Annotated in this window: 62 protein-coding genes (1 of these 62 running past the window's edge); 27 read left to right on the forward strand and 35 right to left on the reverse strand. The window is 38.6% G+C overall.

The annotated features are described in order from the left end of the window. Nucleotides 1-462: 462 nt before the first annotated feature. From IMO47_RS05925 to IMO47_RS05935, 3 genes are all read left to right on the forward strand, one after another. On the forward strand, nt 463-1635 hold the full coding sequence (locus IMO47_RS05925; protein WP_196077598.1) for an iron-containing alcohol dehydrogenase: 1173 nt from the start codon (nt 463-465) through the stop codon (nt 1633-1635). Nucleotides 1636-1842: 207 nt separating this feature from the next. After that, nucleotides 1843-2685: an SDR family NAD(P)-dependent oxidoreductase gene (locus IMO47_RS05930; protein WP_196077599.1), complete on the forward strand. Its 843-nt coding sequence runs from the start codon at nt 1843-1845 to the stop codon at nt 2683-2685. Between the two features lie 220 nt (nt 2686-2905). Further along, nucleotides 2906-3868 carry an alpha/beta hydrolase gene (locus tag IMO47_RS05935; protein ID WP_196077600.1) on the forward strand — a complete coding sequence of 321 codons (963 nt, stop codon included), beginning with the start codon at nt 2906-2908 and terminating at the stop codon, nt 3866-3868. 55 nt (nt 3869-3923) lie between these two features. Here IMO47_RS05935 and IMO47_RS05940 read toward each other — a convergent pair whose 3' ends face one another. Then, complete coding sequence (locus IMO47_RS05940) at nt 3924-5105, reverse strand: transcriptional regulator (protein WP_196077601.1); 1182 nt, start codon at nt 5103-5105, stop codon at nt 3924-3926. A gap of 358 nt (nt 5106-5463) precedes the next feature. Between IMO47_RS05940 and IMO47_RS05945 the strand changes: the two genes are divergently transcribed. After that, a complete protein-coding gene (locus IMO47_RS05945) occupies nt 5464-6975 on the forward strand; it encodes an aldehyde dehydrogenase family protein (protein WP_196077602.1) in 1512 nt (503 codons plus the stop codon). A 107-nt stretch (nt 6976-7082) separates the two neighbouring features. On the opposite strand, the gene IMO47_RS05950 is transcribed toward IMO47_RS05945, so the two are convergent. The 3 genes from IMO47_RS05950 to IMO47_RS05960 all read right to left on the reverse strand — a co-directional run bounded on the left by IMO47_RS05950 (nt 7083) and on the right by IMO47_RS05960 (nt 8854). After that, complete coding sequence (locus IMO47_RS05950; RefSeq protein WP_196077603.1) at nt 7083-7421, reverse strand: hypothetical protein; 339 nt, start codon at nt 7419-7421, stop codon at nt 7083-7085. A gap of 84 nt (nt 7422-7505) precedes the next feature. Next, the gene (locus IMO47_RS05955) at nt 7506-7928 is read right to left on the reverse strand and encodes a hypothetical protein (RefSeq protein WP_196077604.1); all 423 of its coding nucleotides are present in this window, start codon (nt 7926-7928) and stop codon (nt 7506-7508) included. Between the two features lie 53 nt (nt 7929-7981). Further along, nucleotides 7982-8854 (reverse strand): LysR family transcriptional regulator, encoded by an 873-nt coding sequence (locus IMO47_RS05960; protein ID WP_196077618.1) that lies wholly within the window; start codon nt 8852-8854, stop codon nt 7982-7984. Nucleotides 8855-8991: 137 nt separating this feature from the next. Here IMO47_RS05960 and IMO47_RS05965 point away from each other — a divergent pair, with 137 nt between their 5' ends. Then, nucleotides 8992-9909, forward strand: a complete 918-nt coding sequence (locus IMO47_RS05965) for an AEC family transporter (protein ID WP_196077605.1) — start codon at nt 8992-8994, stop codon at nt 9907-9909. A gap of 194 nt (nt 9910-10103) precedes the next feature. Here IMO47_RS05965 and IMO47_RS05970 read toward each other — a convergent pair whose 3' ends face one another. Both IMO47_RS05970 and IMO47_RS05975 read right to left on the reverse strand, forming a co-directional pair. Then, nucleotides 10104-10697, reverse strand: a complete 594-nt coding sequence (locus IMO47_RS05970) for a 2-hydroxychromene-2-carboxylate isomerase (RefSeq protein ID WP_196077606.1) — start codon at nt 10695-10697, stop codon at nt 10104-10106. 75 nt (nt 10698-10772) lie between these two features. Beyond that, nucleotides 10773-11519 (reverse strand): SDR family oxidoreductase, encoded by a 747-nt coding sequence (locus tag IMO47_RS05975; RefSeq protein ID WP_196077607.1) that lies wholly within the window; start codon nt 11517-11519, stop codon nt 10773-10775. Between the two features lie 89 nt (nt 11520-11608). On the opposite strand from IMO47_RS05975, the gene IMO47_RS05980 reads away from it, so the two are divergent. From IMO47_RS05980 to IMO47_RS05995, 4 genes are all read left to right on the forward strand, one after another. Continuing rightward, complete coding sequence (locus IMO47_RS05980; protein WP_196077608.1) at nt 11609-12175, forward strand: TetR/AcrR family transcriptional regulator; 567 nt, start codon at nt 11609-11611, stop codon at nt 12173-12175. 67 nt (nt 12176-12242) lie between these two features. Further along, entirely contained in the window at nt 12243-12959 is a 717-nt protein-coding gene (locus IMO47_RS05985) for a glutamine amidotransferase (RefSeq protein ID WP_196077609.1), read from the forward strand. Nucleotides 12960-13159: 200 nt separating this feature from the next. Further along, on the forward strand, nt 13160-13432 hold the full coding sequence (locus tag IMO47_RS05990) for a DUF333 domain-containing protein (RefSeq protein ID WP_196077610.1): 273 nt from the start codon (nt 13160-13162) through the stop codon (nt 13430-13432). Between the two features lie 475 nt (nt 13433-13907). Next, nucleotides 13908-14087 (forward strand): hypothetical protein, encoded by a 180-nt coding sequence (locus IMO47_RS05995; RefSeq protein WP_196077611.1) that lies wholly within the window; start codon nt 13908-13910, stop codon nt 14085-14087. 101 nt (nt 14088-14188) lie between these two features. Here IMO47_RS05995 and IMO47_RS06000 read toward each other — a convergent pair whose 3' ends face one another. The 3 genes from IMO47_RS06000 to IMO47_RS06010 all read right to left on the reverse strand — a co-directional run bounded on the left by IMO47_RS06000 (nt 14189) and on the right by IMO47_RS06010 (nt 16796). Further along, nucleotides 14189-14869: a superoxide dismutase gene (locus IMO47_RS06000; protein ID WP_196077612.1), complete on the reverse strand. Its 681-nt coding sequence runs from the start codon at nt 14867-14869 to the stop codon at nt 14189-14191. Nucleotides 14870-15023: 154 nt separating this feature from the next. Then, complete coding sequence (locus IMO47_RS06005) at nt 15024-15455, reverse strand: hypothetical protein (RefSeq protein ID WP_196077613.1); 432 nt, start codon at nt 15453-15455, stop codon at nt 15024-15026. 756 nt (nt 15456-16211) lie between these two features. After that, nucleotides 16212-16796, reverse strand: coding sequence for a YceI family protein (locus IMO47_RS06010; RefSeq protein ID WP_196077614.1), 585 nt, complete (start codon nt 16794-16796; stop codon nt 16212-16214). Nucleotides 16797-17105: 309 nt separating this feature from the next. Between IMO47_RS06010 and IMO47_RS06015 the strand changes: the two genes are divergently transcribed. Further along, nucleotides 17106-17537, forward strand: coding sequence for an OsmC family protein (locus IMO47_RS06015; RefSeq protein ID WP_196077619.1), 432 nt, complete (start codon nt 17106-17108; stop codon nt 17535-17537). Between the two features lie 113 nt (nt 17538-17650). Here IMO47_RS06015 and IMO47_RS06020 read toward each other — a convergent pair whose 3' ends face one another. Then, on the reverse strand, nt 17651-17866 hold the full coding sequence (locus tag IMO47_RS06020; protein ID WP_004824308.1) for a hypothetical protein: 216 nt from the start codon (nt 17864-17866) through the stop codon (nt 17651-17653). A 184-nt stretch (nt 17867-18050) separates the two neighbouring features. Beyond that, nucleotides 18051-20039 carry a transketolase gene (gene tkt / locus IMO47_RS06025; protein ID WP_196077615.1) on the reverse strand — a complete coding sequence of 663 codons (1989 nt, stop codon included), beginning with the start codon at nt 20037-20039 and terminating at the stop codon, nt 18051-18053. 522 nt (nt 20040-20561) lie between these two features. Between tkt and metK the strand changes: the two genes are divergently transcribed. After that, on the forward strand, nt 20562-21728 hold the full coding sequence (metK, locus tag IMO47_RS06030) for a methionine adenosyltransferase (protein WP_196077616.1): 1167 nt from the start codon (nt 20562-20564) through the stop codon (nt 21726-21728). A gap of 190 nt (nt 21729-21918) precedes the next feature. Here metK and IMO47_RS06035 read toward each other — a convergent pair whose 3' ends face one another. Continuing rightward, the gene (locus IMO47_RS06035) at nt 21919-22170 is read right to left on the reverse strand and encodes a hypothetical protein (protein WP_196077617.1); all 252 of its coding nucleotides are present in this window, start codon (nt 22168-22170) and stop codon (nt 21919-21921) included. Nucleotides 22171-22476: 306 nt separating this feature from the next. On the opposite strand from IMO47_RS06035, the gene IMO47_RS06040 reads away from it, so the two are divergent. Further along, entirely contained in the window at nt 22477-22665 is a 189-nt protein-coding gene (locus IMO47_RS06040) for a hypothetical protein (RefSeq protein WP_196075614.1), read from the forward strand. Here IMO47_RS06040 and IMO47_RS06045 read toward each other — a convergent pair. From IMO47_RS06045 to IMO47_RS06055, 3 genes are all read right to left on the reverse strand, one after another. Further along, a complete protein-coding gene (locus IMO47_RS06045; protein ID WP_196075615.1) occupies nt 22659-23291 on the reverse strand; it encodes a LysE family transporter in 633 nt (210 codons plus the stop codon). The genes IMO47_RS06040 and IMO47_RS06045 overlap by 7 nt on opposite strands. Nucleotides 23292-23494: 203 nt before the next feature. Beyond that, nucleotides 23495-24055, reverse strand: coding sequence for an FxsA family protein (locus IMO47_RS06050; RefSeq protein WP_196075616.1), 561 nt, complete (start codon nt 24053-24055; stop codon nt 23495-23497). 140 nt (nt 24056-24195) lie between these two features. Beyond that, the gene (locus IMO47_RS06055) at nt 24196-24528 is read right to left on the reverse strand and encodes a hypothetical protein (RefSeq protein ID WP_196075617.1); all 333 of its coding nucleotides are present in this window, start codon (nt 24526-24528) and stop codon (nt 24196-24198) included. A gap of 109 nt (nt 24529-24637) precedes the next feature. Here IMO47_RS06055 and ruvC point away from each other — a divergent pair, with 109 nt between their 5' ends. Further along, nucleotides 24638-25183: a crossover junction endodeoxyribonuclease RuvC gene (gene ruvC / locus IMO47_RS06060; RefSeq protein WP_004824318.1), complete on the forward strand. Its 546-nt coding sequence runs from the start codon at nt 24638-24640 to the stop codon at nt 25181-25183. Between the two features lie 263 nt (nt 25184-25446). Here ruvC and IMO47_RS06065 read toward each other — a convergent pair whose 3' ends face one another. From IMO47_RS06065 to IMO47_RS06080, 4 genes are read right to left on the reverse strand one after another with little or no spacing between them, the layout of a single operon-like run. Further along, nucleotides 25447-25791, reverse strand: coding sequence for a hypothetical protein (locus IMO47_RS06065; protein ID WP_196075618.1), 345 nt, complete (start codon nt 25789-25791; stop codon nt 25447-25449). Between the two features lies 1 nt (nt 25792). Next, complete coding sequence (locus tag IMO47_RS06070) at nt 25793-26674, reverse strand: hypothetical protein (RefSeq protein ID WP_227552179.1); 882 nt, start codon at nt 26672-26674, stop codon at nt 25793-25795. Nucleotides 26675-26712: 38 nt separating this feature from the next. Further along, on the reverse strand, nt 26713-26985 hold the full coding sequence (locus tag IMO47_RS06075) for an acylphosphatase (protein WP_196075648.1): 273 nt from the start codon (nt 26983-26985) through the stop codon (nt 26713-26715). A gap of 7 nt (nt 26986-26992) precedes the next feature. After that, entirely contained in the window at nt 26993-28468 is a 1476-nt protein-coding gene (locus tag IMO47_RS06080; RefSeq protein WP_196075619.1) for an NAD(P)H-hydrate dehydratase, read from the reverse strand. Nucleotides 28469-28512: 44 nt separating this feature from the next. Between IMO47_RS06080 and queG the strand changes: the two genes are divergently transcribed. Together queG and bioB are read left to right on the forward strand one after the other, a co-directional pair. After that, nucleotides 28513-29613, forward strand: a complete 1101-nt coding sequence (gene queG / locus IMO47_RS06085; RefSeq protein ID WP_198426919.1) for a tRNA epoxyqueuosine(34) reductase QueG — start codon at nt 28513-28515, stop codon at nt 29611-29613. A gap of 299 nt (nt 29614-29912) precedes the next feature. Next, entirely contained in the window at nt 29913-30902 is a 990-nt protein-coding gene (bioB, locus tag IMO47_RS06090; RefSeq protein WP_196075620.1) for a biotin synthase BioB, read from the forward strand. A 78-nt stretch (nt 30903-30980) separates the two neighbouring features. Here the strand turns inward: bioB and IMO47_RS06095 are convergent, their stop codons facing one another. The 9 genes from IMO47_RS06095 to IMO47_RS06135 all read right to left on the reverse strand — a co-directional run bounded on the left by IMO47_RS06095 (nt 30981) and on the right by IMO47_RS06135 (nt 40144). Then, nucleotides 30981-32873 (reverse strand): M48 family metalloprotease, encoded by a 1893-nt coding sequence (locus IMO47_RS06095; RefSeq protein ID WP_196075621.1) that lies wholly within the window; start codon nt 32871-32873, stop codon nt 30981-30983. Nucleotides 32874-32959: 86 nt separating this feature from the next. Then, the gene (purF, locus tag IMO47_RS06100) at nt 32960-34504 is read right to left on the reverse strand and encodes an amidophosphoribosyltransferase (protein ID WP_196075622.1); all 1545 of its coding nucleotides are present in this window, start codon (nt 34502-34504) and stop codon (nt 32960-32962) included. A gap of 24 nt (nt 34505-34528) precedes the next feature. Beyond that, a complete protein-coding gene (locus IMO47_RS06105; RefSeq protein WP_196075623.1) occupies nt 34529-35119 on the reverse strand; it encodes a CvpA family protein in 591 nt (196 codons plus the stop codon). 3 nt (nt 35120-35122) lie between these two features. Then, a complete protein-coding gene (locus tag IMO47_RS06110; RefSeq protein WP_196075624.1) occupies nt 35123-36127 on the reverse strand; it encodes a quinone-dependent dihydroorotate dehydrogenase in 1005 nt (334 codons plus the stop codon). A gap of 90 nt (nt 36128-36217) precedes the next feature. Beyond that, entirely contained in the window at nt 36218-36697 is a 480-nt protein-coding gene (gene gspM, locus IMO47_RS06115) for a type II secretion system protein GspM (RefSeq protein ID WP_196075650.1), read from the reverse strand. Next, the gene (gspL, locus tag IMO47_RS06120) at nt 36697-37839 is read right to left on the reverse strand and encodes a type II secretion system protein GspL (protein WP_196075625.1); all 1143 of its coding nucleotides are present in this window, start codon (nt 37837-37839) and stop codon (nt 36697-36699) included. The genes gspM and gspL overlap by 1 nt, the downstream gene beginning before the upstream one ends. A 37-nt stretch (nt 37840-37876) precedes the next feature. Next, nucleotides 37877-38332, reverse strand: coding sequence for a phosphohistidine phosphatase SixA (gene sixA, locus IMO47_RS06125; protein ID WP_196075626.1), 456 nt, complete (start codon nt 38330-38332; stop codon nt 37877-37879). A 79-nt stretch (nt 38333-38411) separates the two neighbouring features. Beyond that, complete coding sequence (locus tag IMO47_RS06130; protein ID WP_196075627.1) at nt 38412-39485, reverse strand: NAD(P)H-dependent glycerol-3-phosphate dehydrogenase; 1074 nt, start codon at nt 39483-39485, stop codon at nt 38412-38414. Nucleotides 39486-39568: 83 nt separating this feature from the next. Next, nucleotides 39569-40144 (reverse strand): nitroreductase, encoded by a 576-nt coding sequence (locus IMO47_RS06135; RefSeq protein WP_196075628.1) that lies wholly within the window; start codon nt 40142-40144, stop codon nt 39569-39571. A gap of 295 nt (nt 40145-40439) precedes the next feature. Between IMO47_RS06135 and IMO47_RS06140 the strand changes: the two genes are divergently transcribed. After that, nucleotides 40440-40820, forward strand: a complete 381-nt coding sequence (locus tag IMO47_RS06140) for a hypothetical protein (RefSeq protein WP_196075629.1) — start codon at nt 40440-40442, stop codon at nt 40818-40820. A 106-nt stretch (nt 40821-40926) separates the two neighbouring features. Here the strand turns inward: IMO47_RS06140 and rhlB are convergent, their stop codons facing one another. Both rhlB and IMO47_RS06150 read right to left on the reverse strand, forming a co-directional pair. Further along, complete coding sequence (rhlB, locus tag IMO47_RS06145; protein ID WP_196075630.1) at nt 40927-42078, reverse strand: ATP-dependent RNA helicase RhlB; 1152 nt, start codon at nt 42076-42078, stop codon at nt 40927-40929. 107 nt (nt 42079-42185) lie between these two features. Beyond that, nucleotides 42186-42398, reverse strand: a complete 213-nt coding sequence (locus IMO47_RS06150) for a cold-shock protein (RefSeq protein WP_004824348.1) — start codon at nt 42396-42398, stop codon at nt 42186-42188. A 379-nt stretch (nt 42399-42777) separates the two neighbouring features. On the opposite strand from IMO47_RS06150, the gene IMO47_RS06155 reads away from it, so the two are divergent. From IMO47_RS06155 to IMO47_RS06190, 8 genes are all read left to right on the forward strand, one after another. Further along, on the forward strand, nt 42778-43032 hold the full coding sequence (locus IMO47_RS06155) for a sulfurtransferase TusA family protein (RefSeq protein ID WP_196075631.1): 255 nt from the start codon (nt 42778-42780) through the stop codon (nt 43030-43032). A gap of 138 nt (nt 43033-43170) precedes the next feature. Next, a complete protein-coding gene (gene rpoH / locus IMO47_RS06160) occupies nt 43171-44040 on the forward strand; it encodes an RNA polymerase sigma factor RpoH (RefSeq protein WP_004824351.1) in 870 nt (289 codons plus the stop codon). 157 nt (nt 44041-44197) lie between these two features. After that, nucleotides 44198-44563 carry a DUF423 domain-containing protein gene (locus IMO47_RS06165; protein ID WP_196075632.1) on the forward strand — a complete coding sequence of 122 codons (366 nt, stop codon included), beginning with the start codon at nt 44198-44200 and terminating at the stop codon, nt 44561-44563. A 51-nt stretch (nt 44564-44614) separates the two neighbouring features. After that, nucleotides 44615-44812 (forward strand): sulfur carrier protein ThiS, encoded by a 198-nt coding sequence (gene thiS, locus IMO47_RS06170; protein ID WP_004824354.1) that lies wholly within the window; start codon nt 44615-44617, stop codon nt 44810-44812. A 29-nt stretch (nt 44813-44841) separates the two neighbouring features. Further along, nucleotides 44842-45627 carry a thiazole synthase gene (locus IMO47_RS06175; RefSeq protein WP_196075651.1) on the forward strand — a complete coding sequence of 262 codons (786 nt, stop codon included), beginning with the start codon at nt 44842-44844 and terminating at the stop codon, nt 45625-45627. A gap of 177 nt (nt 45628-45804) precedes the next feature. Further along, nucleotides 45805-46491: a hypothetical protein gene (locus IMO47_RS06180; RefSeq protein ID WP_196075633.1), complete on the forward strand. Its 687-nt coding sequence runs from the start codon at nt 45805-45807 to the stop codon at nt 46489-46491. Further along, nucleotides 46488-47186, forward strand: coding sequence for a hypothetical protein (locus IMO47_RS06185; RefSeq protein WP_196075634.1), 699 nt, complete (start codon nt 46488-46490; stop codon nt 47184-47186). Before IMO47_RS06180 ends, IMO47_RS06185 begins: the two co-directional genes overlap by 4 nt. A 287-nt stretch (nt 47187-47473) precedes the next feature. Beyond that, a complete protein-coding gene (locus IMO47_RS06190) occupies nt 47474-48121 on the forward strand; it encodes a hypothetical protein (RefSeq protein ID WP_242052612.1) in 648 nt (215 codons plus the stop codon). A gap of 42 nt (nt 48122-48163) precedes the next feature. Here IMO47_RS06190 and IMO47_RS06195 read toward each other — a convergent pair whose 3' ends face one another. From IMO47_RS06195 to gstA, 3 genes are all read right to left on the reverse strand, one after another. Beyond that, on the reverse strand, nt 48164-48478 hold the full coding sequence (locus IMO47_RS06195) for a putative quinol monooxygenase (protein WP_196075636.1): 315 nt from the start codon (nt 48476-48478) through the stop codon (nt 48164-48166). Nucleotides 48479-48522: 44 nt separating this feature from the next. Then, nucleotides 48523-49104 (reverse strand): NAD(P)H-dependent oxidoreductase, encoded by a 582-nt coding sequence (locus IMO47_RS06200; protein ID WP_196075637.1) that lies wholly within the window; start codon nt 49102-49104, stop codon nt 48523-48525. 209 nt (nt 49105-49313) lie between these two features. Next, nucleotides 49314-49925, reverse strand: coding sequence for a glutathione transferase GstA (gstA, locus tag IMO47_RS06205; protein ID WP_196075638.1), 612 nt, complete (start codon nt 49923-49925; stop codon nt 49314-49316). A gap of 216 nt (nt 49926-50141) precedes the next feature. Between gstA and IMO47_RS06210 the strand changes: the two genes are divergently transcribed. From IMO47_RS06210 to IMO47_RS06220, 3 genes are all read left to right on the forward strand, one after another. Then, nucleotides 50142-51605: a SulP family inorganic anion transporter gene (locus tag IMO47_RS06210; RefSeq protein WP_196075652.1), complete on the forward strand. Its 1464-nt coding sequence runs from the start codon at nt 50142-50144 to the stop codon at nt 51603-51605. A 233-nt stretch (nt 51606-51838) separates the two neighbouring features. Next, nucleotides 51839-52531, forward strand: coding sequence for a response regulator transcription factor (locus IMO47_RS06215; protein ID WP_196075639.1), 693 nt, complete (start codon nt 51839-51841; stop codon nt 52529-52531). Further along, entirely contained in the window at nt 52477-54426 is a 1950-nt protein-coding gene (locus IMO47_RS06220) for an ATP-binding protein (RefSeq protein ID WP_196075640.1), read from the forward strand. Before IMO47_RS06215 ends, IMO47_RS06220 begins: the two co-directional genes overlap by 55 nt. A gap of 54 nt (nt 54427-54480) precedes the next feature. Here the strand turns inward: IMO47_RS06220 and IMO47_RS06225 are convergent, their stop codons facing one another. Next, on the reverse strand, nt 54481-56940 hold the full coding sequence (locus IMO47_RS06225) for an ExeM/NucH family extracellular endonuclease (protein ID WP_196075641.1): 2460 nt from the start codon (nt 56938-56940) through the stop codon (nt 54481-54483). 236 nt (nt 56941-57176) lie between these two features. Next, nucleotides 57177-57671, reverse strand: the 3' end of a protein-coding gene (locus IMO47_RS06230) for an AMP-binding protein (RefSeq protein WP_196075642.1). Its footprint extends 1143 nt past the window's final position; the window shows 495 of its 1638 coding nt (coding positions 1144-1638); its start codon lies off the right edge, out of view; the stop codon is at nt 57177-57179.

The following is a 57671-nucleotide window of genomic DNA, read 5'->3' on the forward strand; positions in this document are numbered from 1 at the left end:
ATTAACAATTATATAATATTTAAAAAGTCTATTTCCCAGTAAAAATACTAAAACAAAAATATCAAATATCTCACATAAAATTTCACTTTATATAAATTAAACACATTATCAAAAAGTGAGAATTTAATGATTTTTTATAAATCTCATACTTTGCTGTAAAAATATTCAGTTTTTTGCCATTTGAGCATCTGTCAAAACAAAAAATACCAAATAAAAAATTTTTTTGATCATTTTAACCGGATCTGATTCAAACCATCTAATTTGGGGCTGTAAGATTATAAAGAAAAACTTTATATCTTTTTTTAAACCATATAAATCATCATTTTATTTAGAAAAAAGACCGTTGTGTATTTGGTAGGTTTTTAGTAGGTATGCAATCTGGTCTGCAATATTGATACTCAATCTCAAGGTGAACAACACCGATTGGAAACATGACATAACAATGGTAAAAGGAATCGCACCATGGCTTTTAAAAATATTGCAGATCAAACAAACGGTTTTTATATCCCTTGCGTATCACTTTTTGGACCTGGCTGTGCCAAAGAAGTCGGTACAAAAGCACAAAATTTAGGGGCAAAAAAAGCGCTCATCGTCACCGATGCTGGTTTATTCAAATTTGGTGTTGCTGACATTATTGTTGGATATCTCAAGGAAGCAGGTGTAGAAAGTCACGTATTTCCAGGCGCAGAACCAAATCCTACAGATATTAACGTTCACAATGGCGTCAATGAATATAATCAAAACGGTTGTGATTTTATCGTTTCACTGGGTGGCGGGTCATCCCATGATTGTGCAAAAGGTATTGGTCTAGTTACAGCTGGTGGTGGTCATATCCGTGATTATGAAGGGATTGACCAAAGTAAAGTACCCATGACTCCCCTTGTTGCGATCAATACAACAGCAGGTACTGCTTCTGAAATGACGCGCTTCTGCATTATTACCAACACAGATACCCATGTCAAAATGGCGATTGTTGACTGGCGTTGTACCCCACTTGTTGCAATTGATGATCCAAAACTGATGATTGCAAAACCGGCTGCTTTAACAGCAGCAACAGGGATGGATGCTTTGACACATGCGGTAGAGGCTTATGTGTCGACTGCTGCAAATCCAATCACAGATGCCTGTGCAGAAAAAGCCATTTCGATGATCAGTGAATGGTTGCGTCCCGCAGTAGCGAATGGTGAAAATATCGAAGCACGTGATGCAATGGCATATGCACAATATTTAGCAGGTATGGCTTTCAACAATGCCTCACTGGGTTATGTACATGCAATGGCGCATCAACTTGGCGGTTTCTATAATCTTCCTCACGGCGTATGCAATGCGATTTTATTGCCGCACGTGTGTGAATTTAACTTAATTGCATGTCCTGATCGCTATGCAAAAATTGCACAGCTGATGGGTGTAGATACAGACGGTTTAACCACCACAGAAGCTGCTTTTGCAGCAATTGATGCAATCCGAGAATTATCAGCCTCTATTGGTATCCCATCGGGCTTGACAGAATTGGGAGTTAAAGCTGAGGATCATGCTGTGATGACATCGAATGCTCAAAAAGATGCCTGTATGTTAACAAATCCACGCAAAGCAACAGATGCTCAAGTAATTGCGATCTTCGAATCCGCAATGTAATTCATCACAGTTGCACTTTACTAGACTAATTTAGCGATTGGTTTTTGGCTAGCTCACGTTGTGTTCCGGAATATTGTTTCGACAATATTCCTTTTTTTATGTCTTTTTTAATATTAACCTAAAAATGACAATATCAATTGTCAAAAATATTGAAAATAGCAGCAACCCTGTCTATGATGCTTAAAACAAAAGCGGATTATTTTAGCAATGACAACAACAATCAAAACCATCGTTATCACGGGTGCAAATACTGGGATTGGACTCGCAACAGCTGAAGCATTTGTCAAAGAAGGTCATCATGTTATTCTTGCCTGCCGTAATCCCGAAAAAGCTCAAGAAGCCCAACAATACTTACAATCATTTGGGACAGGTCAGGTCGATCATATTACCCTTGATTTGAATAGTCTGGCGCAAATCAATGCGGCAGCGAATGAAATTATATCCAAATATTCCAAAATAGATGTATTGGTAAATAATGCAGGTATGATGACGCCCCAACTTGAAGCAACGGAAGATGGCTTTGAAAAACAGATCGGTGTGAATTTTCTCGGACCATTCTTATGGACACTCAAGCTACTTCCACTTGTTCAAAACTCAGCGCAGGGGCGCATCATCAATTTAGCGTCCATGATGCATGTACTGGGCAATATCAAACCAGAAATTTTTAAAGCTGATCAAATTAAAAAATACAATGGTGTGTTGAGTTACGCAAACAGCAAACTAGCTAATTTATTATTCAGCAATATTCTTGCTCAACAGCTACAAGGAACCAATGTCACCAGCAATGCATTACATCCAGGTGGTGTTGACTCAGAAATTTATCGCGAACTGCCGAAATGGCAATATGCAATCATTAAACTCGGACTAATTCCCCCTTCAAAACCTGCCGAATTAATAAAAAAAATGGCTTTTGATCCATCATGGTCAAAACGCAATGGGGACTATGCGAGTCTACAAACACCAGCTTTTCGTTCAACAAAAGCAAAAAATATGCAACTTGCCCAACAACTGTATGATGTCGCTTATAATCTTGTAAAAGATTATCTTTAATTTTCGGATGTTATAAGCGTCTGTTGACATTTCAACCCAATATTGCCTTATCGGTTAAAACCTGATAAGGCATGAAATACTGGCAATGACCATCCCCTTGTCAAACTTCATAACGCAGTTTATGGTGGTTTAATTATAGCCCTATAGCGCAGGGATATTTTTTGCAAGCATCTGTGAAGTCGAAATAAATACTAAGCAAATAAATATACAGGAATTCACCATGACCACTCAAATTCCACAATACCAAGCAGATATTCTTGGTGCAGGTTATGAACAACTGACTTTGAATTTTCCTGATGATTATGAAGGGAAAGTCACTGCAACGTTAGTCCGCAAGCAAGCATCTCAATCGACACAGAAAGCTGTGCTTTATATTCACGGCTTTATTGACTATTTTTTTCAAACTGAAATGGCCGAACAATTCAATCAACATGGTTATGATTTTTATGCGCTTGATTTAAGAAAATATGGACGTTCCCATCTGCCCCATCAAAAATATTACTATGTTCTTAATCTAAACGAATATGATGAAGAAATTACCAAAGCATTGGAAATGATTGGACAAGAAGGTCATACCGAGGTTGTGTTAGCAGGACATTCTACAGGAGGATTAATTTCGACCTTGTATGCCGCACACAATCCACAGCACCCGCTGCTTCATGCTTTATGGTGTAATAGTCCATTTTATGATTTCAACATGCCTTCTTGGAAAAAAAAATTGGCACTACCAAGACTCAGTGCATTGGGTAAGCATTTACCAAATTTAAAATTTCCAAGTGAATTAAATAAATGGTACGTCACGAGTTTACATCAAGATTTAGGGGGAGAATGGAACTTTAGTCTAGAGTGGAAAAAGAAAACTTATCCAAAAGTGTATTTAAGCTTTGTCCATGCGATTTTTGAAGCACAAAAAGAAATTCACCAGGGGGTAAAACTCAATATACCGAGCTTAATTATGCATTCACATAAAACCACCTATCCCAAAAAATTCAATCGGGATGCACAATCCACAGATGTCATTTTAGAAGTAAAAGACATCATCAAATATGCCAACAAAATTCAGGGGGATGTAAATGTGATGACGATACAGAACGGTTTACATGATCTAGTTTTATCTGCTCCCCCAGTAAGAGCACAAGTCTATCAACAACTTTTTGCCTGGCTCGCACAAAAACATAACTAATCTGAACGGGTTCAATCATGCAATTTTATGTGCTGATAGCGTAAAAGCCTGCCAATCAATGCTCATCTTTATATTTTGTGAGCATCTGATGGGCAGGATGCCCGACCGGTGTTAACTCGATCAAGCGCTCTACTGCATCTATTGCCTCAGGGAAGTGCGCTAAATGTTTCAATAACACATCCGTTTCACTGGCTTTAAAAATCGCTTCGCTCAATCGTGATTCCAGACAATCTCGCCATGCAGATAAAAAGGGACTTTCTGTCTTCGCTAAAAACACACCTTTGCATAATTTTAATGCGGATTCGATATAACCTGCATCCAATGCATTTTCAGCCTGCAAGAAGTCAGCTTCAACATGAGCCAGCAGTCGATATGGTCGAGACCCTAACATTCCCCCTAAAATATCTCGCAGTTGAGACATTTCTGCTTTCAATGTACCCACACTGACTTTACGTTCACCATATAACGCCTGATGTAAATTTTCTAAATTCATCCCCTGTGGGCATAGCGCGAGTATGGTCAAAATCTCGATTTGACGTGGCGTCAAGACCACAATCTTACCGTTGAATAAAACTTGCGGCACAGCAAAAGCGCGAATGAATAAATGTTGTTGCTGGAATTCAAGTAATGCGGATTGAATAATTGAAGCACAACGTTCAGCAGCCAGTAAACCCAAACTGTTGTGATAGTTCCATGTTGTTGAAAGATCAATCACTCCTAAAACTTGCTTGGAATATGGATCTATAATCGGTGATGCATAACATACCCAATCATGCACAGAAGACATAAAATGTTCATTGGAAAAAACACAACTCGATTGCTGGGTTTTTAATGAAAGCGCCAAGGCATTCGTTCCAACCAAATCCTCTCGCCACTGCCCACCTGCAATAAAATGCACGCGTTCTGCTGCATTCCGCATTTGACCACTTGCAGCTGACCAAATGATTGTACTACCGATATCCCCTACAGCAGCCACCATTGCAGATTGTTCCGCAATATGCGTCAATTCATCACTGCAATGTTCAATCGCTCTTTCCAATACAGTTTTACGATCTTGCTTGACACTCATCAAAGGCGCAGCTTCTCGATCTTTCGGAATTGCAGCTGAATTGGAACGCTGCCATGAACTCAAAATACTCTGTCCCAGTTGATCAGCATGTTTTAATGACAAACTACTACTTTGACGTAACTGTTCAATTAAACTTCGTTTATGTGCTAACTCTTGTTGGCTTAACATACGCTACATTCCTCTGTAATTTGTCCAAAAATACCTATTCCCTACTGTTATTTTTATCCAACGGAACTGCCTATAAATCACTCTAGCACACTATCAACTTTACATTCACTTTGGTCAACACAACTCATACCAAAGCGTTAGAATAAAATCTTTTTTTGTCAATATTTAGCTACTTTTCAACAAACAAGAAAACACTTTCAAAAATTAAATCATAGCGCAAATATCCCAGTATTTTCATCCAACCTTTCTCCTACCTTTGACTCTCTATGCTCAAGCTATCATGTAAACAATCACTGTTGATACATGCAATATCCAGCAAATCATGAAAGATCATGAAAATAAGTAAAGGGATACTCTTATGCGTTATGTCGATCCAAATCAACCTGGTTCAAAGGTTCAGTTTAAAGCTCAATATGAAAACTTTATTGATGGCAAATGGGTAGCACCCGTCAAAGGTCAATACTTTGACAATATCTCACCCGTTGACGGTAAAGCTTTTACCAAAATTCCACGATCTTCTGCTGAAGATATCGAACTTGCCTTAGATGCTGCGCATAAAGCGAAAGCATCATGGAACAAAGCCTCTCCAACAACACGCTCTAATTTGCTGTTAAAAATTGCAGATCGTCTAGAACAGAATTTAGAGTTACTGGCAGTTGCTGAAACATGGGAAAATGGTAAACCAATTCGCGAAACACTTGCTGCGGATATTCCTTTGGCAATTGACCACTTCCGCTATTTTGCAGGGTGTTTACGTGCTCAGGAAGGAGGCATATCCGAGATTGATGAAGATACGATTGCCTATCATTTTCACGAGCCTTTAGGGGTAGTAGGTCAAATTATTCCATGGAATTTCCCTATTCTCATGGCTGCATGGAAGCTTGCACCTGCCCTTGCAGCAGGTAACTGTGTGGTTTTAAAACCTGCTGAACAAACGCCATCAAGTATTTTAGTCGTTGCTGAACTGATCCAAGACATTCTACCGCCAGGGGTATTGAATATCGTCAATGGTTATGGTGTTGAAGTAGGTCGCCCACTCGCAACCAATCCACGCATTGCTAAAATTGCATTTACAGGTTCGACAGCTGTTGGACAGATGATTATGCAATATGCAACCGAAAATATTATTCCTGTTACGCTTGAACTTGGCGGTAAATCTCCAAACCTTTTCTTTGAAGATGTGATGGATAAAGATGATGATTATTTAGACAAAGCACTTGAAGGTTTTGCAATGTTTGCATTGAACCAAGGTGAAGTGTGTACTTGTCCATCTCGTGCACTGGTTCAGGAAAGTATCGCCGATAAATTCTTGGAGTTGGCGGTAGAACGGGTAAAACGCATCAAGACGGGTCACCCTCTCGATACAGATACCATGATTGGAGCTCAAGCTTCTGAAGAGCAGCACAATAAAATTCTGGGTTGTATCGCGACTGGTCGTGCTGAAGGTGCGCAACTGCTTACAGGCGGTAGCGATCGCCAAGAAGTTGGGCAAGGTTTCTATATTGAACCAACGATTTTTAAAGGCGATAACAGCATGAAAATTTTCCAAGAAGAAATTTTTGGACCTGTATTGTCTGTCGCAACGTTTAAAGATTATGATGAAGCAATCAAAATTGCCAACGATACGATGTATGGTTTAGGTGCCGGTGTATGGTCACGTTCTGCACATACCTCCTATCGCGCGGGTCGTGCGATTGAAGCTGGTCGTGTATGGACCAACTGTTACCATATCTACCCTGCACATGCAGCATTTGGTGGTTATAAAAAGTCAGGTATCGGTCGTGAAAATCACAAGATGATGTTAGATCACTATCAGCAGACCAAAAATTTATTGGTCAGCTACTCAACAAAAGCAATGGGCTTCTTCTAAGTTCTTACTTGATTTTAATCCATAAAAAGCGAACTGCGGTTCGCTTTTTTGCTTGAATGATTTAAATGTTTAAGCATGGTTTTATCTTAAATAACCCGTTCAGATTTTTATTCTACTGCAGGATTTAACCAGACATCTTCATAGCCATGTTCATCAATAATAACGTGAAAGCCTTGTTCAAGCGCCAAATAAGGTAAAATTTTAGGTAGGTATTCTTGTAGATGGGATACATGCATCGCTTGATAAAAATCAGATGCTGAAGAATATTCCCCACAATGGATGAACCAAGATACATTTTCTTCTTTTTCAAGAAGGATACGCACTGCATAAATTGGTTGTTGACCTAAACTTTGCATGGCAAAAGCCACCATTTCCCCGCCATCAAGCGGGATATATTTTGAATTATATTTTTCACAGATTTGCTTTTGTAAATCTTCCAAACGCATCGATCAAAACCCATAACACCCAATATCAACACTCACTGTTTTTAGCGATAAAACAATCATTTCATGATGGGTTTATTCAACAGTTTACCTATATTTCCGCCACAATATTTTTATGACTTCAAAACTATAGCCGAGTGTAGCTCTTAAATTCAACATCAACAACATGGTTAGAAATACAAGCCCAAACATGGCTATTCGCTGTGCATGAAAACTCTGATCCCACAGCAGTTTATATCTATTCAAAGTTAAATATAGAACTATAAACAACCCATAAAAGAACAATTGAAAGTAGATTTTATGGCTGAACTTCTTTTCCACGATATCGCTCAATGCTAAAGACATGAAAAATGCAGAAAATGCGGTAAAAAATAGAAAACCTAGTACCCATAAGACCTCAAAACTTTTGATCGAACCAATTACCCACAAACACAGATTGGCAACAACGAGGCAAAATACAAACGCTTTTTGGGGTTGTTCTAGTAATTTATAGAATAACTGAGCCATCATATTTTCCACCTTTTTGCGAAACATCCAAAGAGATTGTTACTTTCAATAACGCCTTAAACTGTTTGTGCAATATCAATAAATGCCTGTGCAATTGGAGTGATCTGCTTTTTATTCTTTACAGCCAAACCTATGGATCGCTTTATGTTGGGAGACAAAGGCATTTTTTGTACATTGGGGAAAAGGGTCATCAAATCCTTGTTCAATGCCATATCTGCAACAATGGATACGCCAGCATTATTATTTACCATATTAATGATGGTTAAAATTTGCGAAAAATAGCTTTTAATTTTTGGACTTAAATTTGCTTTTCTAAACATCTCCGTCACATGATTCTGGCTACCCGCTGAAGTCATCAAAAAAGGATATTCGACCAATTCATTTAATCTCACAGCACTGTGTTGTGCCAATGGGTTAGACTTGGGAATAAGTGCAATAAAAATATCCTCAATGACAGGAAAAGTATCAAAACGCTCTTCTGGCAATACCACAAAGCCTACATCGATTGTGCGGTCATGAATCCATTGTGAAATGTCTTTGTCTGTGCCCTCTTTGATAAAGACTTCAATATTGGGAAACTGGAAACTGAATTTTTCCAGTATCAAGGGAATGAGTACATTAGAAGAAGATGCACCAAAAGACCCAATTCTCAACGTGCCTGAATGAAAACCATGTATATCAGAGATTTCTTGCTTTAAAAGATTTGAAATATTGAGAATTTCTTTGACATGCACCAAAAGCCTGATTCCAACTTCAGTCAGCTCAACTTCATTATGATTGCGATAAAACAGAGTCACAGCCCATTCTTGCTCCAGGACTTTGATTGCATGGGAAATTGCAGACTGGGTAATTTGCAAACGTTGTGCAGCCACCGTAAAACTTTTTTGTTCAGCCAGCACGGCAAAGATGCTGAGTTGAGTAAATGTCATGGCGACTCTATCCATGAGTAAAAACTCATTTTACCATGAATAGGCATAAGTCATATTCTTTATCTTAAGTTATACAAGCCTCGCTTAAACACGTCCCAAAATTACTCGTTTGACCAATTTTGTATAGAGCATTCATCATGTTGCAAATGATTCAAATTCTGTTTCCATCTATTGCATTAATTGGTTTGGGTTTTTATCTATTCCAATCTGGCACGCTTGATGAAAAATTCTGGAATGGCGCAGAAAAGCTCAATTACTATATTTTATTTCCAGCCTTGTTATTTAGCTCTCTGGCCAATGCTGATATGAATATGGGACATCTACACAGTATTCTGGGCATGATTTTTTTAGTGATGATGCTGATCGTTGGCAGTGTCTATCTTTTGGCAGGATTAACGCAAGCACCCGCAGCACAGATTGGTGTATACATGCAAAGCTTGATTCGTTTTAATACCTACTTAGGATTATCTATTGCGACAAGTCTGAACAATCCGGAAATCAAAAGTATATTGGTCAACATTCTTGCGATCGCAATTCCTGCGGTCAATGTAATTTCCATTCTTTCATTAAGCCCTAAAAATCAGTTAAACATTAGAGCTATCTTTTTTTCTTTGATTAAAAATCCATTGATTAGCTCATGCATTCTTGGCATGGCATTTAACTTACTGCATATTCCAATTTGGTCAGGTTTTACAAATTTACTCAGTGCCTTTTCCAGCAGTAGTCTAATGCTAGGGCTGTTATGTGTGGGAACCGCAATACAATTTTCAACGCTCAAGCATTATCTGAAAAAATCACTGGTGATTAGCCTAATCAGATTACTGATTATTCCACTCCTCGCATTTATCATCATGCAATTATTTGCTTTAGATGCTTCAGCAGTGATTGCCATCATGATTTTCTTTTCGATTCCAACCGCGTCATCCGCCTATATTTTAACCAAATTATTAAATGGCGATTACCAACTGATGGCGGCAACCATCAGTATGCAAACTGTATTGTCTGTATTTACTCTAGCGCTGATTCTTGGGTTGTTACAACATTTTTATTATTGAAGCTTGAATCATGGATGAGAAATGTTGCTCAAGTAAATATTGAAAATAAGCTTTTCACGTGTACAAGATATTCTGAAATCTGCTGAATAAATGATAAAAAGTGAAATGGCTACATTACAGCAATCTCTATCATATATCGAAATGGTCTTGTTACTTCATCAACAACGATACATTTATCAATCATAAAAATCACCTCATGATTTATTCAATTCCATTTCCACAAAATGCAGATGATCCACCCCCCAAAACATTTCATTGCCTACAAACCACGTGGGTGCACCAAACACACCTCGTTCAATCGCCTCTTCAGTCATCTGCTTTAACTGCAGTTTAACTTGATCATCGGATAGCCAGATTTGCACCTGTTCGGCACTAAAGCCAAGTGATTCAATCAAGCTCATTAATATATCCATATCATTTAAATTTTGCGGATGTCCAAACATGGCATCAAACAAAGCATTCAATACTGTTAAAAAACATTCAGGGCGATAAAGCTGAACCGCAGTAATTATTCGCATCAAATTCAGCGTATTTATAGGAAAATATGGATTCATTTGGATTGAAATATCCCATAAATTTGACCAACGCTGCATATCAACCATTGAATAGCGGGCTTTGGCAGGGACAGTCATGGGACTACTATTTCCAGTTGCTTTAAATACCCCACCGAGTAATATGGGTTTCCAAACCAATTGTGCTTGATGCTGTTTTGCAATTTTCTGAATCTGATAAAAACCAAGATAGCTGTATGGGCTTCCTAGATCAAAATAAAATTCAATCTGTTTCATATTCTGTCATCCTCTAGCCAACTCGGCTTATTATTCTAAAAAATCCCTGAGTAAAACTTTCTTTTAGAAAGTCACTTACCATTTCTCAATCCAAGGTCTTAAATCCAATTCATGGGTCCATGAGTCTCTTGGCTGCTGTGCAATATGCCAATAGTTCTCTGCGATATGTTCAGGATTCAAGATACCATCCTGATCTTTCTTTTCATAAATTTGCGGGAAAGAATTTTTAATAAAGTCAGTATCGATTGCACCGTCTACTACAACATGCGCCACATGAATATTGTGTGGACCTAGCTCACGAGCCATACTTTGTGCAAGTGCCCGAAGTGCATGCTTTGCTCCAGAAAATGCTGAAAAATATGCAGCTCCACGCAACCCAGCAGTTGCACCAGTAAAAATAATGGTCCCTTGTCGTCGTGTGACCATACGCTTCGCAGCTTCACGCCCAGTTAAAAAAGCCGCAAAACATGCCATTTCCCAAATTTTAAAATATTTACGTGCTGTTTCTTCGAGAATACTGCATGGTACATTTGCTCCAATATTAAAAACCAGAACTTCGATTTGTCCAATATTATTTTCAATATCCTCAATCAATTGAACAACCTGTTCCTCTTTGCGAGCATCTGAGGCAAAGCCATATGCACGACCACCAGCCGCTTCAATTTCTTCAATCAAGGGTGTTAGTTTTTCAGCATTACGCCGTGTCATACAGCTGATATACCCCCCCTGAGCAAAGCGCTTGGCTATTGCTCCTCCTGTTGCATCTCCAGCACCAATGACCAACGCGACTTTATTATTGTGTCCTTGAATATGATCTTGCATAAGCTCATTCCTTTACATAACGATCGTTATTATAACGATTACTATGTTATAGTTTTAAAATAAGGTCAAGAAAAGATTGATGTAAAATTATGCGATACCAGTCTGGATATAAAGCAGAAAAAAGGAAGCAACTTCTTGAAGTTAGTGGGCAACTCGCTAAAAAGAATGGCTTTGCTGCAACCGGTATAGACGGATTCATGAAAGCTGCAGGCGTAACGAGCGGAGCATTCTATTCACACTTTTCGTCTAAACAGGATTTATTCAAGGCACTTGTAGAAAATGAGCTAAAAGACAGTATTGCAAAATGGCAAAACAATCCATACGACCAAGCAGAACAATGGCTAGAGTTCGAACTGAATCGGTACCTATCAGTTTCACATGTCGAGCATGCTGAGTATGGTTGTATTTTACCTGCTTTAGCCACTGAAATTTCCCGTTCAGACCTAGATATTAAACAGCTCTATCAAAAAGAATTACAACGCGGGCATGCGTTATTTTCTAAACATTTAGCCAGTGATGAAAAAGCTTGGGCTGTTTTATGCCAATTGGTCGGTGCAATTCTTATGGCGCGTAGCATTGCAGATGAAGAGATCAAGTTGGTCATTTTAGAATCGAGTAAAAAAATGATACAGGCAATGTTGCAAATTAAAGCATAAACTGCGTGTTCAAGGATGTATAAACTGGTATAAATAGCAATAAGCTTACTTAATCCACTGTCAAATTATGGCTACTTCTAACACAACGCTTCCCAAAACGATTTATGCCATCCAACATTTAGCGTTTGAAGATCTAGGAACTCTCGAAGATACTTTTTATGAACTCGGTTATCGTGTTCGTTATTTTGAAGCAGGCGTTGATAATTTAAAACCCGCACTTGAGTTTGAAGGACTAACCATTATTTTAGGTGGACCGATTGGAGTTTATGAGACGGATGATTACCCTTTCTTAAATGATGAAATTAGCTATCTTGAACAACGTATCGCTAGAAACCTCCCGACTATTGGAATTTGTTTAGGTGCTCAATTAATTGCGCATACACTCGGGGCAAAAGTGTATCCAGGACATCAAAAAGAAATTGGATGGAGCAGGTTAAAACTTAGCTTGGTAAAGAACAATCCATTATTACCGCTAGCCAATCAGGAAGTTCTACACTGGCATGGGGATAGTTTTGACTTACCCATTTCTGCTGAATTACTCGCAAGCTCATCGGTGTATACCAATCAAGCTTTCAGAGTTGGGCAAAATATTCTTGCCTTACAATTTCATCTGGAAGTTGCCGCGGAATACATGGAAAAATGGTTGATTGGCCATACCTGTGAACTGCGTCAAGCAGGTATAAATATTTCTCAACTGCGAGCAGATAATAAAACTTATGCTCCTCACTTAGAATTAAAGGCGCCTCTTGTTATTGAGCATTACCTCAAAAACTTTGATCAATAATTTCCTTGATTAATTTAGGCAAATATTAGGATTAACAATATTTGCCTCCAATAAATGACTCATCTTTGATCAATATAAAAACCTTTGAATGGGCAACGATAAAGAATGTCTAATTTGTGCGTAATAGATAACATATTAAATACATTGCGTCGAATTGAGGGTTTTATAATTTATCCTTCAAAACTTATATCCATGTAGCAATGAAAAAAATACTGATTGGAGCAGCTTTGCTCACTACGATGCTGATTTCAGCTTGTTCAACACCTGAAGTGAAAAAAACACCTGAACCTCAATCTCTTGGCATGGCAAACCCTGCCAGCGTTTACTGTAATAAAGTGGGCGGTACATCAATTGTCAAGAAAGATTCACGTGGTAATGAAGTCGGATATTGTCGTTTAGCCGATGGCAAAGTCGTAGAAGAATGGGAGTTATTTAGAAGTGCGCAGCAAGAAGACCCAAAAGCACAGCCATAACAAACGCTAAATGAATGCCTAACGTTTTAATGCCATGACAACATCTTGTTGTCATGGCATTATTTTTTCTCAGCCCTATGATATTTCAGTTTTGATTATCTCAATAAGCAAATGAAATTATGGAAGGGATTAAAAATATAATTTTCAATTGATTTTTACTTCTATACATCGTCTGCATAACAAAAGTGCTAGAAAATATATAATTTTTTCCAAAGATAAAATCTTAAAACTCTGATGCTAAAACATTAGCTTAAATAAAAGAAAGCACTATTGCTAAAATAAACTTACAAATTTTGCGTTGTTTTTAGTCTAGATACCACGTAAACCCAATGAAAGAGTAGATTTAATGATCTTATTCATATGCACTTAACATCTTTCGCTTAGATTTCATTAGATCTAGAATTAATGTAAAATATTGTTATTGATTATCATTATCAATTAAACCTTATTATACTTACCCCGCGAGGAATGTCTCATGAGCAATATCCTACTCAAAGTTATTTTGATCATATCTTTTATTATTGCCTTGCTCGGTATCCTGGCTGGACTTTATCTGTCTGATCTCATCATCTTGTTTGTCGGGATTCTAGCGATTGTAGCAACTGTATTAGCATTTCTAGAACTTAGAAAGAATCGCTACAACCCTTTTCATTAGATGTGCAATATATCTATTCAATAAAAATGATTTTATTTCTCATCCTCCCTCCTTTTATCCCAGAATTTTAAAAACCGCTCGAAAATGGTTTCACTGGTGGATTATTTGATTGCCTGCGCATAACGATCACTGACTTTTTTCCAATTCACAACAGTCCAAAATGCTTTGGTATAATCTGCCCTGCGGTTTTGATATTTTAAATAATAAGCATGTTCCCATACATCCAATCCCAATAATGGCGTTCCTTTTAGTTCGGTAATATCCATCAAAGGATTATCTTGGTTGGCTGTAGAACTCACTGTCAATTTACCACTCGGTTGCACAATCAACCAAGCCCAACCTGAACCGAATCTTCCTGTTGCAGCTTCATTGAATTCAGTCTGAAAATTTTCAAAAGAGCCGAAATCTTTTTTTATCTGTTTTAATAATTTCATTGAAGGCTTTCCTGAAAATTCAGTGGGAGATAAGCTTTCCCAAAAAAATGTATGTTTAAAATGTCCACCAGCATTGTTACGCACTGCTGTATTGTATTTTGAAATTTGTGCTTGAACAGCCTCTATACTGAGCTGATCCAGATCAGGATAATTCTTAATTTGCGCATTTAAATTATCAACATAGGCTTTGTGATGTTTACCATAATGAATTTCCATGGTGGTTGCATCTATTGCAGGCTCCAATGCATTCGCACCATAAGGTAATGCTAATTGCTTAAACTCAGCATTTGCTGAGAAACTGAACCCCAAAGTAACCGCAAGCACTGCCACTTTTAACTTCATCTTCATTGGATCAACACCTCAAATGATAATTAAAATCATTTACAAAATATAATTCTTTCAATTCCCTCTCAAATCGAAAAGCAAATTCCTGATCAAAACAATCTCTAAGGATTCGCGATGAGGATCAAGGTTAGATTCAAACTTCCCGCTCACCTATGATTTATAATTGATTCCATTGTGTTATCACACCATATAAGTGTGCCATCCCCATCACAAAACAAATGCCTGATGAAATGAGCCAAAACTTCATGGAATTTTCAGGAAAATAGGGTTTTAATAAGGGAAATGCCAAAGCACGCGTAATCAATACCATTGAAATTGCAATCAATATCCATTTGGTGAATGGAAGTAGCCCCAACATCCCTGCACCAGAAAGTGCAAAAGCCGACCATGAAAAAAGAATAAAAGCGATCAAAATGGTCACTAAAATAGGTTGAATTTTACCTGCTTCAAATTCACGTGCTAAACGCTCACCCGCTCCTAAAAACCGAAAAGCTGATCCACCAATAGCAATACAAGCCAAGTGCTCGATTGCAGCTGCAGCATCAAATAATGCAGCGATCATTAAAATATCATTTGCCTGACTGAACATTGACGATCTTCCTTATCATTTTTAATTGATTTCAAAAAATGATGAATAAAAACAAAGCTAAAAAACCAACACTAAACTTTCTATTTAAAAATAGATATTGCCGTAACAATCTAATACAAAATCAATAAATTCATCCAGATTTTGAAAATTATGCATAAGAGATTTATTTTGCAGTAAATTTTTACTACACCAGAAAAACACTACATTTAAAATTTTGTTTTCCAGCCGATGTTATATAAAGTTATATTGAAAAAAAACCAACTTGCTAAAGTTGGTATGCGCAATATCTTATTTTAATGATCAGATATTATAAATATGCAATTCCATTGCGCCATATCATATTAACTCAATTCCTGTATGAAGAATAATTATAAAAACTCAGCTAAAAATGAAAATAATTCATTTGGTTATTTAACCATGCCTGATTATTGATTTAATGGACAAATAATATTTGCGTAAAGCGTTTCTGAAATACATGCTTTTGAGCAACTGTTTTTCATGGCTCATTCGCACAGCTCTTTAAAAAGAATAGAATCATCAAGGTTTTATTGAAACGGTTTGAAATCTTATGCTGGTAATTGACCTTGCAAAACATGGTATAAATCGTTGCGTCGCAATATTCAAAAGCGCATGAAACAGTTGTGATTTTTGAGTCAGGTATTTTGATATTGAATTTTTGAAAATCATCAGATTATTTATTCGATGTAGCTAAAATGGCTTACATCGAACTCTGTCAATGTAAGCCGGTATTGATCATTATTTGCTTGCTGGAATTGAAGCTTCAGTAGTGATGTTTACGGTAATTTTATCACCTACATTTGGCACATATGCGCCTACACCAAATGCTGAACGATTAAACGAAGTTGTCGCATTAAAACCAATAGACTGTGCTTTGGTCATTGGATGCTCACCTTGCTTATTTAAAACTGCGTCTAATACCACAGGTTTGGTCACATCTTTCACTGTAAGATTACCTGTGATTTTGTATTTATTTTTACCTAAAGCTTGAACTTTGGTACTTTTAAAAGTGATGTTTGGATATTTTTCAGCATCAAAAAAATCAGGGGTTTTTAAATGTTCATCCAATGCTTTTACATTGGTATTTAAACTTGATAATGGAATAGTTACGTTGACAGATGAATCGGCAGGTTTTGCATTGTCTACCGAAATTGTTCCCTGAATGTCACTAAAATTTGCTGAAGGAGTTGAAAAACCAAAGTGATTCCAAGTAAAAACTGTCGCTGTATGCGTTGGATCAATTTTGTAATCAACTGGTTTTGCAACACTTAAAGTTGCAACTGAAGCTACCGCCAAACCTAATGTTAATGCTTTAAAGTTCATATTGTTAATCTCGCTATCGAATGACTATTATTCTATACGCTTCCTTTACAAATTCACTGTTATTGATAATACGATATGTTGCATATATGCAACGATTCAAATGATTCTCTCGAGAGACATAAACTTGAACCTTATATTCACAACTAAAGGTTTGTTTTATAGAGGTTTAATAAGAAAATGACACTTCAAACGATCAAAAATCCACATTTGGATCAAGTCGCTACAATCGATAAAGAAATAAATTGCACTGGATCATGACGTGAAAATTTTATATTTATAGTTCATGACTTTTATATGATGAACAATTTTATGGCGAACATTGCTCAAGCTCACAGCACACAAACTCCCTATCGTGTCACCTTAACCAACCCTCAAGGGCATATCTGGCATGCCGATGAGCCGAACGATAAAGGAGGACAGGATACTGCACCAAATCCCATTCAAATTCTCTTATCTGCTTTGGGCGCATGTACAGTCATCACATTGGAAATGTATGCCAAGCATAAAGGATTGAAAATTGAACATGTCCAACTTGATTTAGCATTAAATCCAGAAAATGAACCTGCAGCCTGTCAAAACAATATTAGAAGAACAATTCAACTCAAAGGCGATTTCACTGAAGAACAACATAAACGTTTACTTAAAGTTGCTGAAAGCTGCCCCGTACATAAACTATTAACCTCGAATATCCAGATTGAGACTGTGCTCGACCTTGATCAACATCCTCTAAAAGAGGACTAAACAAGTTGTCTTATTAAGTCACCTCAAAGTTAAAACTTTTGTCACTGATCTTTATTTAGATGGATTTATTTTCATCCATATCAAACAAAAGCCCCTTTCGGGGCTTTTTAATTTTAGAGCTTTTCAACCAAAACACGATCAACCTGTTTTAAGCCAGAATGCTTTTCATGGTTCTTGCGTCGAATCTTGATGATTTTGTCTTCTTGAAAGTCCTGTAACAGCAACTCAACTGCAACCATAGACTCAAGTGGCAGATCCTGTCCAATCCATTTTTGCTCACCTGCATCCATCAAGGTGATTTCATCACTAATCTGCTCATAAAGGCTCATATTTTCCTCACTTATGGTATATGTATCACCATATTTCATGATTACTGAATGAATGGCACAACTATATACCTTTTGCTAAAAACTGCTACTAAAATTTGGTGAATTTTTCCACAACATCGATGCAACATCTGCAAAATAAAAACGCCCACTTGGGGGCGTTCTTATCGCTTTAAAAAGCAGAATATTAAGCAGTTAACTCATTTACAGCTGCAACCACAGCTTCAGTCGTGATACCGAAGAACTGGAACAAGTCTTTTGCTGGAGCAGACTCACCATAAGTTGTCATACCAATAACTTTGCCATCTAAACCAACAAACTTCCACCAGTAATCAACATGAGCTGCTTCAACGGCAACACGTGCACGGATGTTTGAAGGCAGTACGGCTTCACGGTACGCAGCATCTTGTTTAACAAACTCTTCTGCACATGGCATAGATACAACTCGTACGCCTTCAAGCTGTGCATGAGCTTCCATTGCCAATGAAACTTCCGAACCGGTCGCAATGATGATTGCTTTTAATTCACCTTTTTCTTCAGCCAATACATAACCACCTTTTGCAACATTCTCAATTTGTGCCTGAGTACGTGTTTGGAACGGGAGGTTTTGACGGGAGAAGATCAATGCTGTTGGACCTTCTTTACGTGTCAATGCAGATTTCCAAGAAATCGATGCTTCAACCGTATCACATGGACGCCACGTATTTAAATTTGGAGTACCACGTAGAGAAGCAATCTGTTCTACAGGTTGATGTGTAGGACCATCTTCACCCAGACCGATTGAGTCATGCGTATAAACATGAATCACACGTTGTTTCATCAATGCAGACATACGAACAGCATTGCGTGCATATTCCATAAACATCAGGAAAGTTGCAACATAAGGAATAAAACCGCCGTGTAAAGCAACCCCATTGGCAATTGCAGTCATACCGAACTCACGTACGCCATAATGTACATAGTTACCTGCCGGATCTGACTCTACACCTTTGGCCCCCTTCCACAAGGTTAAGTTTGATCCTGCCAAATCAGCAGAACCACCTAAAATTTCAGGAAGTAAAGGTGCAAATGCTTGAATTGCGTTTTGACTCGCTTTACGTGTTGCAATTGTCTCACCTTTCGCATTCACTTCAGCAATATATGCATCTGCTTGAGCCAAGAAATCTGCGGGTAAATCACCTTCTACGCGGCGTTTAAATTCAGCTGCTTCCGTTGGATATTTTGCAGCATAGGCAGCAAAAGTTTCATTCCAAGTCGCTTCTGATGCTGATCCTTTCGCTTTAGCATCCCAAGCCGTATAAATATCAGAAGGAATAACGAATGCTTCTTCTTTCCAACCTAATGCTTCACGGGTGAGTGTGATTTCATCATTGCCTAATGGTGCACCGTGACAGTCTTCTTTACCCTGCTTGTTCGGTGAACCTAAACCAATAATGGTTTTACAGATAATCAAGGTTGGTTTTGCAGTCTCCGCACGTGCTTCAACCGTTGCAGCACGAATCGCATCAGCATCATGACCGTCTACACGCAGAACTTGCCAACCATAAGCCTTGAAACGTTCTTCAGTATCGTCAGAGAACCAACCCTCTACTTCACCATCAATAGAAATACCGTTGTCATCATAGTAAGCAATCAGTTTTCCTAGACCTAAAGTTCCTGCGAGTGAACATGCTTCATGAGAGATGCCTTCCATTAAACAACCATCACCCAAGAAACAGTAAGTAAAATGGTCTACAACTTTGATGTCTTCTTTGTTGAATTGAGCAGCTAAAGTTTTTTCAGCAAGTGCGAAACCAACCGCATTGGCAATCCCCTGACCTAAAGGACCAGTTGTCGTCTCAATACCTGGCGCATAACCCAATTCTGGATGACCTGGCGTTTTAGAATGTAATTGACGGAACTGTTTAATGTCTTCAATGGAAAGATCATAGCCCGTTAAATGCAACAGTGCGTACTGCAACATGGAACCATGACCATTTGACAATACAAAGCGGTCACGGTTTGCCCATTGTGGGTTTGTCGGATTATGATTCAGAAATTCACGCCATACGACATCAGCGATATCAGCCATCCCCATTGGTGCACCTGGATGTCCAGAATTTGCTTTTTGCACAGCATCCATAGCCAATACACGAATTGCGTTAGCTATACGACGTTCATTCAACGGGGTTGTCATAGATCAGATCCAATAGATAAAAATTTAGGAAGAAGAATAAAAATTCAAAAACTGTGCTGTATTGTCTTAAAAAAAACGATCAGGGTAAAGACTTAAGTCTATATTTATCCCTTTTGGTTGCAAATTAATTAAAAAATGATCGCAATACTGCATTGTCTGTTTAAAAATGATAAATATCGGTTGGCTATTTGGATCAAAACTTGAATACACTCATCATGATTATGCGATACATTTTTAAACATGAGTTTTCATCACCATCGCAATAAGCACATAGTGGCAATAAAGAGAAATTAATTTCAACCTGAATACATTTAAATCATTCAATCAAAAGCAAGTTAAGCGGTTTTAAAAAGCGCCGACGTTACAAAATCCGCCACCTTTATCAGTTTTCCTAATGAATATATCAATTAAAAACACATTAAAATGAATTTTATTCATGATTTTTAATCAGGTAATGCTAGTCCTCAGGCTGAAGTCGATGTAACATATTGCGTCTTTATAAATTACTGTGATAGGACTTTCATGCGCGAGTATGCTGTTTTTACTTCGGAATCTGTGAGCGAAGGCCATCCAGATAAAATGGCTGACCAAATCAGTGACGCTATCTTGGATGCAATCTTAAAAGAAGACCCATATGCACGGGTTGCCTGCGAAACATTAGTAAAAACTGGTGCGGTCGTTCTTGCGGGTGAAATCACCACAACAGCAAACGTCGATTTTGAATCGATTGTTCGCCACACGGTGAATGGTATTGGCTATCACCATACAGATCTTGGTTTTGATGGCTCAACCTGTGCCGTGATCAACATGATTGGCAAACAATCACCAGAAATTGCACAAGGTGTTGATCGTCAAAAACCTGAAGATCAGGGTGCAGGCGACCAAGGCTTAATGTTCGGTTATGCAAGCCGTGAAACAGATGTGTTGATGCCTGCGCCAATTTCATATGCACACCGTTTAATGGAAAAGCAAGCTGAATTGCGTCGTAACGGTACATTGCCATGGTTACGCCCAGATGCCAAAAGCCAAGTTACGTTTGCTTATGAAAATGGCAAGCCCGTTCGCTTAGATGCAGTGGTACTCTCGACTCAACATGATCCTGAAATTTCACAAGCGAACCTCAAAGAAGCAGTGATTGAAGAAATCGTGAAAAAGATCATCCCTGCTGAAATGTTCCATGCTGAAACGAAATTTCATATTAATCCAACAGGTTTATTCGTGATTGGTGGACCTGTGGGTGACTGTGGTTTAACAGGTCGTAAAATTATTGTAGATACCTACGGCGGCATGGCTCGTCATGGTGGCGGTGCTTTCTCTGGTAAAGACCCTTCAAAAGTTGACCGTTCTGCAGCCTATGCAGGTCGTTATGTTGCCAAAAACATCGTTGCCGCGGGTCTTGCAGATAAATGTGAAATTCAAGTGTCTTATGCGATTGGTGTGGCTGAACCAACTTCAATTTCAATCAATACCTTCAATACTGGTAAAGTTTCTGACGAATTGATCATTCAATTGGTTCGTGAGCACTTCGATTTACGTCCTTATGGCATTACTCGTATGCTTGATTTGATTCAGCCAATGTATAAGCAGACTGCTGCTTATGGACACTTTGGTCGTGAAGGTTCCGACACTGCATTTACATGGGAAAAAACAGATAAAGTTGAAGCACTTAAAGCATCAGCAAATCTATAATTGCTCAAAAATCCAAAGCAAAAAAGCTCGCAGATGCGAGCTTTTTGTTTGTTAAAGATTATGGAAATAGATACCTCAAAAAAATCCCTCCTCTCTAGCAGCTTCAATTTAAACTAAATCCAAAAACTCCTGTCGTCTTTTTTTCTTTTATTTGCATGTTCTTCATCTTATTCTCGAAAATAAAACCCGCTTAGTCTGGACTGGGCTTAGAATCCTGTTGTAAAACACTCAATATCGAAACTTGTTCAGGTGCTTCAGTATTATGATTTTGAATATATAAATGCCCGACTTTAAAGGTGACTGCCACAACCAAGCAAGCCACTAGACAAAAGGTCCATAACCCATATGGGCTTTTAATATGTTGAGAGCCACATTTCGGGCAAACTTTTTGGGTCGAAGTCACTGCTTCATTACAGCAAGCGCAATGATATTGTAGAATCATCTTTGGATCTCCTTTTTATGGCACTATTATTGTTTTTATTTATTACACTACCATTATATCCATATAAGTAATGTAAAAATTTAACTACATTTTTAAGTTTACATGATTCACCGTATTTGACAAGCAAATTTTGTTTCTATTTATTTTTGATAAAATTCATAAACTTATATAAATATTAGCGAAAACCAGAAATCAGCCTCAATTCAAACTTATTCTTCACTCAATACCCAGAGATCAATATTCTGTATCCTGTGTATTCAAGGTATAATTCAAGCATAGGCAAATATTAGATTTTGGGAGATTATTTTGGTCCAACTGATCAAAAAAGGTGGCTTGCGTGAACGCGCCAACCGTAGCCGTAGATATTCTGAATCCGAAAACCAGATCAAAACTTTAGATCCGCGTCGCTATCAGACACAAGAACAGCTTGGTAATATCCCGGCACAACATGTGAACGATGAAAAAACAACGCCTAGAAACAATGAAAATCAATAAAACATTTTAAGCACATCTACCCAGAGGAAAACTGCAAATAATAAGAAAAAACTTCCAGAGAGAATATCAATATAGCTTCCGGAACGTTGATAGATCGCTTTTATTTTGGGAATCGACATTATCAACATCAATAGACTAAACACTAAAAATGTCTGAATCGGAATGATTACTGCCAATTGCGGTTTTAAGTTTAATCCCGCACTTGAACTTAATGCCAATGAGAAAACACTACTGAAATAAATCACGATTTTAGGATTGGCCAAGTTTGTAAAAAGTCCCAAAAGAAAATAGTTTTTCGGTGCATGCGCTATCACACCATCAAGATTGGTCCTTTGTTTAAGTGTGGCAATACCCCCTTTCAACATGGCATACCCCATTCGAGCCAGAAAGAATCCACCAATCAACATCAACACTTGCTGAATCCAGGGCCACTGCTCCAATAAAACCGTAAAGCCCAATAGCGTTAAGATCACCCAAACCAAGACACCGGCTGATATGCCTAAAATAATTTTAAGGGTATTTGCACGTGAAGTAGAGGCTGAACTTTTAGCAACCAGCAATACATCTGGTCCTGGACTGAGCTGTGCAACAAAATGCAGTGCACAAATGGTCAATAACATTGACATAATTTAATCTTATTGCTTAGGGCGAGCCAATTATACCGTTTGATCAACCATTTAAGAAATAATTTGTCCTCATGAAATCTGTGTTTTCCAATAGATGAACAAAAGAGACTTGTCTGATTGCACTGTAAAACCACAAATTTCAGCGATAAAAAAAGCTGAATCTTTAGACTCAGCGTTCAAATTCAATCACATTAAAAATGACTTTATTTTTTATTTACATCTTTAAGTTCAATTTGCTTACGATCTGGTTCAATCTCATGTGCCTCTCCATCAATAATTGTGGAATCACGATATTGACCACCTGATTGTTGGTTTTGCATATCCTGCATTTGACGCATTAAATCTGCAAAGGGATTTTGCCCTTGCGCATCGCCCATGTTGCCCATCATGTTATTCATCATGGCTTGTTGTTTTTTTGCCATATATTTCATTCCTGCATTTTTAATTGCATTCTGAACAGGCGGTAGAATCACCAACAATGCTAAAACATCTGTGATCAAACCTGGGATCATCAACAAAATGCCTGCAAATGCAGTTGCCATTTTTTTGGCAATCGCAGGGTCATTTCCCATCATTCCTGTCATTTGCATTTGCTGTAACTGCGGCATAATCGTCGCAGTGCTGGAACGTAATAAATTTAAACCGATCACAAAAGCGATGATAAACCAGAAGAACACGTACCAACCACTAATGAATTGAGCTACGCCAATCCACACAGCAATTTCAAGAATGATACCAATTAAAATAATAGGAAAAAGTTTCATCGAAACAAAGCATCTCAAAGATAAATTAAATTTCAGCTTGGAAAATCATACATCAAATGCCATGAATTTCATCACTTTTATATTTATAAGGGCTTTCCCGAATTTTTAAAGGGTAATTTTGTGTTTAATCTCGAATTTCTTTATTTTTGCCATTCACCGGACGATGTTTTATAAAATAGATAGATTGCCAATAGTGTTCCAATTGGAAATAAAAACAGTAAAATCACTGCAATAAATCGCGAAATATGCCGCCCTCTTTCTGAACCTTTTTCAGCTTCTATCGAGGCAATAAAATGTAAATACATCATCCAGCCGAAAACCAAGATCAGGATCAGAAAAGTCATCAATGCATCTAGGTCAAATTTCTGCAATATTCCAAAACCGAGCAAGATGAATCCCACCAGATAGATCAGTGTCATTAAACGATGAACCCAATACACATGCTGATTTTTGATTTGCACAAAATTCTTCAAGCAAGCTCTCCTATTTGTTGTTTGATCACACAGCCAATAACTTAAAATTTTACTTTCAATCCCTGGATAGCATCATATAATCTAAATAAGATTTACGATAAACAGTATTATGCCTTTAATTATTGGAATTGATCCCGGCTCACGTTTAACAGGTTATGGGATTATTGAGAAAGATGGTCAAAAACTTTCTTTTATTGATGCAGGTACAATTCGTACTGAAACAACAGAGATGCCTGAACGTTTAAAACGAATTTTTGCAGGAATCGATCGAATCGTTCAATTTCATGGTCCTACAGAAGCAGCCGTCGAACAAGTTTTTATGGCACAAAATCCAGATTCAGCATTGAAACTGGGACAGGCGCGTGGCGCAGCTATCGCTGCTTTGGTCAACCTAGATTTGCAAGTTGCTGAATATACTGCCCGCCAAATCAAACAATCTGTTGTGGGTTATGGTGCAGCAGATAAAGAACAGGTACAAATGATGGTCATGAAGCTTCTGAATCTTTCTGTTAAACCACAACAAGATGCTGCCGATGCGCTTGCTGCGGCGATCTGCCATGCCCATGCCTCAGGCAGCATGAGTAAATTAGCAGTGCTCAATGCTTTAGGTGGTATGGCGCGAGGACGTAGCCGCAATAGCAGTCGTAGACGCTGATACCTTTGTACAGCATTTCAATTCAATGTGCAGATGAAAGCCCGTCTGCATATAGTTTATTAACATACAACACTGGGTATTCAAACATCTATCAGCAATTCTATTGTTTTATAGATTCAGAGAATTCAAAAATCAGATTGCTGCTTATCAAAAATCTTGCGCTCGCTGCAACCCGATCAGCAAAAAGCATCCATATGGCTTGTAAAGTGTGTATAACGGGATAAGCAATAGGCTGTAGCCAATAGCATCATGTCCAACCAGCACTATTGATTTAAATAGGGCAATGCATCCTTGCGCACCTCACGGATACTGGGTTGCTTAGCATAGGTTGCAATTAGCATTTTTCCAGAGTTTCTCAGGTTTTTCTTCTGTTCAGGGTCAATTCGAATCAAGACCAACTCTTCTGGAATGCGTGGATTTGCACTCTCCCGAGAAATAATAAAATTTTGATTACGCTCCAGTATTTTGTAATTTGGAAATTCTTTCTGTAATTTCTCTTTAAAGCTCAGATGTTTGTCTTGTTTTTTGCTACTATCTAGCTGTGTGTAAATAATCAATACGATACAGGCTGCAAAAACAATCCCAACGATTAAATACTTCTCTAACATTTTATTTCACTCGAATATATTTTTGCTGTTGCTCATTATAATGATAAACATGGGTTTCATTTACAGGAATAATCTTAGCACGATCTCCTACATAAATTCGTTGGGTACCTGTATAAGTAATTTCAATATCATATAAACCATCATGTATGCTTGTTAGAAAATGATAATTCCCTTGACGATTGAAAATTTGCTCACTGCCTGAGACTTCATTGTCATTGCCAATTTCTGCGACAATCAACTTTTTAATATGCGGTTTTTCATCAAAAGGAACGATATATAATGTCGTGCTAGAGTAACCTTGACGGCTTAACACTTGTTCTTCTACAAACGCTTTGATTTGTGGTCCTACTTTGCGAATATTTTTTATAATTTCCAAGGTTGGATAAGGCAAATAGTTAAAATCAGCATTCATCCAGCTGTTTTCATCCTCACTTTGGCTGAGCAGTTCAAATTGTGCAGAAGCATTTTTCTTAAAGATGTAGATTCGTGTAAAAGTCGCGCATGCTCCACAAAAATTGAGCATATGGTTATTTTTATCCACTGAAACTTCAGTGGTTGTGAACAGATAACGTAATTCATTTTGCGCATTTCGATAGGTATGGGCAGGGCTAAAGACAAGCACTGCATCATCGCTATTTAAAGCATTGGTATATTCTGCATGTTTAATGCCGATATACGGAATATTTTGCTGATCCAATTGATCAATCTTGATGGTTTGAAGCTGCTTAGGATAAAAAGTACGGATGAACGTTTTAAAGTCTAAATCTTTTAGAACAATTTTAACATGATGATCCCCAGCGCCCCTTCCATTTGGCTGCGCGAAAATACCAGTGTGAATACTACAAATGAGAAAACAACTGAATAAAAGTTTGCTGATTGTCATTTTAAATCATCTATATATATCCATGTTAAATGGACGAGTTAGCGAATCATTTTAAACCCAGTAAAGTCTAAATCAAGGTTAACTGCATACTGTTCAATACGGGTGACTTCAGCTCTTAAAGGTCCGACGTAACAATGGCGAATTAAACTGAGAATCGCATGTTCATCTCCCGCGACAACTGCCTCAACCTCACCTGACTCTAGATTTTTTACATAACCTTTAAGCTCCAACTTGAGTGCTTCTTTCTCAAACCAACGTCGATAGCCAACGCCTTGCACTTTACCATGTATCAAAAGTTTAACCGCATCCACCATCTTTTTAGCTCCGACTACTGTTAATGACATGATATACAGCTCGTGCCATATGTTGTGCCTGTAGACCACGGATACCTTGTTGTGCAAGATAATCACCGGCTTGCGCATGTAAAGTTACAATATCATGTAATTGCACATTTTCGGCAAATTGAGCTTTTAAACTGGCAATCATTCCTGCTAAAACATCTCCCATTCCGCCAGTGCCCATACCAGGATTACCCGCAGTACAAATCCACAACTTATCTTCAAGAATTAAGCTGCCTGCACCTTTCAGCACCCAATTGCCTGAGTATTTGTTTTTTAGCCTTTGAATGGCATCTATACGATCAGACTCAATCCCGGCAACGGAACAGTTGAGTAGTTTTGCGGCTTCTCCTGGATGTGGTGTAAGGTAAATATTTGAACTCAGTTGAATGTTTTGGGTTGCCAAAAACCATAAAGCATCCGCATCCAAAACCACCTGTAAATGTGTACTTGTACAGATTGGCTTAAACCATTTTGAAAATTGCTGTTCAGCCCAGACATCTCGACCTAAACCCATACCGTAGCTCACTGCATCCACATGATTGAGTAGAGATTGAATCTCATGCTCTGAGATTGCATTGATATCTTTAACCATGATATTGGGCGAACGTGCCAAAATAGCTGTATGATGCTTTTCATGACAGACAATACTCACTTTTCCAGCACCCGCACAAAATGCAGACTCTGCGGCAAGGATTACCGCACCTCCCATATCGGCATGTCCACCCACAATCAGTACATGTCCATAGCTGCCCTTGTGTCCAAATGCTTGACGTGGTGGCAATTGAATTTGTTGAGGTGCTAAGTATGCGACTGCCCTCAATTCCGGGTCGGTTGGAATCAGAGCAATTGTTTTTATTTGTCCGGAATATTCTTTGCCCTGCCCTGTAAACAATCCTGCTTTAAGCCCCAAAACAGTAAATGTATAGTCTGCTTTGACTGCAATGGGTAGCGGCTGACCTGTATTGGCATTTAAACCACTCGGTAGATCAACAGCAATTTTAATCCCTGTATGCGCATTGAAAGTTTGAATGATGGTTTGCCATGTTTGATCTAAATCACGATTTAAACCAATTCCAAACAAAGCGTCGATATGACAGTCAAAAGTCACTTCAAGATCAAAATGTGAATGGATTTTTAATTGATTCTGTTCAGCCAGTTGTATCGCCTGTTTTAAGTCAGCCGATACACCAGTCTCAGTAGCAAATATTTCTACAGCATAGCCACTTTGCTTTAAATAACTGGCAATACAGTAGCCATCACCTGCATTATTACCACGACCACACCATACTGCGATAGTTTTAACTTCGGGATATTTATTTTGAAAGAGTTGCAGCAAATGCTGAGCAATCGACCATGCTGCCTGTTGCATTAAACCAAAAGCACTATTTTGCTGACTAAACCATCGACGTTCCCATGCTTGAATTTCATGGCTATGATAAACTTGGGCTTGCATGTATTTATCCTTTTCTTTTCACTCTTTCCAGCACATTGATCACTATGTCAGCAACATCTTCTACATCATCGATTCCTTTGCAACAGCTTGATCTTCGTGAATTAAAAGCTTGGATCAAACAACAGGCTTTGCAATTGGGCTTTGCTGATTGTGTCATTGCACGACCCGATGCTCAAGCCGAATTAGCAAGATTTAAAGAATATTTAAAGCGTGGTTATCATGGTGACATGAAGTTTTTAGAGGAAAATCTTGAAAAACGAGCTGATCCTACACTGTTGGTTCCAGGTACAAAAAGTATCATCTGTGTACGAATGAACTATTTGGTCGAAACACCCAAACCCCGCTACGTTCCGGATGAGCCGAATTTAGCAATTGTTGCCCGTTATGCACGTGGGCGTGATTATCATAAAATTATGCGCGGTCGTTTAAAAACATTGGCCACGATCATCAAAGGCAAAGTCGGTGAATTCGAATCACGTCCATTTGCCGATTCTGCGCCTGTTTTTGAAAAATCACTGGCAGAAAGTGCAGGAATGGGATGGACTGGTAAACATACCTTGTTGATTCATAAGAAATCAGGTTCTTTTTTTGTTTTAGGTGAACTTTTTACTTCGCTGGATTTGCCATTTGATGAGCCTGCAACCTCACACTGTGGTTCTTGCACAGCCTGTATCGATATTTGCCCAACTCAGGCTATTGTTGAACCATATATGGTTGATGCACGCAAATGCATCGCATATTTAACCATTGAATATAAAGGAATCATCCCAGAAGACTTGAGACGTGGTATAGGAAACCGTGTATTTGGCTGCGATGATTGTCAACTGATTTGCCCTTGGAATAGTTTTGCTAAAACTGCATCTATCGCAGATTTTAATCCAAGACATGGTTTAGACCATATGAGTTTATTAGATTTATGGCAATGGGATGAACAAACATTTCTAGCCTGTACCGAAGGCAGTCCAATCCGCCGTACAGGTTATCAAAGTTTTATGCGCAATATTGCCATAGGCTTAGGCAATGCACCCTATTCGAACACCATCATTCAAGCTTTGACCCAACATAGACCATTGCATGATGAAGTTGTGCAAGTCCATATTGACTGGGCGATTACAGAGCAAGCGAACAAAAAACCGACGACTTAGACTTATTTTATTTCTGTAAATCTACTGCCTTTTAATGTCCAGTTCTCTGCAAAGTTGTTACTTTTTTTAATTTTTAATGACTATAACTCGGAAATTATAAAAATCCAAAAATAGAATTTAGTAAGCAAATTTCGGAAAATTCGAATAACTTTGCAACTATATTTATAATTTCAGTTTTCTATATGATTCAAATTTTCAATCGTAAGATACCATCATATTTGGACACTTTTGCCCTATGGGATTGGCATGAATTATGTATTATATACAGGGATAGATAATGATGATCATGGATTAAACTAATGACAGTACGTAATGACTGGGCTCGTGAAGAAATTCAAGCTTTATACGATCAGCCTTTTTTAGACTTAGTCTTTCAGGCGCAACAAATTCATCGTGAGCATTTTGAAGCAAATAGCATTCAAGTCAGTACACTACTTTCAATTAAAACAGGCAAGTGCCCTGAAGATTGCAAATATTGTTCGCAGTCTGCACGTTATGACTCAAAACTTGAAGCTGAAAAGCGTATTGCCGTTGAGAAAGTCATCAGTGAAGCCAAAGAAGCACTTGAATCAGGCTCTTCTCGTTTCTGTATGGGTGCGGCTTGGCGTAATCCACATGAACGTGATATGCCATATGTCTTAGAAATGGTGCGTGAAGTGAAAGCGCTTGGCTTAGAAACCTGCATGACGCTAGGTATGCTAAACCAATCTCAGGCAGAGCGTCTACATGAGGCAGGTTTGGATTACTATAATCACAACCTGGATACCTCTCGTGAATATTATTCGCACATTATCAGCACCCGTACTTTTGATGATCGTTTAAATACATTAGATCACGTGCGCAATGCTGGAATGAAAGTGTGTAGCGGCGGTATTGTTGGTTTAGGTGAAAACCGCAATGACCGCATTGGTTTATTACATGAATTAGCCACATTACCTGTACACCCTGAATCCGTGCCGATCAATATGTTGGTCCCGATTGAAGGTACACCGCTTGCAGACGTAGAAAAGCTTGATGTCACTGAGTGGATTCGCACCATTGCTGTCGCACGTATTATTATGCCACATAGCTATATTCGCCTTTCCGCAGGTCGTGAATCACTGAGTGATTCAGATCAAGCCCTTGCATTTATGGCAGGCGCAAATTCATTATTCAGTGGTGAAAAACTATTAACCACACCGAATGCTGGCGAAGGTAAAGATAAACAGTTATTTAATAAATTAGGTTTAAAGGCTGAAAAAGCAAAACCTACTGTTGCTGAGCTTTCTGTAGATGCAATGGCAAGTTAATTAAAGTTCCGTTCTAACACCATGTCTTTGCATGGTGTTAGAGACTATTTCTCGTTCAAAATGAACTTATTGCTGTGATTAAATAATCATTACACTGTTTTTCTTCTGCATTTGATCGACAATATCATCTGATTTAAAACCAAGCCGCCAATAGAGCAATTGCAGTACATCCAGTTCATCTTGAGTAATAATCCGATCATTCCATAAACAAATTTCAGCCACCCCGAGAATACTTAAACGATCACGTAGCAATAAGCCTGCAATATCATTTAAGATTTCGCCTAAATCGATTGGCTCATCAGATATTTCTTCAAATAGTTCCAGCTCATCTTTAGATAAAACACGTTCCAAAATCTCATAACGCACATCCAGCTGATTGGCACTATTGATTTGCTGAACATGCAATAAAGCATCGATTAATCGTACAATCTGAGGCTTCACTGTCTCAAGTGATGATGGTGTATGCATTGGCAGTAAATGTAGTTCAGCTTTTACTCGCTCTATTAACAGTGCATCCAATAAGCCGATCTCACCATCTTCTTGAATAATTTTAGCCAGTTTGGTTACAAACTGGCGGGCACTCGTTGCAGGCATGTTGCCAAGATTCTCACAGGCATCATGAAAGATTTGAATATGGACACGACCATCCAAACTTAACAATGAATCAATGATTGCTCGACTGACTGCTGCATCGGATGGAATAAATTCACGGTACTGACGGATCATTAAAATCGCAACCATCACTTCACGAGAACCCGTTGCTGTCTGCATTGCACGCTGAATTAAATCTGAACGCTCAATTTGACGACGTACTTCTGGGTTCAAGGGTTTAATTGCATCATTTAAGGCGAAGCTAATCGGCGATAAACGTAACAGCGGTAATGGCTGTGGCGAGACCCACGGATTATACACTTCACCAGAAGACTCTTCTAATGGACGCAACAAACTAAACAACGGCTGACTGCGCAATTTCTTTAAATTTTCTAATTGTAAATCTTGCAATAACGTGGGGTTCAACTCATAAATCCGATCTTCAATGTTCGGATGGATATTCAACCAACTTTGTGGACTCAACGAATTAGCAAAACACATATGTGCTATCGCTTCTGAAAATTCACTATGAATCTGTGAACCCGCATGATGCACGTAAATCCGTAGCAAAGTTTGTACATTGGCATTATTCAGTAATAATTTCTTGGTTTTATAGTCATTATAAAAAGTACGTCCGCCCAAGGTGAAATATTTAATCAAACGATTGATTAAAATCCCCATACTCCCCAATAGCCAAATCACACCACCGACAGCAACAAAACTGGTTTCAAATTTATGTTGGTTACCTTTGGCGTTGTATCGATTAAAACCCTGTTTGGCAATTTTACTTCCCAGCTGACTAAAAGTAATCAGTCCGCTATACAGAATCTTGAGCCGGGTATTTTCACGTGCTTCACCAGAAAGAATTTGATTAAACTCATGCCCTAATAATCCGTAAAGCTCTAATTCATCAAGATTCTGCAAGGCTCCCCAGGTTAAAATAATCACTGTATCTCTTGGGTGGAAACCTGCAGTTAAGGCATTTACGCCCACTTCGTCTGGTAAAACATATAAAGTAGGTGCATCAATCTCAAAAGTTTCTGCAAATTTATCTGCCAGATGAAGTGCTACGCTTTCTTCCGGGGTACTTTCAACCTGACTTAAACGACGTGCCTTCAACTGTTTGGCTAATGAATGCCCACCCGTACGAAAAACGTAAAATTCATAGGCAATGGACCAACCAATAATGATGATGATCAATCCAACACAGTAAGGACTTAAAACATGCCACCAAATTTGCTGTTCACGATTGACGTAATGGACCAATAGCCCTAAAACGGTATTGAGAATAAAAATAGTCAGTACGACTGCAAGTAAGCAAATACTCGCAGACCACAACATATTCTTGTTTTTAATCAAATAATGGCTGACATCTTTCAATGTAAAATTCCTCATTACATTGCAAAATACTATAAATGAAAAAAGCGGGAACTTCCCGCTTTTTCTCAATCAAAATCAATGCTGACTTACATCTCTTCTTTTATACCGCATAAATCAACTGAAGATGCATCAATGTTGACATCAATATAACCATCTTTTTGCTTTTTCGCTGTATCACTGCGACTTTGCTCAAGATCATTTAGATACTGTTCGTTAATATCACCCGTCACATAAATACCATCAAAGACTGAGCAATCAAATTCTTGAATTTCAGGTACTTTACTGGTTCGTACGGCTGCTTTTAAATCATCCAAATCTTGGAAAATCAAACGATCAGCACCAATAATATCTTGAATTTCTTCAACACTACGGTGTGATGCGATCAACTCTGCTTTAGCTGGCATATCGATACCGTACACATTTGGATATTTCACCATCGGTGCAGCAGAAGCAAAATAGACTTTTTTTGCACCTGCATCACGCGCCATTTGAATGATTTCATTACAAGTCGTACCGCGTACGATTGAGTCATCCACCAACAATACATTCTTGTCTTTAAACTCAAGTTCAACGGGGTTTAATTTTTGACGTACCGATTTTTTACGCTGCTGTTGACCTGGCATGATGAAAGTACGACCGATATAGCGGTTTTTCATAAACCCTTCACGGAATTTTACACCGAGAATATTTGCCAACTCCAGAGCGGATGTACGACTTGTATCCGGAATTGGAATAACCACATCAACATCATGATCATCTCCCCATTCACGAAGAATTTTCTTCGCCAGAGTTTCACCCATTTTCAAACGTGCTTTATAAACCGAAATACCATCAATTGTGGCATCTGGACGAGCGAAATACACATATTCAAAAATACATGGACGATAACGTGATTGGCTCGCACATTGTTGTGAAAAAAACTCACCTTTTGAATTGATAAATACTGCTTCACCTGGCTGGATATCACGTTCTACTTTAAAGCCGAGTGCTGTAATCGCAACTGACTCTGAGGCAATGATATATTCCTTCTCACCGCTTTCTGTCAAACGTGAGCCATAGATTAACGGGCGAATACCATTTGGATCACGAAAACCCACCAAGCCATGCCCTGTGATCATTGCTACAACACCATAAGCACCTTTGCAACGCTCATGTACACGTTTGACTGTATGAAAAATATCTTCAGGTGATGGAGTTAATGATGCACATTTTTGTAATTCATGTGCAAACACATTCAACAATACTTCAGAGTCAGAATCTGTATTCATATGACGTAAGTCAGTTTTAAACAGATCATCATGAATATCAGCAGCATTGGTCAGGTTACCGTTGTGTGCCAAGGTAATCCCATAAGGTGAGTTTACATAAAAAGGCTGTGCTTCAGCACTGCTTGAAGATCCCGCAGTCGGATAACGCACATGACCAATACCATAGTTACCGAGCAATGCACGCATGTGGCGGGTATGGAAGACATCACGCACCATACCATTATCTTTTCTCAAGAAAAGACGCCCATTATGACAAGTCACAATCCCAGCTGCATCCTGTCCACGATGTTGTAACATCGTCAACGCATCAAATAACATTTGGTTTACAGGTGCTTTACCTGCTATACCAACGACTCCACACATAACTACCTCGCAGACCAGCTAGGACTAATAAAACGGATTCTTTGTCGAATGTGCTGATTGATCATCATCTTCAGCTCTTGATGATCGATCAGTATTTCTCACAGCATCATCGGAATGCGCTTGTGACTGTATATGATTTAATGCTTCGTTTGCTGCATCTTTAGAAATTTCTGATGCCAGAGGGGCAAACGGCAGTAGCGTCTGAATAACTTTAGACTGTTTCCAAGTCGGTGAACTGTCAACCCAAGGACCTAATCCCTGCATAGTTATGAGGACGATAAACAAACCTTTCAAGGTCCCCAGAGCACCACCGGCTAAACGATTTAACGGTCCAAGTTTTAAGGTCTTTAAAACCTGATTGAGTATTGCTGTTGCAATCCATGTTAAAACAATAATCACCAAGACAATAAATGCAAACGCAGCAATTTTCTGCACTACAGGATCCTGACTCAGTGCAGACATAGAGGGCGCGATGATATTGGCATATTTTGCACCGACAATCAGTGCAAAAATCCATCCTATCAAGTTCGCAAAGGCTTTCACGAATCCTTGTCGCAAACCGTTTAGCCCTCCAATGAGCAATATAATCAGTAGGATAATGTCTAGGGTATTCATCGTTTAGGTCATAGCATTAACACAGTCTTTGATCAGTGCAGGACCTGTATAGATCATACCACTATAAATTTGAACTAAGCTGGCACCTGCTTGTTGTTTTGCAACCGCTTGTTCACCCGATAAAATTCCACCAACACCAATTAAAGGAATTTTACCCTGTAATAGTTTAGAAAATGCAGCCAAACACGCTGTACTCTTTTCAAATACAGGCGCACCGGACAAGCCACCCGCTTCATCGCCATACGGCAAACCTTCCACCCCTTCACGAGATAAAGTTGTATTGGTTACAATAAGCCCATCAATTTTAAACTGCAACAATTGTGAAGCAATAAATTCAATATCTGCTGCATCTAAATCTGGTGCAACTTTCAAAACAAGCGGAACATAGTGCTGCAATTCTTCAGCCAATGCCAACTGACGTTTTTTGAGTGTTTCTAACAGTTCAGTCAGTGCATGCCCACTTTGCAAAGAGCGCAAATTTTTGGTATTCGGTGAAGAAATATTCACCGTAATGTAAGACGCGTAGTGATAAACTTTTTCCAGACAAATCAAATAATCGGACACAGCGTCTTCAACAGGTGTAGAGGCATTTTTTCCAATATTGATTCCCAGAATGCCTTTAAATTTTGCTGCTTTGACATTCTCAACCAATTTGTCTACCCCATCATTATTGAATCCCATACGGTTAATGATGGCTTTGGCTTGAGGAATACGGAAAAGACGTGGATGCGGGTTGCCTTCCTGTGGTTTTGGTGTAATGGTTCCAATTTCAATAAAACCAAATCCCAAAGCTGCCAAGGCATCGATATATGCACCATTTTTATCCAAACCTGCAGCCAACCCAACTGGATTAGGAAACTCAATCCCCATACAAGTGACTGGTTTTGACGCAACGGTTTGACGCATCGCACCCATTTTATGGGCAGCTTTAAGCATGGATAATGTGAGTTCATGTGCACGCTCTGGTGCTAAAGAAAACAACAAAGGGCGAGCAAGTGAATACAACATAGCTATAAAAGTCTACTGCTTTTTAAGTTGCCACATTATAGGCACAGTATGCCGAAAAGGCTATGCTTGAACTGTGTTTATTTTCAGTACTTATTGCACCGTCGCTGTTAATTTAATCTGCGTGCCATCTTTCACCAGTTCCATCTTTTCCAAGCTGACGCCCATCTGCGCAATTTGAGTCAGAAAGTTTGCCAGAACAGCGTAATTTTGATGTTGCGCAACAATTTGAAACTGCTCACCAACCTGCTGAGAGGCAACAGAAAGCCCTTGCTGCTGTGCAACACGTTGAATTTTATCTGCCGTAGTTAATGCCAAATCATCCGCTGGCTTCATGGTGACAACATTACTTTGCATCCACACCACAAGATCTTTCATTTCATTTAAACGCAACTGCTGTTTTTCTGCAGCTTTATGGGTATACCACAAGGCCGCACCAACCGCGGCAACAATCACAAAAATCGTTGTAAAAACAACCATGATGCGTTCGCGTGCTGACATTTTTTCCAAGTTGTCAGTCATCTTTTCAGACCAAGTGTCTAAGCGGTTTTGAAAGTTTTCCATCGTTTTCATCATTGTATTTTCACTAAACCGACCACAGTTGCACCCTGTGTCTGTATATTACCCAGTTCCGCCTTGAAACCCTGTTGGTTTAATTGCTTTACCAAAGTCTGCAATGCTTCCGAACTCTTTGCAACCAAATCCATGTTTAAAACGGAAGTTTCATAATTAACCCGATTGGCTATAATCTGATGTTGCATCAAAATTGGTCCAACACGACTGAGCAATTGCAATGCCTGTGTATTCGCACCCTGACTGAGTTCCAGTTTGTTTTTAAACTGACGTTGTACAGATTCTTCTGTGATCCGCTGTTCATTGGGAAACCATTTTTTATATTGATCTACTGCAATCAATGCCGTTTGATCAGCAACTTTTTTCAGCTTAAACCAGCGTAATGTATCGTAACTCAGTTGTGCAACAACCAAAGCCGCCACTAAAACTGCACAAGCTTGCCAATAACGAGATATTCCCTCATTTGCCTGTTTGGCTTTAGGCAGGACATTAAATGGATGCTGCTTCGCCTTTTTGATTTCCGTAAACTGATAATTAAATGGCTCACGCTGTTCAGTTGTTGCTACAGCAAATAAACTGGTCGCTTGTGCGTCGGTCAGGGAACTATATAAAAAAGTTTTTTCTCGATCCGCAAAATCCAGATACAAACCAAGATCATCGATCGAATTGCCGAGAAACTCACTCTCACGCACCAGCAATTGTCCATTGATATTGGCTAAAACCACCTGCCCACTTTCAGGAATGGGCAACATTAAAAAGTCCGGCAATAAAGCGACGATCTTTAAAGGAACCAAAGACAATGAATGTTGCATCGTGGTAATCGTGTGTTGATTCACCCCCAATACTGAAACTTGCTCTGGTTGCTGAAAGTGCGAAAAGACTTTCATTTGGTCAATCGGTAAAATGACGTACTCTTCCAGCAAATACTTAACACCATCTGCACCCAACTGTTTATATTGAGTCTTGCTAAATTTTTGCTGAAGAATCTGCACTTCACGACTTGGAAAGAAAACAACCGCTTCTTCGCCCTGGTAAAGTTTAATATCTTGTATTAATTGTTCTAGGCTCGAAGATGTGGTCCAATCACTTCCTCGAGACGATTGCCAAACCCCATTGGCTTCAGGCATCCATAAGTACAACATTTATCGTTTTCTGCCGTGTGTTCTTTTAACAATGCTTTTATACAGTTGGAATAAAGGCTTTATTTTGAGTCGATAGACCATTTGCGATGACTGTTTGCTCATAGACCCGAGCTTCTGCCAAGGCAAAGGGATTAAAATGCTCATGTGTCAGTTGTTCTGCAATATGCCCAACCACATTCATATGACATACCACCACAATACGTTCAAATGGTAATTGTGACAACCATTCAATTGCTAATTTTGCATCATCTTCAGGCTTAATTTTGTCACAGACCAATACCGATATCTCTGGAAAATAAGCCTGTATATGGGACAATGTTTCCTGCGCCCTCAATAATGTACTCACAACAAACACATCTGGGCGTACTGTTTCTTTCAAAAATTGTGCTGTTTGTTCCGCTTGTAAATGTCCACGTTCTGTTAAAGGACGTTTACTGTCCACACCATTGATTGCTGGGGCTGCTTCACCATGACGCACCAAAGTCAGTTGCATAAGATTTCCTTTTGAATACTGCACTGATTATAACGAGGCTTTGTTACAGATCTATCTCTAAATCCCAAATTATAAGGAATTAAACCTCATTATGAGGCAACACAAATTCCACATCACTTCGATGTCCATTTTTCATCAATGAAACAGCGATATTAAGGGGTGGCGCCCCTTCGAAAATGACTTCATAGAGCGCTGTGGTTATCGGCATATAGACATCCAGCTCTTTAGCGCGTGCATTGACCTGTACAATGGTATTGATCCCTTCTGCTGTTTGTCCCAATTCCTTTGTCGCTTGTTCAAGTGTTTTTCCGGACCCTAAGGCAAAACCAACTTGATAATTCCGACTCAATGGACTATTGCAGGTTGCAAATAAATCCCCAACCCCAGACAAACCAAGAAACGTCAATGGATTAGCACCCAGTTTAACAGCAAATCGACTCATTTCAGCCAATGCACGTGTAAGAATCATACTTCGTGTATTTTCACCCACTTTGTACGCTACTGCCATCCCCATGGCCACTGCATAAATATTTTTCAATGCACCACCCAGCTCGACACCATGCACATCATCACTGCCAAAAACCCGAAACAATGCGCTATGCAAAGCCTGTTGTACTGCATAACGAACCAGTTCACTGTCACTTGCGATGACTGTACCTGCAGGTTGTCCAGCCACAATCTCTTTGGCCAAGTTTGGACCCGAAAGTACACCATAAGGCACTTCAGGCAGTTCTTCACGAATAATATCACTCATAAAACTAAAACTTTTGGCTTCAATTCCTTTGGTCAAAGACACTACAGCTTGTGCACTAATGAATGGCTTGATCTGACGCAACACATCTCGAAAAGAATGACTGGGAATGGCAACCAGAATAATGTCACGGTCACGCACGGCTTTTTCCAAATTCGACTCAGCACGAAGACCTGCTTCTAATTGAAAGTCGGGAAGATAGCGCTTATTGATATGTGTAGTATTGATTTCATTCGCGATGGCTTCGTCACGAATCCAGATCATGGTATCACAACCATTGCGTACTGCCGTGTTCGCCATTGCGGTACCAAAACTGCCGCCCCCCAATACCGTCACACGCAATGCTGTCTTTTGATCCAATACTACGGGTTCAATTAAATCTTTAAATCGTAAATCCGACATTATTATTATCCTAAAAACTTATCCTGAATATTACATGTGAGCGTTTAACGAGTTTTCAGACTTGAGCTCTCGTTATTTTGTGATTAATCCTGCCAAAAATGAACATATGCTTGCGTGTCATTTTCGGGACGCGGCGCAATTTCTTTTGCTGCTGTCCCCACGTAAACAATACCTGAAATTAAATCACGATCTGCCAAACCCAATGCGGACTTTAAGTGTTTGGATTCAACCACTGCCCCACTACGCCACATCGTTGCAAAACCTTGAGCCTGTAAAGACAACAAAAAATTTTGAATCGCTGCACCACTGCTTAATGTTTGCTCAAAGAATGGAACTTTGGGATGATCTTGAAATTTAGTCACAGCCAAAACCAAAATCGGTGCGCGAAACGGGTGATGTTTGACCCTTTCAATTTGAGCTGGGTCAGTTTCCCCTAAATCCGCAATAGATTGAGCCAACAATTCTCCAAACGCCTCACGTTGTTGACCTTCAACCACAATAAATTGTGTTGGTTTTAAACGATGATGGTCTGGTGCGGCAAGTGCTGCCTGAAATGCAATATTCAGTTGCTGATGTGATGGCGCAGGCTCAATCAATTGACCAATGGATTGACGTTTGTGGATATTGTCATGTACTGCTTTGAAATTTAAATCTGACATTGACCTAGCTGTAATCTATTTAAATGGACTGTTTGTAAGATTAGCATACTCTAAAATCATTAGGCTATCTCGGCAAAAATTTACTCAACAGCTATGTCAAATTTTCAAAGAAAACGCTCAAGCTGGATTTTATTTCTGAAAATTATCATGTTCAACCAATAGCCGCTTTTATCAATAAGACCAATAAAAACTGCAAAAATTATACATGTTTTTCAATATTTAGCACATATTCTATGTTCAAATCATGGCTAATTAAAAAATTCTTTTATTTCCTCAACGATAATTTGGAGTCATTATGAATAAATTAACAGCGCTTTCGCTCCTAGCCAGTTCTGCACTATTTCTAAGCGCATGTGCATCCAACCCAACTCAAACATTAGCCATTCAAAAAGCCGACAATCAATATGAAGTCACAGGCTTAGGTAAAGATCAAATTACTGCAAAAAACAATGCCATTGTTGCTGCCAACAAAACTTGTGGCAAAAAAGCCGCACCCGTCTTAATCAATGAAAAAACTGAATATCATGGTACTTTAAATGGTGTGGTCGATGAACAGACTGGCAAAATGATCACTGCTGCAGCTGGTGTGATCGGTTCTGTCATGGGTAAAAACTACGGAATCGAAAAAGATACCGACTACCAAACCACTTTAACGTTTAGCTGTAAAGCCAATTAATCTGATGATTTCAATTAAAAATCCCACTTAATCAAACTTCTAAATTATTGGGACAGTTCATTAAGTGGGATTTTTAGTTTGATCTGTATCGATTGAATTTAAACGCTCAACAATAACCTTCCAAGCGCGTCAAAGGTAATTTCTGCCCAATGGCCTTTTCAATCGTCGGTAAATTAAAGGCATCGTCTTCTGACAAGAAACTGATACTGACCCCCTGAGTTCCTGCACGCCCTGTACGCCCAATACGATGTACATAATCATCAGACTGTTCAGGGAGGGTGAAATTGATCACATGCGATACACCATCAACATGAATACCACGACCAGCAACATCTGTTGCGATCATAATATTATGTTTACCATTTTTAAATTGATCCAACATTTTCAAACGCTTATCTTGCGCAATCTCGCCAGAAAGCATGACCACTTTATAACCATCCGCCTTTAAATGATCATACAATTTACGGACCTGATCACGACGATTGGCAAAAATCATTACTTTTTCAATCGGTTCATCCGTTAAAATTTCACGCAATAACTTATATTTGTCTTTCTTTTCGACGACATAAACGCGTTGTTCTACATCCGCATTGGTTTTCTTTTCTGGTTCGATTTCTACGGTGACAGGTTCGAAAAGCCATTGCTGTGCAAGATTAAGCACATCATAACTGAAAGTAGCTGAAAACATTAAAGTTTGACGCTGTTCTTTACGAGGAGAGAAACGTACAATACGTTTTACGGAAGGGATAAAGCCCATATCCAATAAACGGTCAGCTTCATCAATAACCAAAAACTCGATTTGATCTAACCAAATTTCCTTCTGTTCAGTAAAATCAATTAAACGACCAGGTGTCGCGACTAAAATATCAACAAAGCCTTGATCCAACTGCTTTCTCTGCTTGTCAAAATCTACACCGCCCACCAACGTGACGACATTTAAATTGCTATATTTCACCAAATCCTTGGCGTCATTTTCAATTTGAATCGCCAACTCTCGTGTCGGAGCAAGAATCAAAGCGCGCGGCTCTCCGCGATAGCGTTGCGTCTGAATCGGATTGTTAAGTAAATCATTAATAATACTGACTAAAAATGCAGCGGTTTTTCCCGTACCAGTTTGAGCACGCCCGATTGCATCATGTCCTGCCAAAGTATATTTCAATACTTTCTGTTGGATGGGGGTCATTTCTTTAAACCCTAAAGCATCAATCGCTTGTTTAAGTTGCGGATGTAAATTAAGGGTTTCGAAACCTGATGACATAAATACGAGCTCTAACTGTAGACACTTTCAATTGTGCCCATTATAAACAAAAAACGCCCCAATTTATAAGAAATTGGAGCGCCACTTAAATTTTTAAAAATTTAAGATTAGTCTAAAGGCTGAACTTCTTCAGCTTGAAAACCTTTTTGACCTTGTACAACGCTGAATTCAACACGCTGACCGTCACGAAGTGAACGATGACCTTCACCTTGAATAGCACGGAAATGAACGAAAACGTCATCACCGCCTGCGCGTTGGATAAAGCCGAAGCCTTTAGTGTCGTTGAACCATTTAACTACGCCTTGTTCACGAGCTGTCATAAGTTAATCCTCAGTTATTAAGAAAAGGGACCACCCGGTGTTGCAAACAGCAGAGCAAACAAAGTTTTAAAATATTTTGTAATTTCAAAGCTTGTAATCATTCTGTAAAACTATTAACAAAATCCCGGTTACATCCATTTGTAATAGGGTTCAAAACAACAATTGTTTCTGATAAATCCTAAATACGCAACGAGCTTAACATGGGTTTATGACAATTAATAGAATTTTTTTTGATAATTATTTTCGATATCAAGCTTATTTTTTATACACCTTGAATATTATATTTTATCAACGCAAGAATATTGCAAATTGTGTTGGGTAGTTCTAAGAAACTTGCTAAAATATTACGTCTTTAACAGTGTTATATTTTTGCCATAAAATGAATAAAACTTTAGGTCAGACACCTATTGATACAAATCCAACCGAAATTGACAGTATGGGCAAACCTTGCCCAATGCCTTTGTTAATGTTGAAACGTGAATTAAAAAAAGCTGTGCCACAGCAAATGTTCTTGTTAAAGTCATCTGATCCACACAGTAAGATCGACATTTCCCGTTACTGTGAAATGCATCAGCTTGACTGCCAATTGACTCAAGTATCTGAGCATGAATTTCATTACTTAATTGAATCTTAATTATTTTCAATTAAAATTTATTTTTGCAAATTTGCATATATGTTTACATTTCTATACCCAAATTTTCTTACTTATGTACAATATTCGAATTAAGATGAATGCATTAGTAATACGACCAAATTCCTATAAGGAGAACTCATGAGTGACAGCAGCAATCAGTTGATGCCCCTGTCCTTATCTGCACCAGGTGTTAACTTAGGTGCTTATATCAGCACCGTAAATCAGATTCCCATCTTGACAGCTGAGCAAGAAAAAGAGTTGGCTGATCGTTATTTCTATGATCAAGATTTAGATGCTGCAAAAATGTTAGTGATGTCTCACTTACGTTTCGTAGTTCATATCGCCCGTAGTTATGCAGGTTATGGCTTACCGCAGGGTGACTTAATTCAAGAAGGCAATCTCGGTTTAATGAAGGCTGTTAAACGCTTTGACCCTAATATGGGGGTGCGTTTAGTCTCTTTTGCAGTGCACTGGATCAAGGCTGAGATTCATGAATATGTGATCCGCAACTGGCGAATTGTAAAAATCGCAACCACAAAAGCACAGCGTAAATTATTTTTTAATTTGCGTAGTCTCAAAAAATCGAGCAAAAAACTTACCCTTGAAGAAGCACAATCGATTGCCAAGGACTTGAACGTTACACCAGAGCAAGTCTTGGAAATGGAAGGTCGCTTGACTGCTTACGATGCAGCTTTTGAAGCTCAAGGTGATGATGACGATGAGGGCTCAACCCATGTTGCCCCTGCCCTATATCTAGAAGACAATCGTTACGATCCTGCGCGCTTAGTTGAAGAAGAAGATTACGAAGAACAAAGCACCTCCGCTTTGCATGATGCAATGGAACAGTTGGACGACCGCTCAAGAAATATCTTGCAACGCCGTTGGTTAGATGATGATAAATCTACATTACACGAGTTAGCGGCAGAATATAATGTTTCAGCCGAGCGTATTCGCCAATTGGAAAAAAATGCCATGGATAAAATTAAGATTGCCATGTCATCCAACTAATTTCCATCTGTATATACATTGGTTTGAATAAAAGGGCGATCTGCCCTTTTATTTTACCTAGCGTTTTATTGAATCTCACATCTTCATAGATTTTGCCTTTAATCCGAGTTAAATTTTATGTTATGGTTATGCGCAAATTGATGCAGATGAATGGCTTATGTGGATTGCAATTTCAGCACTGAATTTAGCACTTGCAGTAATCTTAGGTGCATTTGGAGCACATGGCTTAAAAGCCCGAGCAACAGAAGCACAATTGGCTTGGTGGCAAACTGCAACGGATTATTTCTTCTATCATGCCCTGGGTTTATTGGCATTGGCAGTACTCAGTAAAGTCATTCCTCAACTTCCAATCAAAGCCAGTTTTTTGCTGATCCAGATTGGCATTCTATTTTTTTGCGGTTCATTATATATCATGGCACTCGGTTTACCGCGTGGCTTGGGTGCAATTACACCGATTGGCGGTGCACTGATGATCGCTGGCTGGCTGGTGCTTGCCTGGAATGCCTTAAAATACGCGAAATAAATCTGTTTTGATTTTTTTAAATCACAATTTGCGCAATCGAATGGAATGTCTATGCAAATTTTCTTAAATGGTGAGCCCCAAGAAACCTCTTGCCAAAATCTTCTACAACTGGTTCAAGAACTTTCGCTGGAAGGTAAACGCTTTGCAGTTGAAATGAATGAAATGATTATTTCCAAAAGCAAACTTGAACTCACCCCTATTGCTGAAAAAGACCGTATTGAAATCATTCATGCGGTTGGTGGCGGCTAATTTGGAGCTCTCCCATGCTAGATTTACCTATTGAAAACTCTCCACTGATAATTGGCTCACGCACTTTCCAGTCTCGTCTTCTTGTCGGTACCGGCAAATATAAAGACTTGCAGGAAACAGATTTAGCCATCCAAGCCAGTGGTGCCGAAATTGTCACCGTTGCAATTCGACGTGTAAATATTGGGCAGAATCCAGATCAACCTAATTTGCTGTCGGTGATCCCGCCTGAAAAATATACGATCCTTCCCAATACTGCAGGTTGTTTTGATGCCAATAGTGCTGTACGTACCTGTATGTTGGCTCGCGAACTGTTAGATGGGCATAACTTGGTTAAACTAGAGGTTTTAGGTGATGAGAAAACTCTTTACCCTAACGTAACTGCAACACTGGAAGCTGCGCGCACATTGATTGAGGATGGTTTTGAAGTGATGGTTTACACATCGGATGATCCTATTGTGGCCCAAGAGCTTGAAAGCATGGGCTGTGTTGCGATTATGCCTTTGGGTAGTCTGATTGGTTCCGGTCTTGGAATTTTAAATCCACATACCATTTCCATCATCAAAGAAAATGCGAAGGTTCCAGTATTGGTTGATGCCGGTGTCGGTACGGCAAGTGATGCAGCAATTGCAATGGAATTGGGTTGTGATGGTGTTTTGATGAATACGGCAATTGCTGCCGCACAAAATCCCATTTTGATGGCTTCAGCAATGAAAAAAGCTGTCGAAGCAGGTCGTGAAGCTTATCTAGCAGGTCGTATGCCACGTAAACGCATGGCAAATGCAAGTTCACCTGAGACAGGTTATTTCTTTAAATAGCTGCCATCGAATCGCTTCTTGATGATTCACTGAAAGACTCAAATTACCTAACTGTATTTTTCGAAATTCTGTTAGGCTTAAATATCTTAGGGTCTGTTGACATTTCATAAATGCTTTGTGTTGTCGCAAACATTGAGGAACTGTCAACAGACCTTAATAAATCAATTGAGAAAAAACATGTTTAAAATAATAAATACCAGTCTTTTTCTTATCGCCTGTTCACCCATCATGAGTTTTGCAAATCAGCCATCGGATGCTTTAAAAAAATTTGTACCACACGATTGGGAAATACTCAGCCAAGCCAAAGGTGATTTGAATCAGGACGGGAAAACCGACATTGCACTGCTGATTCAACCCAAAAACAAACATCAACACAACCGTAAGCTTTTGGTTCTATTCGATAAAGATCAACGACCGCAACTCAAATTCAGTCAACACATTCCAAACTGGACCTACCATGCAAGTGAACCGTGTACCGACGATGCTTTGAATGATTCCTCATTGAGGATAAACCATCAACGTTTAGAATTAATATTCAGTAGCATGTCATCATGTAGTAATACCTATGGTTTAATCACGACATACCGTTTTAAATTAAACAATAGCCACTTCCATTTAATTGGTTATGACTCATTTTATCTAGATAAAATTAATGGTAAACAAGACGAAATTAGTATTAACTTTCTGACGCACAAAGCCAAACTAAGCACGACTGCAAATATTTTCGCTGAAGTTGACACACCGCCTGAAGTGATTTGGAAAACAGTCAAGTCAGCAAAAAGCTATACTCTGGAAAATATTCCTTGGGAGAATGAAGCGTTAATGCTCAACTTTAGTGTTCAGTGGATTGGAGAAAAACAATGAAGAATAAATTACCGCTAATTTTATTTTGCATGCTAGCAACATGTTCAGCTCTTCTTTGGGCTGATACTCAAACAAGCTATCAATCCTTTGTTCCTCAAAACTGGAAAGTACTTAGCAGAGCACAAGGCGACTTAAATGGTGATCAGCAGCCAGATCTTGCCTTGATTATTGAGGATACTGATCCAAAAAATATTGTCAAAAATGATCGTTTAGGCAGTCCTCAGCTCAATTTAAACAATCGAAAATTATTGATTTTAATTAAATCCCCTCAAGGTTATCGCCTTGTAGCGAGTAATTCTACTTTACCTAGCGAAGGAGACCAAGAATCGCCCTGTCTTGCTGATCCTCTAGGCGAAGACAATTCACTCAGCATCAAAAATGGATTAGTACAAATCAACTTACATTATTGGCTCAGTTGTGGTTCTTGGTATGTAAGCAATCATCTTTTTACTTTCCGTTACCAAAACCAATCTTTTAAGTTGATAGGCTACGATGCTACTGACTTCCATCGCGCATCTGGTGAAATCAATGCGAAAAGTATCAATTTTTTAACAGGAAAAATCAAAAAAACTTCAGGTGGCAGTGCGTTTGAAAATCAAAAAACCACTCAGCAAGAATCTTGGTCAAAGTTAAAACAAAAATATACACTCACACTGGAACAAATTGACTTCAAGCATTATGGAGAATATGAATAAAATAGTTTTAAACCTGATCAAGCCCATATTAGATTGATGATCAAACTTCATTCATTGGATCTCTTCCATAAATCAAATATGATCATATTGAACACGCCATAGGGGTAATAAATAAAAGTTTCTTCTCTGTTAGAAAGAAGACTCGGATCAGGAGATTATATGCTGATTGATATTTAGAAAAAGGAATAATCAAAGAAAACTCTTATAAACTTCATGGGATCAAAATAATGTATGGTGAAAAATTATTCTATCTATTTTTTGCATTCATAAACTGCTCAAACTTGGTTATGGCAGATGCCATTGAAACCAAACTTCAGGCTTTCATTCCCAAAGGCTGGAAAATACTCAGCCAAGCTGAAGGTGACTTAAATAGCGATCAGCAGGCAGATCTGGTGTTGATTCTTGAAAACACTGACCCAAAAAATATTGTTAATGATGGCTCATATGATAAAAAACCAGAAAATTCAAGACTCAACCTAAATGCGCGCAAATTACTGGTTCTATTTAAAGATGATCAAACCTACCGCCAAATTGCCAGTAATGATTCACTGCCAAGTGAAAGCAACAGTGAAAAAAAATGCCTAATCGATCCTCTAATTGTAGACCACTCCCCCATCATCCAGAATGGATTACTTAAAATCTCTTTGAATTTTGGATTTCGTTGTGAATCATGGGAGGTTTTTAATAATGTATATACATTCCGTTATCAAAACCAAGTATTTAATCTGATTGGCTACGATTTACATTATTTTGATCTACCCTCAGGCAATAGTCGTAGTGAAAGTACTGATTTTTTAACAAGAAGATTCAGAAAAAGTTTAAGTACTCCTGAACTCGACCTTAAACATTCTCCACAACTATCACAGTCAAAATTAAAGAAAGCTGATTTGCTCAAACTTGAGCAAATTAACTTTGGGCTGTATGTCCACCGCTAGCTTCTCGCAAAGCAGGAAACAACTGTTTAATGAAAAGTGGTTTTACAACCCATGTGCTAAAATTCGAATTTTGATTTCAGCCACATGGTCTTTGACTTCAAGCTGATATTTTTGCATATGTTCAGTATCTAGGTGAGCATTCAGATGCGCAATGCTTTCCCATTTTTCAAGCATTACAATCAAATCGGCATCCCGGGTTTGGTAGTTCACATCTACATTGGCATCCACCAAAAGCTGATAGTCATGACAGCCCTGTTCTTGCAGTACGGTTGGTGTAATTTTTTTAAAGGCTTGAATGATCTGTTCTTTATGTGAGCCATTCGGATGGGCATAAATTTCAGCAATAATTGTCAACATTTTATGTTCCTCAGCATTTTGAATCAGCTAATGATTTGCACAACTTAAGCAAAAAGTCGATGCAAATGATCACGATATTGCTGCTCATATTGCCTAACTTGGGGTGCTTTAATCACATCATTCACAATAAAAGTATCTAGACTGTGCATGCCTAAAAATTGATTGGCTTTATGGAAAGATAAATAAACACCATCTACACCCACACCATGGAAAAATTGTTCTGGATCATCAAATGCATCTATAGGTGCATTCCATGTCAGTGACAACATATATTTTTTGTCGTGAATCAATCCACCTGAACCATATTTTTTTGACACATCAGAACGTGTACGACCATCATTGGCATATAAGCTCCCATGACCTGTTGTGAATACATCATCGATATATTTTTTCATTGTCCACGGCGCACCCATCCACCAACCTGGCATTTGGTAAATCACTGTATCTGCCCAAAGGTATTTTTCTACTTCTTCCTGAGCATCGTAGCTTGCGTCTGTACGAGTCACTTTCACAGTATGTCCTAAATCTGAAAGTACCTGTTCAGCCAAAGCGGTTAAAGTATCGTTCAGCTCACCATTTGAATGTGCAAACTGTTTCGCGCCATTTACAATCAGAATATTACTCATTACTCACCTGTGTATCGTCAATGTTTTAAACCTATGGCGTCACTATAGTGATAATTTTTAGTGTAAAAAATGCATGAATAAGCAAAATATTATTGACTAAAAGTCAATAATAACCTTAAACAAATGATTGAAGTATCTAAGCGAAATCGATAGGAATTAATCAAGCATAAAAAAACACCCGAAGGTGTCTTTTTTAAATGATTTTTGCGTCAAGGAATCAACCCTTCATCTCGCATTGCAATCTGTACAGATTGACGTTCAGCCACTTTATTGCGTAAAGCTACAATATTGGTAAACGGCGTTAAATCATGGTGAATAGAGTTCGACCAGTTGGTCAGCACAAATAAATACGCATCTGCCGGACCAAAACGGTCATTGACCAAATAATCATATTCAGATTCAGCGAGGTAATCATCGATATATTTCAACATCTTATCTAATGTTGCATAACCACGTACTTTTTCATCTTCGGTGATTGCTGGATCAAAAAATACTGCATATTCATCATGTAGTTCTGAATTTAGATAACCTAGCCATTCCAATACTTTGGCACGCCCCAAACCAGATGGTGGGATCAAATCTTGTTTTGGATCATGTTGAGCAATAAAAGGAAGAACCGCGACATTCTCAGTCAAAATCAAACCTGGATTAATTTCTAAAGCTGGAACATAACCTTTTGGATTAATTTCGTAATAATCAGCACCCTTTTCTGTCTTATGCGTTTTTAAATCAACACGTTCTAGATCAAAATCAACATTAATTTCATTCAATAGAATATGAGCTGCTAAAGAACATGCACCTGGTGAATAATATAACTTCATATCTAATCCTTGTTATATGACTGTTTAAGTTGTAAATGGCTTTATTGGCAATTTCAAGTTAAGAAACATAAAAATTTGCAAATCTGCTTGAATTTATAAAAGTGCTACAACTTGAATATTCAGCAAAACGAAGACTTTTTCAAGTCAAACTTGGCTGCATTTTCACTAAAAGATGTTTTAACATACGCATCTTTAAAGAATGATGAAAGGTTTGTAGTGATTAGTCTAAAAAAAGCAGAATGGTTGTCCAATATTCGTACAGATGTAATGGCTGGATTAGTCGTTGGCTTAGCACTTATTCCTGAATCTATTGCTTTTTCTGCAATTGCGGGTGTCGATCCTCAAGTTGGTCTGTATGCTTCATTCTGTATCGCTGTCACTATTGCTTTTTTTGGTGGTCGCACAGCCATGATTTCAGCCGCAACAGGCGCTATGGCATTGCTGATGGTAACTTTGGTGAAAGATCATGGTCTACAATATTTATTTGCTACCACAATCCTGACTGGCACCATTCAAATACTTGCAGGGTATTTGAAAGTCGCAAAATTAATGCGCTTTGTTTCTCAGTCTGTGGTGTATGGATTTGCGAATGCACTGGCAATTTTAATTTTTGTCGCACAAATTCCCGAATTACAACGGATGGATTTGACCGCCTATCTATTTGTTGGATTAGGACTGCTTGTTGTCTATTTATTTCCGTATATTCCAAAAATTGGCAGACTGATTCCCTCACCTTTAGTATGCATCATTGTTCTGAGTTTGATCGCAATGCTGTTCAATACAGATATGCGTACCGTAAGCGATTTAGGTAAATTCCCCGATACATTACCCATTTTCCTTATTCCTGAAGTTCCTCTCAACCTTAATACTCTAAAAATCATTTTTCCTTATGCAGTCACTTTGGCAACTGTCGGTTTACTTGAAACCATGATGACGACCACCATTGTCAATGAAGTCACGCAATCTGAAGGGGACCGTCATAAAGAATGTCGTGGTCAAGGTATTGCCAATATAGTCAGTGGATGTATGGGCGGTATGGCAGGTTGCGCAATGATTGGACAATCGATTATCAATGTTGCTTCAGGTGCACGCACACGTCTGTCCACACTGGTCGCTGGAGTATTTTTGCTGTGTTTGGTGGTCTTTCTAAAAGATTGGCTGGCTTATATTCCAATGGCTGCTTTGGTGGCAATTATGATTATGGTGGCATTCACAACTTTTAATTGGGATTCGGTCAAAAACTTTTCCAAACATTCGAAACAAAGCAATATGGTCATGCTTACAGTGGTTGTCATTGTGCTGATGACCCATAACCTGGCATTAGGCGTACTGGTTGGCGTTTTATTATCTGCGCTGTTCTTGGTGAATAAACTTGAAAGTGAAGTACGAGTGCGTTCTGAACTGTTGAATCGTACACGCCACTATTATATTTATGGACAAATCTTTTTTAACAGTGCAGAAAAGTTTTTTCAGTTTTTTAATTTTCATGAAACAACAGAAAAAGTCATCATTGATTTAACCCATGCGCATATTTGGGATATCACCTCGGTCAATATGTTAAAGCAGGTACAGAATAAATTTCTACACAATAATATTCAAGTTGAAGTGATTGGTATGAATGAAGCAAGCCGTATGCTTGTAGATCAATTCAGTCCATCAGCTGAAAGCACAATTTCATGATTTGAGGAACGGCATAGCGCATGAGGTTTTGTCTCTTCATTTCTGGTAAATCACCTGATTGAAATTTAAACGGCATCAGCTTAGGTGATATGCTGTTTATTTCATCCACTTATTTTATAAAAAACTCAAATTTTCATGTTTAAACCGTAAAAATACCTATTATCAGGTATAGCGCAGTATCTAAATATCTGAAAAACTAGATACATTAAAGCATCAACGAGCTTTTTGACATCATGAACAATGAGTTAAGTTTACCTGTACCTGTCATCATTGTAGAGGATGAACCGCTTATACAAAAAAGACTGGCTGACATATTGGTGAATATTGGGTATTCAACATCAGATTTAGCTTTTGCCCAAAGTCTAGCACAAGCCAAAGAATTACTTGAAACGCATTCTGCATCTTTTGCCTTGGTTGACTTGGGACTTCCTGACGGAAATGGAATTGAATTTATAGAAATTTTAAAAAACTATGATCCAACCATCACGGTTTTAGTAATCTCGGCATGGAGTACTGAAGATGCTATTCTCAATGCATTAAGTGCAGGTGCAACAGGATATGTGCTTAAAGAACGGGATGATATTGAAGTCGCGCTTTCAATCAGAAGTGTTTTACGGGGCGGCGCACCTATTGATCCATTTATTGCCCAAAAAATTTTAAAACAATTACACTTCAATGAAAAAAACAATGGAAATAGATTTATAAACAACCAAAAATCGATTGAAAATGAAAGTATTTTGTCGAAAAGAGAGCTTGGAATTTTAGAGCTGGTTTCACAAGGCTTAAGCAATAAGGAAATTGCGGATCAACTCAATTTATCTCGCTATACCGTTGAATCTCATATTAAACATATTTATCGGAAACTTGCGGTATGCAACAGAGCAAAAGCCATCGATACAGCACGCAACATGGGATTACTCGATTAATCCTCAATATTATGGGTTTTCTGTATTTGCTTTTAGCGACTCTGCAAACTGCATCTTTTGCTCAAGCAGATCTGTTAAATCAAAGCCTTGAGGCTGATGCGCGCTGCCATTTTCAAATTCTCAATATACAGGTTACTCAAGCGAAGGCAAATCAGCCGGAACGTGTTCCTCAATCTGGATGGGAGCATGTTCAATTACCAGATGACTGGGAAAAACGTTGGCATGATTATACAGGTAGTGCTTGGTATAAAATTCAATGGCGTTATCAATGTAATCAAGACCATCAAGCCGTTGCACTTTTGATAGAACGTATCAATTTAGCCGGTGCGGTTTATAGTAATAATGAATTGTTATGGAAAGATAAGTCCCTCGTTGAGCCTTTATCAAGAAGTTGGAATATGCCGAGATATTGGGTCCTTCCTTCTTCCTCTTTTCAAAATCATCAAAATGAAGTTTTAGTCCGTGTTGTTGGTGTTTCGTCACAACATTCTGGCTTAGGCAAAATTCGATTCGGACGTGCAGATGATATTGTCAATCAACATGATCAACTGATTTTCGAACGGCGTACCTTATTTTTGGTCAATATTATCATCAGCTTTGTTCTTGGTACCATTGGCTTTACGATTTGGCTATTTAGGCGTGAAGAAAAAGCCTTTGGCTGGTTTGGCTTAACCTCATTTTTCTGGGTATTATTTGCTTTTAACATTCTATCGACTGTGCCGATTCCATTTACTGACACTTTATTCACAGCTCGACTTAATTTAGTTTTTTTAGCCGGTTATGTATATTGTCTATGTTTATTTGCATGGCGGGTTGCACTTCAACAATACACTTCTATAGAACGTTTGCTTTTAGCCAGCTTCATCATTTGCATCCTAGCATTACTGTTTACACCTGATCCATATTTGGACAAAATTCTACTGACTGTATTTCTTTATGCAGGTCTGGTGTTTATTTTTAACTGCCTACTTTTTCAATGGATTGCTTTAAAAAAACCCAAAGTCGACATTTTACTTTTAGCCTTTATTTTTCTGATTTATCTGGTGATTATCGTTCATGACCTCTATACCATGCTTAATCATGATGATCAGGATCTCTATTGGACACCATTCGCAGCACCCATCACGAGTTTGGCAATTTCATTTATTCTCGCTTATCGAATCTCACAGAATGTTTCTCGGATTGAAAAGTTTAATCAAACACTTGAAGAAACGGTTGAGACGGTAACTTTTCATTTGGAACAGTCTTTAGAGAAAAAGCACCAGCTACAAATCGATAATATGCGTTTACAAGAACGCTTGAACTTGTCACATGAACTGCATGATGGACTGGGTGGCTCAATTGTACGTTCAATGATTCTACTCGATCACAGTGAACATATTGAAAAGCAACAGGTCCTCTCGATGTTTAAACTTTTACGGAATGATCTCAGACAAGTGATTGATTCAGGTACAAGCTTAGGTGAGAAAGTTCCTGAAAATCCGATCATGTGGGTCGCACCTTTACGTCATCGTTTTGTTCAACTTTTCGAAGACATGGAAATTGAATCGACATGGATATTTGCTGAGAATTGGCTGCTAAAACCACCACCATTGATTTGTTTGACCTTGTCACGTGTGGCGGAAGAAGCTTTGACCAATATTATAAAACATAGCCAAGCTTCAGATGTCGAGGTTGCTCTGGTTGAAAATGAACGTCAACAATTGATTTTAACTATTCAGGACAATGGCATTGGCTTTGAAGTAGATCAAGTCCAGTCAGGGCTGCATGTTGGCTTACAAAGTATGCAGGTTCGCGTGAAACGGATTGGAGGGAGCTTTGAGATACATTCACAGCATGGATTTACTGTAATACGTGCCATCTTGCCTCTAAAAGATAAGAATGAACAGATTTGAACATCAAAAAGAGAAACTAGATCCCCAGTTTCTCTTTGTTTAAATCGTTTGAGCCTATTTCCGTTTAGAGCGTGCCAATACCGATGTTGCCGTCAATAACACCAAGCCAAGTAAAGACCACAGCCCCGTACTTCCCCCACTACTTTTAGCCCCTGTTGTAACGGAATCATTTAAGTCTAAATCTACAACAACGGGATCATGGTCAGAAGAACGGAATGCATCTGAACTGTAGAACGATGCAATTTGCTCATCTGTTTTAAACTCTTCGTTGTAATCAAGAGCTGTAGGTTCATCCGCATTGATATGCCATGCAAAAGTACGTTTAACCATTGGATATAAGTTGGCATCTGCAATGGCGTGATCTAAATTACCAGCACCACCATTCCCTGTTGCATCACTCGCAACACCAAAGACGTAACTATAAGCGAATTTACCTTGACCAATTTTTTCATCATTTAACAATACCTTATAGTTGGCTTTTTCAAAGGCTAAGATTGGATCTTCTTTGGCATAACTGTTCATATCTCCAACCAATAAATAATGAGGCTTTTCAGCTTTGGTCGGGTTGGTTGCAATCCATTGAATCAATTTTTGTACCGCAGTTACACGGGTAGGATTCCAGCATCCCTGTCCATCATTTTGGTTGGCTTCAGGTGATGCTTTATCATCAGGGCAACTGCCTTTAGATTTTAAATGGTTGGGTATAACGGTAAAGGTTTTTCCGCCAGTCACGGCTTGGAAGCTTTGTGCCATAGTGACACGGTTTTTTTGCGTCAAGTCATCATAAACCACGGGGTTACCCACAGTTTTTACACGCTTGCTGTTATAGATAATCGCAACAGCAATCACATCAGTACCTAACTTGTCCATATTTGGGGGAATGACATATTTCCAATCTGCACCCAAAGCTTTCGTCAGATAAGCCACGGCACTTTTATCACCATAACCATTGTTGGCGATTTCCATCAAACCATATACATCTGCATCAATGGTTTTAATCGCGTTGACGATTTTTGCATGTTGGCGGTTAAATTCTGAAACAGTGTTTGCACCACGATCAGGTTTAACGCCAATCAAAGGAGAATTGTCATAGTTCAAGACATTGAATGCAGCAACACGGACTTGCTTAGTGTCTTTAGCAGGAACATTTGCATTTCGAGGATTGGTGTCTTTGACAATTTCAGGTAAGGTTTTATTTTCAACCGGCTGGATACGCCACGCGTTAAAACGATATTCCAAAATCCCTTCAACATTCTTTAACTGATAACCTGTCCGTAAGGTATTGGCAGCATTAAAATTTACTGGAAGCCAAGGTGTTCTATTTTGATTATTATAACCATCATCTAAAATAATTTTTGATAACAGATTGGTTTTGGCTAGTGCAACTGCTTCTGCTGATTTTGCAGGATATAAGTTGGTCGGGATATATAAACGTCCCAGACTTAATGACAGCTGACCATAACGACCATAATCATAGTTTTCACTGACCGTTAAAGTTTGTGGCATTTTCACCAACATCCCTTGATAACGTTTAGGTGAATTACCAGTTGCATCTGTTAAACTTGAAAATGGAAGTTGCACCGGTGTTGCACTGACTAAGTTGGCAGCTTGATTATTACAGGTACCAATATTGTTACTGAGCTGATCAAGCTGTAACTGATTTTGATAAGTCGTTAAACGTCCCTTAAGAATCACTTCCTCACCCGCTTTTCCGCCAGTGACTGGACTTCCAGCAGGAATATATACAAAAATTGCATTACTCAAATTCGCTTTGGCTTTTGTGTCAGGCGTTTGGATATAAAAACCTGAAAATCCATCCTGATAACGATAGTCGGCGGTAATGACCCCTCGAACGATGTACTGCTGATTCTGTGTAGCAGACTGCAAATCTGCAATAGGAGTATCAGCTGTGCTACAACTCAAAGCATTTCCTGTTGGCGGGGTTGTTGTGTCTGCACCTAAATAGGTATTGAAGGCATTACGATCTGACCATTTTGTCCACTCGCTATCCAAGTCGAAGGCGCTATCGGGATCTACTGAACTCACATCATTTTTATTTTTTATTCTGCTTAGGCTATTTTGATAACTGGTAATCGTTGTTCCCCAACCTCCACTTGCTGGACGTTCACCAATACGCCCAAAACGATCGACTGGAGTTCCTTTATATAAAAGAACCAATGCATCATCACCATTGAATGTCAAACCAGCGACTTGATTTACCTTAGTTCCAATTTCTGCTTGTAATTCACTGCGACCCAAAATAAATTTTGCTTTGCCGGCGAGATTTCCCTGTAAGGCAAATGTTGCTGATTTGCTCGTTACCCCATTGGTGTATTGCTGAATTTCATAATCCGCGAGATTAACTGCTGTTGCATCTGGATTATAAATTTCTAATCCTTTTTTATTGGCAGCACCATCGATATATTGACTAAACATCAATTGTGCATGGCTTGAAAATGAACAACCCAATAAAGCAAGGCTTAAACATAGAGTATGTGGTTTTAAAATTTGCATGATTTTTAACATTTGTTGAAATTTACAGCAGATTAATTTTTATTAATGACAATATCGTGAATTCAGATCATCCGATTGCAAGCTTTTGACTCGGAATGGGTGATCAAATATTACAGCAACTTAAAATAGAGTGCTGAAATATTTGAATTTCAGATGGTTTTGCAGAAAAAAGCACCCTTTCGGGTGCAAGAGCATGGAACTTTAATAAAAATATGATGGATCGAAAATTAAATCATTCACTGCATTTGCTGTAATTTAGCCACTTCTTGTTGCTTGAGTAGATTACGCTGAATCTTTCCACTGGAAGTTTTTGGCAAGTTTGCGACAAATTCAATTTCACGTGGGTATGAATGTTTGGATAGACGTGATCGAACGTAGTTTTGTAATTTAACATTTAATTCATCTGAGGCTAAAAATTGCGGCTTGAGTACAATAAAAGCTTTAACGATTTCTGTTCGTTCTGGATCAGGCTTTCCAATAACTGCTGATTCTAAAACTTCGCTGCATTCAAGTAGTGTACTTTCTACATCAAAGGGTCCAACACGATAGCCTGACGTTGTAATGACATCGTCTGCACGCCCAATAAAATCAATTCCGCCTAACTCATTGAGTCGAACTGTATCACCTGTTAAATAATACTTCCCGACAAAAGATTTGCGGTTATTTCCGCCATACCCTTTAAACCAGGTGAGTGGTGATTTTTCAAAATCAATTGCCAAAGTTCCTATTTC

The sequence above is a fragment of the Acinetobacter sp. Res13-Abat-PEC15-P4-01 genome (assembly GCF_015676285.1).
Lineage (GTDB): Bacteria > Pseudomonadota > Gammaproteobacteria > Pseudomonadales > Moraxellaceae > Acinetobacter > Acinetobacter nematophilus.

Excerpts from the sequence above, each read along its gene's own strand:
- IMO47_RS05925 (WP_196077598.1), top strand. The coding sequence starts at position 463 with ATGGCTTTTAAAAATATTGCAGATCAAACAAACGGTTTTTATATCCCT.
- IMO47_RS05930 (WP_196077599.1), top strand. The coding sequence starts at position 1,843 with ATGACAACAACAATCAAAACCATCGTTATCACGGGTGCAAATACTGGG.
- IMO47_RS05935 (WP_196077600.1), top strand. The coding sequence starts at position 2,906 with ATGACCACTCAAATTCCACAATACCAAGCAGATATTCTTGGTGCAGGT.
- IMO47_RS05940 (WP_196077601.1), bottom strand. The coding sequence starts at position 5,105 with ATGTTAAGCCAACAAGAGTTAGCACATAAACGAAGTTTAATTGAACAG.
- IMO47_RS05945 (WP_196077602.1), top strand. The coding sequence starts at position 5,464 with ATGCGTTATGTCGATCCAAATCAACCTGGTTCAAAGGTTCAGTTTAAA.
- IMO47_RS05950 (WP_196077603.1), bottom strand. The coding sequence starts at position 7,421 with ATGCGTTTGGAAGATTTACAAAAGCAAATCTGTGAAAAATATAATTCA.
- IMO47_RS05955 (WP_196077604.1), bottom strand. The coding sequence starts at position 7,928 with ATGATGGCTCAGTTATTCTATAAATTACTAGAACAACCCCAAAAAGCG.
- IMO47_RS05960 (WP_196077618.1), bottom strand. The coding sequence starts at position 8,854 with ATGACATTTACTCAACTCAGCATCTTTGCCGTGCTGGCTGAACAAAAA.
- IMO47_RS05965 (WP_196077605.1), top strand. The coding sequence starts at position 8,992 with ATGTTGCAAATGATTCAAATTCTGTTTCCATCTATTGCATTAATTGGT.
- IMO47_RS05970 (WP_196077606.1), bottom strand. The coding sequence starts at position 10,697 with ATGAAACAGATTGAATTTTATTTTGATCTAGGAAGCCCATACAGCTAT.
- IMO47_RS05975 (WP_196077607.1), bottom strand. The coding sequence starts at position 11,519 with ATGCAAGATCATATTCAAGGACACAATAATAAAGTCGCGTTGGTCATT.
- IMO47_RS05980 (WP_196077608.1), top strand. The coding sequence starts at position 11,609 with ATGCGATACCAGTCTGGATATAAAGCAGAAAAAAGGAAGCAACTTCTT.
- IMO47_RS05985 (WP_196077609.1), top strand. The coding sequence starts at position 12,243 with ATGGCTACTTCTAACACAACGCTTCCCAAAACGATTTATGCCATCCAA.
- IMO47_RS05990 (WP_196077610.1), top strand. The coding sequence starts at position 13,160 with ATGAAAAAAATACTGATTGGAGCAGCTTTGCTCACTACGATGCTGATT.
- IMO47_RS05995 (WP_196077611.1), top strand. The coding sequence starts at position 13,908 with ATGAGCAATATCCTACTCAAAGTTATTTTGATCATATCTTTTATTATT.
- IMO47_RS06000 (WP_196077612.1), bottom strand. The coding sequence starts at position 14,869 with ATGAAGATGAAGTTAAAAGTGGCAGTGCTTGCGGTTACTTTGGGGTTC.
- IMO47_RS06005 (WP_196077613.1), bottom strand. The coding sequence starts at position 15,455 with ATGTTCAGTCAGGCAAATGATATTTTAATGATCGCTGCATTATTTGAT.
- IMO47_RS06010 (WP_196077614.1), bottom strand. The coding sequence starts at position 16,796 with ATGAACTTTAAAGCATTAACATTAGGTTTGGCGGTAGCTTCAGTTGCA.
- IMO47_RS06015 (WP_196077619.1), top strand. The coding sequence starts at position 17,106 with ATGGCGAACATTGCTCAAGCTCACAGCACACAAACTCCCTATCGTGTC.
- IMO47_RS06020 (WP_004824308.1), bottom strand. The coding sequence starts at position 17,866 with ATGAGCCTTTATGAGCAGATTAGTGATGAAATCACCTTGATGGATGCA.
- tkt (WP_196077615.1), bottom strand. The coding sequence starts at position 20,039 with ATGACAACCCCGTTGAATGAACGTCGTATAGCTAACGCAATTCGTGTA.
- metK (WP_196077616.1), top strand. The coding sequence starts at position 20,562 with ATGCGCGAGTATGCTGTTTTTACTTCGGAATCTGTGAGCGAAGGCCAT.
- IMO47_RS06035 (WP_196077617.1), bottom strand. The coding sequence starts at position 22,170 with ATGATTCTACAATATCATTGCGCTTGCTGTAATGAAGCAGTGACTTCG.
- IMO47_RS06045 (WP_196075615.1), bottom strand. The coding sequence starts at position 23,291 with ATGTCAATGTTATTGACCATTTGTGCACTGCATTTTGTTGCACAGCTC.
- IMO47_RS06050 (WP_196075616.1), bottom strand. The coding sequence starts at position 24,055 with ATGAAACTTTTTCCTATTATTTTAATTGGTATCATTCTTGAAATTGCT.
- ruvC (WP_004824318.1), top strand. The coding sequence starts at position 24,638 with ATGCCTTTAATTATTGGAATTGATCCCGGCTCACGTTTAACAGGTTAT.
- IMO47_RS06065 (WP_196075618.1), bottom strand. The coding sequence starts at position 25,791 with ATGTTAGAGAAGTATTTAATCGTTGGGATTGTTTTTGCAGCCTGTATC.
- IMO47_RS06070 (WP_227552179.1), bottom strand. The coding sequence starts at position 26,674 with ATGACAATCAGCAAACTTTTATTCAGTTGTTTTCTCATTTGTAGTATT.
- IMO47_RS06080 (WP_196075619.1), bottom strand. The coding sequence starts at position 28,468 with ATGCAAGCCCAAGTTTATCATAGCCATGAAATTCAAGCATGGGAACGT.
- queG (WP_198426919.1), top strand. The coding sequence starts at position 28,513 with ATGTCAGCAACATCTTCTACATCATCGATTCCTTTGCAACAGCTTGAT.
- bioB (WP_196075620.1), top strand. The coding sequence starts at position 29,913 with ATGACAGTACGTAATGACTGGGCTCGTGAAGAAATTCAAGCTTTATAC.
- purF (WP_196075622.1), bottom strand. The coding sequence starts at position 34,504 with ATGTGTGGAGTCGTTGGTATAGCAGGTAAAGCACCTGTAAACCAAATG.
- IMO47_RS06105 (WP_196075623.1), bottom strand. The coding sequence starts at position 35,119 with ATGAATACCCTAGACATTATCCTACTGATTATATTGCTCATTGGAGGG.
- IMO47_RS06110 (WP_196075624.1), bottom strand. The coding sequence starts at position 36,127 with ATGTTGTATTCACTTGCTCGCCCTTTGTTGTTTTCTTTAGCACCAGAG.
- gspM (WP_196075650.1), bottom strand. The coding sequence starts at position 36,697 with ATGAAAACGATGGAAAACTTTCAAAACCGCTTAGACACTTGGTCTGAA.
- gspL (WP_196075625.1), bottom strand. The coding sequence starts at position 37,839 with ATGTTGTACTTATGGATGCCTGAAGCCAATGGGGTTTGGCAATCGTCT.
- sixA (WP_196075626.1), bottom strand. The coding sequence starts at position 38,332 with ATGCAACTGACTTTGGTGCGTCATGGTGAAGCAGCCCCAGCAATCAAT.
- IMO47_RS06130 (WP_196075627.1), bottom strand. The coding sequence starts at position 39,485 with ATGTCGGATTTACGATTTAAAGATTTAATTGAACCCGTAGTATTGGAT.
- IMO47_RS06135 (WP_196075628.1), bottom strand. The coding sequence starts at position 40,144 with ATGTCAGATTTAAATTTCAAAGCAGTACATGACAATATCCACAAACGT.
- IMO47_RS06140 (WP_196075629.1), top strand. The coding sequence starts at position 40,440 with ATGAATAAATTAACAGCGCTTTCGCTCCTAGCCAGTTCTGCACTATTT.
- rhlB (WP_196075630.1), bottom strand. The coding sequence starts at position 42,078 with ATGTCATCAGGTTTCGAAACCCTTAATTTACATCCGCAACTTAAACAA.
- IMO47_RS06150 (WP_004824348.1), bottom strand. The coding sequence starts at position 42,398 with ATGACAGCTCGTGAACAAGGCGTAGTTAAATGGTTCAACGACACTAAA.
- IMO47_RS06155 (WP_196075631.1), top strand. The coding sequence starts at position 42,778 with ATGAATAAAACTTTAGGTCAGACACCTATTGATACAAATCCAACCGAA.
- rpoH (WP_004824351.1), top strand. The coding sequence starts at position 43,171 with ATGAGTGACAGCAGCAATCAGTTGATGCCCCTGTCCTTATCTGCACCA.
- IMO47_RS06165 (WP_196075632.1), top strand. The coding sequence starts at position 44,198 with ATGTGGATTGCAATTTCAGCACTGAATTTAGCACTTGCAGTAATCTTA.
- thiS (WP_004824354.1), top strand. The coding sequence starts at position 44,615 with ATGCAAATTTTCTTAAATGGTGAGCCCCAAGAAACCTCTTGCCAAAAT.
- IMO47_RS06180 (WP_196075633.1), top strand. The coding sequence starts at position 45,805 with ATGTTTAAAATAATAAATACCAGTCTTTTTCTTATCGCCTGTTCACCC.
- IMO47_RS06185 (WP_196075634.1), top strand. The coding sequence starts at position 46,488 with ATGAAGAATAAATTACCGCTAATTTTATTTTGCATGCTAGCAACATGT.
- IMO47_RS06190 (WP_242052612.1), top strand. The coding sequence starts at position 47,474 with ATGGCAGATGCCATTGAAACCAAACTTCAGGCTTTCATTCCCAAAGGC.
- IMO47_RS06195 (WP_196075636.1), bottom strand. The coding sequence starts at position 48,478 with ATGTTGACAATTATTGCTGAAATTTATGCCCATCCGAATGGCTCACAT.
- IMO47_RS06200 (WP_196075637.1), bottom strand. The coding sequence starts at position 49,104 with ATGAGTAATATTCTGATTGTAAATGGCGCGAAACAGTTTGCACATTCA.
- gstA (WP_196075638.1), bottom strand. The coding sequence starts at position 49,925 with ATGAAGTTATATTATTCACCAGGTGCATGTTCTTTAGCAGCTCATATT.
- IMO47_RS06215 (WP_196075639.1), top strand. The coding sequence starts at position 51,839 with ATGAACAATGAGTTAAGTTTACCTGTACCTGTCATCATTGTAGAGGAT.
- IMO47_RS06220 (WP_196075640.1), top strand. The coding sequence starts at position 52,477 with ATGCAACAGAGCAAAAGCCATCGATACAGCACGCAACATGGGATTACT.
- IMO47_RS06225 (WP_196075641.1), bottom strand. The coding sequence starts at position 56,940 with ATGCAAATTTTAAAACCACATACTCTATGTTTAAGCCTTGCTTTATTG.